The organism is Arthrobacter sp. cf158 (genome assembly GCF_900106835.1).
Classification (GTDB): domain Bacteria; phylum Actinomycetota; class Actinomycetes; order Actinomycetales; family Micrococcaceae; genus Arthrobacter.
The window spans coordinates 284,395-340,830 of the sequence record NZ_FNNR01000006.1 but is presented as its reverse complement, the minus strand read 5'-3'; the positions used below and the strand labels follow the sequence as shown (position 1 = coordinate 340,830).

The window sequence follows — 56,436 nt, the reverse complement described above, 5'->3', positions numbered from 1 at the left end:
GGTGAAGCGAGTCGTATTGGACGGCGTGACGTACCGGAGCGTTTGGCGCCCCGTAGCCGTCATAGTTGCCGCGGCGCTCCACCATTTCGAAGAACACACTGCCCACAGTGGCTGTGTAGAAGTGGAGGAATTCGCCGTTGGCGTCCCGGTCATACAGGAGGTTGAGCTCCTTGAGGGTGGCCAGGAAGCCGGGTTCGAGATCGAACCGGGCATCCAGGTCCTCGTAATAATTGGCCGGAATCTGCAGGAACTCGAGGCCGCGATCGCGGGCGGACCGGGCCGTGGCCACGAGGTCGTCCACGGCGAACGCGATGTGTTCCTGGTACGTTTTGCGTGCTGTTTCCTGGGCTTGCTGGGCGGGCGCCAGGTTCAGGACCAGCCTGACCGCGCCAGTGCTGGTTTCCATAACCTGCGAGCGCACCAAGCCGCTGGGGCTCGGGACTTCCGCAAATGGCTGCGGTTCCAGGGCCAGGGCACTGGTGTAGAAGAGGACGGCTTCATCGAAGTGCTGCCACGGCTGGGCCAGGTTCACGTGGTCAATCACAGCGTTCTGCGCACTGGACGCGTGGTCCAGGCCCTCGCCGAACTCGTGTGTCCACGCGGCGGTGCCGTCCGGGCTTCCCTGGCACAGGAAGATCTCCGTGGAGTCCGGGGCGGAGATGCCTTGGAAGACTTCCTCGTCGGCCTGGACCTTGCGGGCAACCACGGGCGCCTTGAGTTGCTGGGCACGAGCGGAGGCAATCACTGGAGAATCGACGTCGAACCCCAAAGCGGCGATAGCCGGTTCCGAGTGCGAGGCCGCCTGTTCGTTGATGATGACGCGCGCCTGGCCCATGGTCCAGAGCTGGACGTCCTTGGTGCGGTGGCGGCCTTCGAACTCGAAGCCGAGCTGGCCCAGGAGCTTCTCAAGCTGCGCGGTGTCGTCGGCCTTGACCTCGGCGAAGTTGAAACCAGCGGGCTCGTTCACCTTGGGCAGCGTGGCAAGTTCCATGGGATAACGACGGCGGGACGCACCGCGATTGCCGGCCGCGGTCCCAGTTCCGGTTTCCGCAGCGCTGCTGGCGAGCCACTTGGCGCTCTGCTCCTCCAGCCAAATGAGCGACCGCATGGCGTCCACGGCGGTGCGCTCGGTGTCCGACTGACGGAAGACGTCGTTGAAAACCTCAAGCGATACCGGACCCGTGTACCCGGCGCGGACAACGTGTCCCATGAACTTGGCGAGTTCGAACTGTCCCTCACCCGGGAAAACCCGGTAGTGGCGGCTCCAGGACAGCACGTCCATGGAGAGTTTGGGGGCGTCGGCAACCTGGACGAAGAAGATTTTCTCCGCGTTGATCTGCTCGATCGGCGCGGTGTCCCAGTCGCGGGACAGGATGTGGAAGGAGTCCAGGCAAGTTCCGAGGTTGGGGTGGTCCACCATCTCAACCAAGCGGTAGGCGTGCTCGTAGTCGTTGACGTATTTGCCCCACGCCAGGGCTTCGTAGGCAACCTTGACGCCGTGCGCCCCGGCCAACTCTGCCAATTCTGCGAGCTGCTCGGCCCTGAGATCGTCGTCGTCGATGGTGGCTGTCGCCACGTTGGAGCAGACCAGGATGGTGTCCATGCCCAGGCGTGACATGAGCTTGAACTTGGCCTCGGCCCGCTTGAGGTTGGCCTTGAGCAGCTCCGGGGTAACGCCGTCGAAATCCCGGAAAGGCTGGTAGAGGTCCAGGCCCAGACCGAGGTCGGCGGCCATTTTCCGGACTTCTTCCGGGCTGTGCGGGGACGTGACGAGGTCCTGCTCAAAGATCTCGATGCCATCGAAGCCCGCAATGGCGCAGGCCTGCATCTTTTCCTTCAGCGTGCCGGACAGGCAGACAGTGGCGATACCGGTGCGCATCAGTGGCCTGCCTTCGTCAGCTCGGGGGCCGCCGCCGCGTCTTCCACTGCGATGAGTTCCAGGAAGTGTGCCCGCATCCGCTCCCGGTCGGCTTGACGTCCTGTAATGAGCTGGAAAGCGTCGGCTGCCTGACCCACCGCCATCCTGCCGCCGTCGAGGACGTCGCAGCCCTTGGCACGCGCTTCGCGGACCAGTTGCGTTTCGATGGGGCGGTAGACGATGTCAGCCACCCAGTGGCGTGGCTCCAGGAGTTCGATGTCCAGGGGCAGTCCCGGGTGGGCGGCCATGCCGATCGGGGTGCAGTGCACCAGGCCGTCGGCAAGCGGCATGATCTGCCCGAGTTCGTCAGTGCTGCGCGGCGTGACCGTGGCTTCGGGGAAGAGTGCGCCCAACTCGGAAGCGCGTTCCGCAGCGCGGGCAGGGTCCATGTCCACCAGGTCCAGCGTGCTGACGCCGGCGGTGAGGAGCGCGTAAGCAACGGCCGAGCCGGCACCGCCCGCGCCGAGCTGGACCACACGGTTCAGCTTGGCGTTCGGGAGTCCGTCGGCGAGCGCCGAACCGAAGCCCGAGAAGTCTGTGTTGTGGCCGATAAACCGACCATCCCGAATCAGGACCGTATTCACGGCACCCAGGCGCGCAGCGTCGTCGGAAATTTCATCAAGGTGCTCAAGCACCAACTGCTTGCAGGGGTGCGTGATGTTCAGGCCATTGAAGCCCATGCGGTGGGCTGCGGTGAGGAGATCCCCGACGGCGGCGGCCGGCAGTGCCAGTTCCAGCAGGTCAATGGGGCGGTACAGCAAGCGAAGGCCCTGCACATCGGCTTCGCGTTCGTGCATGGGCGGCGTGAGCGAGGGCATGACGCCTTCACCTATGAGGCCCACCAGAACGGATTCGGCTCGGTTGCTCATCCTAAAGCTCCTTTGACTTCAGCACCGCGGGCTTTTTGGCGCTTTCCGGGGCGCCGCTTGCCGGGGTGTTATTTAGATTACTACAAGTGTTCATATTCCGCACGCTTGTTCTTATCGCGAACATTTACTGAGCGCCGAAGTTTTTGTGAGGTCGCGTTGCGGGGCCTGCTCTGCGCGGCATTCCGGGAATCCGGAGCGCAAAGCGAGCCTCACAACGAGGACCCTCGCGTTGCGGGGCCTGCTCTGCGCGGTATTCCGGGAATCCGGGGCGCAAAGCGGGCCTCACAACGAGCGGGCGTGCATCGCGGGACTCAGCGCTGGGGCAGCCTGGCCGCGAGTTCAGCCGCGGCCTCCTGCAGCGTGGGGACGTGCGCAATGAGTTCCTCCATGGTGAGGCGGAACACCGGCACGGCCGTGGCCAGGGACGCAAAAGCATGACCCTGCGAGTTGAGGACCGGCACAGCGACGGCCCGCATGCCCACCTCATTCTCTTCATCCATGACGGCATATCCCTGCCGGCGCACCTGCTCGATTTCTTCGCGGAACTTGTCGCGATCGGTAATGGAGTGCTGGGTCAATGGATCCAGGGGCAGCTCCTCCAGGAGGCGCTTCCGCTCGATCTCTTCCTCAAACGCCACGATCGCCTTGCCAACCGAGGTGGTGTGCAGCGCGCCCAGATGCCCGGGGTCGCTGGTGACACGGAAGGTCTTGGGTCCATCCACCTTGTTGACCGTGAGGTGATGATTGCCATCACGGACGGACAGGATGGTTGCCTCATGGGTTCGCTCCGTGACGCGCTGGAGGACAGGCAGGGCCGTCGCGGCGAAGCCGTGGTGATTGGAGACCCGCTGGCCGAGCTGGAACACGCGCAAGCCCAGGTGGTAGCGGCGCCCATCAGGCTCATAGTCCACGAATCCGTCACGCGTCAGGGAGCCCAGCAGGCGATAGGTGGTGCTGAACGGCAGGCTGGCACTCCGGGCCAGATCAGCCGCACTTGCACCGCGCGGTTCATTGCCCAGAAGTACCAGCAGGCTTAGGGCTTTGCCGACCATGTCGGTCTTTGTGTCCTCTTTCACACTCATAACTCGATGCTCTCACATGGTGAGAGCTATTTCTAGATGGTGGTGACATCTCTTGACAAGTGACCCCACTCACAGCCAGTATTGCTGTATTGCACAAGTAGCTCTCACCATGTGGTTACTTTCGGGATGATCCGGCCGCACCTCGCTCTGGTCTTCCCTTTGAAGCTAGATCCGCGACATCGTCGTCACAGAAGGAACCCCCCATGAGCCAAACAATGCCGTCAGCGACGCCAGGCACTGAAACAACCACCGGAACTCCCAAGAAAGCAGCGCTTGCCAGCTTCCTTGGCAGCGCCGTGGAGTACTACGACTTCTTCATCTTCGGCTCGGCAGCGGCCCTGATTTTTCCGCATGTGTTCTTCCCGGACGCAGACGCCAACGCAGCCATCATGTCCTTCGCGACGTTCGGCTTCGCCTACGTCGCCCGCCCAGTGGGCGCCGTCATTCTGGGCCACTTCGGTGACCGGATCGGGCGGCAAAAGGTCCTCATGTTCACCCTGGTCCTGATGGGTGCCGCCACCTTCGTGATCGGCTGCCTCCCGGACTTCAAGACCATCGGCTGGTGGGCGCCCGTCCTGCTGGTCCTGGCCCGCCTGTGCCAGGGCCTCTCAGCCGCCGGCGAGCAGGCCGGCGCCTCCTCCATGACGTTGGAGCACGCCCCGGACAACCGCCGGTCCTTCTTCACCTCGTGGACCCTGACCGGTACCCAGGGTGGCCAGATTCTCGCAGCCCTCGTCTTCATTCCCGTGGTGGCACTGCCCGATGAGATTAAGTACGGCATCGGCTGGCGCATCCCGTTCTGGCTCAGCGCAGTGGTTGTCATGGTGGCCTACTTCATTCGCCGCACCCTGCACGAGCCGCCGGCATTCGCCGAGGCCAAGAAGAACAACCAGATCTCCAAGCTTCCCGTTGCCGACCTCCTGCGATTGCACTGGCGCGATGTTCTCCGCGTGGTCTGCTGCGCCTTCATTGCCGCAGTGAGCACCGTTTTTGGAACCCTGGCGATCAAGTACGCCCAGGACGTTGCCCACGTGAACAGCACCATCACACTGTGGCTGGTGGTCGCGGCCAACGTCGTGGCCCTCGGAACCCAGCCCTTGTTCGGCATGCTTGCGGACAAGATCGGCCGGAAGCCCGTCTTCATCTACGGAGCAATCGCCAGCGCCATCATGACACCGGTGTTCCTGCTGACGCTCGAGTCGGGCAATGTGCCGTTGATGTTCCTGGTTTCCATCGTGTTCTTCTCCTTCGGATACGCTGCCGCCAACGCCGTGTGGCCGTCCTTCTACGGTGAAATGTTCAGCACCAAGGTCCGCTTCTCCGGACTGGCCATCGGCACGCAGCTCGGCTTCCTCATGGCAGGCTTCGCCCCCGCAATCGTGACCGCACTGGGCGGCACCAAGCCGGGCGGATGGGTCCAGATTTCCATCTTCACCGCCGTGATCTGCGTGATCGCAGCTGTCTCAGCCATTACCGCCCGCGAATCCGCCAAGGTTCCCACCGCGGAGCTCGGCCTCCACAAGCACGCGCAGCACGCCTAAGTCCTGCACGCTCCTTCCCGGTTAGTCGGGGTCCGGAGCGGCGAAAGCCCGGAATGCCACCTGACATTCCGGGCTTTTCGCTGTGCCGGACACACCCCGGGCCGAGGCAACCGGGAGGGAACGCGTAGCGCGCTACCCCGTGGAGCTACCGCGGGTTCAGCATCACCGGCTTGAACTTGCCGGCACCCGTTCCGGAGTACATGAGCAGGGTCCCATCACCGGCCACCCCGACGACGGACGGGTCGCCAGTGCCCGTGAAGCCGTCCCCCAAGGCTGCAACGCTGGAGAACATGTTCCACCCGGAACCCAGGTAGGAACGGGCCAGGAACCCGCCGTTGCCGTTGCCCGGGTAGAGCCACAGCCCACCGTCGGAGCCTCGGCCCAGGAGGTCTTCCTTGCCGTCGCCAGTGAAATCGCCGGCCTGCAGGACCAGGTTGAACATGTCCCACCCTGTGCCGATCTGCTTGCGTGCCAGGAAACCGCCGGCCCCGTTTCCGGGATACAGCCACAACACGCCATCGGCAGACTGGGCCACGATGTCAGCCTTGCCGTCGCCGTTGAAATCACCCGGAGCAAGCAGTTGGGTGAAGCCCTGCCAACCCGTGCCAATCTGCTTGCGGGCCAGGAATTGGGCCTTCCCGTCGCTCGGATACAGCCACAGTGAACCGTCCGAAGCCCGGGCAACAAGATCGGGGTGACCATCGCCGTCGAAATCGCCGGCACTGACCACGGCAGTAAAGACGTTCCAGCCCGTTCCCACCTGGACCCGGGGCAGGAAGCCGCCCGAACCGTTGCCGGGGTAGAGCCACAGCACACCATTGGTGCCGCGCGCCAGGATGTCAGCCACGGCATCGCCGTCGAAATCTCCTGCTTCCCACACCTGGCTGAACTGGTTCCACCCGGTTCCGATCGCCAGGCGGTCCGCGAAGCCGGAACCGTCACCCGGGTACAGGCTCATGCCGGAACCGTTGACAGTCAGGACATCTGCGTTTCTGTCGCCGGTAAAGTCCTGCCCGCCAATGATGCTGCCCGCCAGGTTCCAACCGCTTCCGACGGCGGCACGCGGCAGGAAGCCGCCCTTGCCATCTCCTGGGTAGGCAAAAAGCGTTCCGTCGGCGGAGCGGGCCAGGAGCCCTGCCGAACCGCCACCAAAGGAGCCGGCCGGGGCGAGGCTTGTGAACACGTCCCAGCCCTGGCCCAGCTGCGTGCGGGCAAGGAAACCGCCCGAACCGTTGCCGGGGTAGAGCCACAGGACGCCGTCGGGGTCGGCCGCGATCACGTCGTTGCGGCCGTCACCGTTGAAGTCGCCGGGCGTCACCAACTGGGTGAAGCCCTGCCAGCCAACGCCAACCTGGGTCCTGGAGTGGAAACCACCCTTGCCGTTGCCCGGGTAGAGCCACAGGGCGCCGTCGCTGCTGCGCGCCAGGATGTCCGCAAAGCCGTCGCCGTTGACATCGGAAGTCCCCAACACCGCGTTGAAAATGTCCCAGCCTGAGCCGATGCGCACCGGATCCTCCAGGCGGTTGCCGGGTAGACCCGCGAACAGCAGCAGCGATCCGTCCGTTTCCCGGGAAATGACGTCGGGCAGCTTGTCACCGTCAAAATCTCCAGCGGAGAAGCTCATTCGCGCCTTGAGCTTGGGATCGGCATTGATGGTCACAGTGGCCGACGTGGCACTGACAGAATTGATGGTCACCATGGTGCCCGTGTACGTGGTGAAGGTGCTGCCGGCCTGCCATGCATGGTTGGGGCTGTACCAACCGCTGAATGGCCTGGTATCCGGCATGAGGATGAGCGACGAGGCAATCGTGGCGCCACCGCGCTGGACGATCTTGACGCCCTTGTTGCCCCCCGAAAGGTAGCTGTCGTACCCAACAGGCTGCCGAAGTTCCAGATAGTAGACTTCCCGGCTGACGGGATCAGTGAACTTGATGGCCCTCTGGGCCTCGGTGCCACCCCACGGCTTGAGCGTGTAACTCTTGACGCCGGCGGCAACACCAATATCGCGGATCTCGTCGCCGCGGCCCAGCCCACCGTAGTCCCAGAAGGTGGAGCTGATCACGGGCGAGTTCCATTGGGCTGCACCCATGATGTCCGTGGTGTCGCCATATTCGCGGATATAGCAGGACGAATCCGTGAACTGGCCATTGCTGTTGACCCCGACGTCGGACGCGCCGCTGCCGCACTGCAACGCGTCGGCATGCATCATGCCAATCACGTGCCCGAACTCATGGCTCATCACATTGTTGGAGAAGTTGCTGATCTGCGGCAGAAGGACCCTGCCGCTGTAACTGCCACTGCTGTATCCGGCGCCCAGCGCGTTTCCGGACAACGTGGCAGTCGGGATGAAAATGACCAGCGCCGTGTAAGGGCTCGCAGACCATTTCAGCTCGCTGGTGATCGTGGAAATGATGGTGCTGTAACTGTCAGTGGACTTCGCCTTGGACGGGTGCCCGGCAACCTTGCTGGCAACGGACATGGACAGCTTGTTGGCCGTCATCGCCTGCCAATATTTACTGGTTGCCGCCACAGCCTTCTCGGCCTCGGCCATGGAGACCGGGTTGGTGTTGTCCGCCAGCGTGGCGGTCACCAGCCGGACGCGGATGTCCCCGCCGGGCCCTGCTGCCGCGGCGCCGTCACGGAGGAGGGAATCGACGTCGGCCTGTCCCTTTGGCGCGTTGCCGGCGGGCGGCGTGTCGAACAAATGCTCCGAGTGCGGCGTGCCCTCCACGAACTGGACGTTCGGATTATCAGGACCAGGCAGGGGAACGGCCGTTGCCGGGGCCTGTACGAAAAACAGGCCGGTGGCAAACACCACCAAGCCTGTGGACAGCGCGATTGATCGCCGCAAAACACCCATTGAATCTCCCGGGGATGGAGCCTGCGGTGCCTGTGAGTCTCAGGAACCAAGGTCAGGGTACAGCCGGGGCCGCACTGTGCCCGGAAGGCAGGGCGGGGTCACAGGAAACGCAACCATCCCGGAATGCTAACCGGACCCTAACCGCCCCGAAATACCGTGGCAACATTGCCGCGCCACACTGGAATAGCCGGCAAGTGCAGGCACAAGCTCCAGCCCAGGAGGCCACCATGTTGAAGGAAGTCACAACACACACAACACGTATACGCGCGATCAGCCAACTCCACCGCGGAGACGAGATCGAAGCCCGCCTGTCCGTGGGTCCCGCCTACGATGACGTGGTCATTCGGCGCGGACGGGTTCAGGAAACGGCACCGGGAATCGGCGTCGTCTGGATCATGGATCACGTCTCCGGCATGAGGAAAGCCATCAATACCGACGAATGCAGTGTTTGGCGCGTCGCCTGAACCGGCTTGACCCCAAACCCCCTCAGCCACCGGCCACGGACTGGACAATCAGGACCTCCTGGCCAGCGGCAACCTCCGTCTCAAGACCCTTCAGACGCCGGACCTCATCACCGTTCACGTAAATATTCACGAAACGGCGGAGTGCCCCGGTTTCATCACGCAATCGCCTGGCCAGCACCGGATAATCTCCGGTCACCGAATCCAGCAACTGTCCAACGGTCACAGCCCCGTCGGCGGACGCAGTCAGATAGGACTGTCCGCCGACGAGTGGCTGCAGGACGCCAGGCAACAAGACCGTAAAGTCAGCCACAACGGACCTAACCAGGTACCGGGGCGCTGGCCTTTTGTTCCAGCTCGACGGCGGTGTTGTTGCCAACCACGACGGCGGCACGCACGCACAGCACGTCCGGCAAGTGCGAGGCCACTTCAGTAAAGGTCTCGCCCTCGTCGGCGCTGGCGTACACGTCACCCCCGCGGGTTCCGAAGTACACGCCCACGGGCTCTGCCGAATCCACCGAGGCAGCATCACGGAGCACCGCGTTGTATTCGTGGTCCGGGAGGCCCGTGTGGAGTTCCTTCCATGAATTGCCGGCATCGCCGGTGCGATGCACACTGAGCTTGCTGTCCGGCGGGATGCGTTCACCGTCCGCCTTCAACGGAATCACCCAGGCCGTTCCCTCGCGCCGGGGGTGCGTGAGCATCACGAAGCCGAAGTCGGCGGGCAGCCCCTCCGCGATGGAGCCCCAGTTCTCGCCGTCATCGTCCGTGCGGTACACGCCGTGGTGGTTCTGCGCGTACAAACGGCCCCCGACGGCGGCATCCGCTGCGATCTTGTGGACGCACTGGCCGAACTCGGGGTTGGGGTCGGGCATGAAGTAGGCAGAGATCCCTTTGTTGCGGGGTTCCCAGGAGGTGCCGCCGTCGAGCGATCTGTAAACGCCGCCCGTACTCATGGCGACGTGGACTTTCTCACCGGACGGGTCCACCACAATCGAGTGTGCCGCCGCGCCGCCGTAGCCAGCACCCCACTCGCTGCGGTGCGGGTGGTCCCAGAGCCCGCGGTTCAGCTCGAAGTGCTCGCCGCCGTCGGTCGATTTCCACACAGAGATCGGTTCACAACCTGCCCAGACGACGCCAGGGCGGGAATCGGCGTCGGGGTAGATCTGCCAGATACGTTCCAGGGCGGCGTCGGTGCCGTCCGGGAATTTGATGGCACCCTGCTCGGGTTCTGTCCACGAGGCGCCAAGGTCGTCTGAATGGGCCACGGTGGGGCCCCAGTGCTCGGACCGTACGCCCACCAAGATCCGGGTTTTGCCGTCCCGCGTGTCTATCCCGATGCTTGGAATCTCGCTCATCAGGAAGTGCGGGCCGGAGAGGGACCATTCTTTTCGGTCTGTGCTGGTTGCCAGCCACAGGCCTTTCTTGGTCCCGATCGCTAAGACATAACTCTCTGCGGTAGCCATGCTGTCCATGCAACCACCGGGGTGGATGGGTGGCAAGGCCCATTTTGCACCGCCAACACGCCTCAAACCGAAAATGCCGGATCCTGGAATTCATGAGTGAACTGCCTGCGAATTCCCGAGTATGGTGACTTGATGCCCCGTTCAAACAAGCTCACCGAAAATCAGGCATTGGCTCTCACGTGGCGACTGAATTGGGTATTCGCCATATCTGTTGCCGGTTTGGCAATCTCTCTGCTCCTTGCGTGGAGCTATCCGGGGCCGTTCCTTGGCCCCATCCTGGTCCTCATATTCTTCTTGGCAGTGGCGTCCAGCGCCGCCGCGCTGGCCGTGGTCCGCATAAAGCTCACGTCGATGCGTGGTTCCAACGAAATTGGAAATTGAGAGACTCCTACCTATTCACTAAAGTCACAAAACATGCTTGACTGTTGGCTTTGCGGCCGAATACGGTTCGCGACAACAGATCCGGGGGATGAGATGAATTACGGGGATGACAGGCATTGAAAACAGTGAGTGAAAGTTCCGCGGACTCCGGCCAGTAGCGGGACTGCGCCGTGGTTACAGCCGCATTGCAAGAGGGAACAATTGTCCTGGACCCATTTTCCGTAAGGATGGTCCTCGGGCTGGTTACCCTGACCCTGATCGTCATCTCCTACCTCTCATCCCAACGCAAACGCTCGCCCTACGCCGGTTGGTGGCGGGCAGCCCTTTGCCTCTTCTTCGTGGGCAATGCCGCCTTTCTGTTGAACGGCACCAGCCTCCAAATCTGGGCGAATCCCGTCGGCAAAGCACTGGTTGTGGCCGGCGCCTTCTGTGTCTGGGCAGGCGCACGAACACTGCGGGACCGGCGGGCCAGCCCCTGGCTGCTGCTGCCGGGATCGTTGCTCAGTGCCCTGGCCGCGGTGCTGGACGGGCCGGATTCGAATGTATGGTCAGGCGGATTGGTTTACCTGGCCCTCACCACACTGGCCATCACTCTGGCCGCAACAGAACTCTGGTTTGCCCGGCCCGCCCGCTCGAGGATCACCAAGTTCTTGTCCGTTACCGCGGCAGTCACCGCGGTCTACTACTTGTTCCGGACGGCTACCTACGCCATCGAGGGGCCGGACGGAGAAGTCTTCCGCACCTTCTTTGGTTACGCACCGGCAGCCCTGATGCACTTGATGCTCCTGGTTTCCGTGTCCTCCACCATGAACACGCTCAGCAACAAACAGCTGATCAGGCGGCTCAAGGAGCGTGCCGAGCGCGACCACCTGACCGGGCTGCTGAACAGGGGAGCTTTCCTGGACCTTGCCGCACGGCACCTTGTTCGGCCAGCATCGGATCGAGGTGCGGCCCTGATCCTGGCTGATTTGGACAATTTCAAGGCCGTCAATGACGAGCATGGGCATTCCGCCGGTGACGCCGCCCTCCGGGCTTTCGCAGTTGCCTGCACTTCCTCGGTCCGGACAACGGACCTTGTGGGCAGGTATGGCGGCGAAGAGTTCATCCTCTTCCTGCCGGGAGCCACCCAGCAACGGGCAGAAGCCATCGCTTCTGAAATCAGTAGCCGTCTCTCTGCCATGGAGGCTCCGGATGGCCAACCATTCCCGACCGTGAGCTACGGTGTCACCTCCACCGGCGTGGAAGCTCCGGACCTGGCCTTCATGATCAACGTGGCGGACGCTGCTCTGTACAGCGCCAAGGCCCAAGGCAGGAACAGGGTGGTGGGTGCTGACCCTGTGCAGGCGGAATCCGATGTGGACAAAATAACCCCCTAGCCCGCTGGAACGCTAGGCGGCGCTGGTCCCCCTGACAGAGTGAACCGTGGAAGTCTTCGGGTAGTGCTGAGGGTCCCGGTCTTCAGATGCGGGGAACTCAAAGAGATCGATCATGAGCTGTTGTTCGTAGACGAGCCGCTGTGGGCTGGCCATGATGACCCGCCCGTCCACCATGAACTCAACACCTGCTTCAGACCAGCGGACACCGTAGCTGTGTGGTTCAGTGGCGTCCATGGGCAAGTGGATATCCCTGACGTCTGTGGTCAGCCGTGGATCATGGTGTGCTTTGATGCCGACGCGAACTGTGGAACCGCCCGGACCAATCTTGTCCCCAAAAAGCTCTGCCACGCAGAGTTCACCGGAATCATCGGGGCCCGACTCTTCAAAGCCCACCAACCAGATGGCCAGCATGCAGCTAGGATCCGCGGTTGCACTGGCGTTGACATGGACCTCTCCGGCAACCGGTGTCCACAGCCGCCGGGTTGGCTGCGGCGTCACCACCAGCAGGTCATCCACGCGGTGGCGGTGCGTTCCGCGTGTGGAGCCTGCCGGTCCGGAGAAGGTCCCCGTTTGCAGGTTGCTGACCCGAAAGGACCCGTCGGCGTCACGCCAGGCAGGCTGGTCCGCATCAATGCGCAACCGCAATCCAGCACTGGAAAAGTCATAGCGGGCCTGGGACCTGGCGGGCACAGTCCACTGGGGCAGGTAGTGGTCCACCCAGAGATCCTGGTTGAGGGCCGGTCCGGCAAAGCGCTCGTCAAAAGTGGGCACCAGCAAAGCCTAAACGAGCCTCCGCCGCGGAGAAGCCACAAACCAGACGTCAGTCCACAAACTCAGACTGCGTCTCGATGAAGTCCCAATCGGCCAAGGTCAGCACGCCACTGACCTTGTCCGGATGCGGGCCACCGGCCTCGGCAATATGCTGCAGCACCTGCAACGGAAGCTCCTCGGCGCGCAGGTTTTCACGCAACCACTCTTTGCTGTCCAAGTGCAGATCCAGCCACCACATGAAGATTTCCATCGCGGACCGCCTTCCCTCGGATTAACCGTAGGCCGGGGCGGAGGCGTCTACAAGGGCCGGCATCCACAGACCCTTGTAAGCAGGGATACGAAGGGCCAATCTATTCGTAAGGGCACTCAGGCGTGCTGTTCGCAAGCCGGAATGACCCTAAGCACAAGGGATCCGCGATGGACTGTGACATCGAGCTGGAAATCGACACCGGCTCTGCACGCGGTGAATACACGGTGCACGTGGTCCGTGCACCGGCGGGAGGTCACGCTTCGGGGGCGTTCACCTTGGACGTGGATGGCATCCTGGACCGGCTCCCCCAGCTGGAAGCCACCGTACTGGCTTCCGCCGTCGCGGCCCGGCGGACCATGCCTGTGGCAGAAATGGTTGTCCGTGAGGTTGGGCAGGAATTGTTCCAGGCTTTGTTCACCCGTGAGGTCTACGGAACGTACCGGGCCAGCCTGGGCGCCGCCCAACATGCCGGCCAGCAACTCAGGGTGGTCCTGAGATTGGCCGCCCCGGAGTTGGCCACCATGCCGTGGGAAACCCTGTTCGACCCCGAAACAGAAACCTATCTCTGCCAAACCGAACCCCTGCTGAGGCACGTCCCGGCCCCGGATTACAACCAGAATCCTTTGGATGTGGCTCCCCCGCTGCGCATCCTTGGCATCGTCGCTTCGCCGCGCGACCTCCCCGCCCTGGACGTTCAGGCGGAAAAAGAGCACCTGAGCCGGGCTTTGGCCGGTCCTGTGTCCGAAGGGCGGGTGGAGTTGGTCTGGGCGAAGAGTGGAACCTGGGACGACGTGCAGTCCATGCTGCTGGCCGGTCCGTGGCATGTGGTGCATTTTGTGGGTCACGGCGACTACGACTCGCGGACCGACGAAGGCAGAATCGCGCTGGTGGGGCCGGATGGCCGGGCCGCCATGGTCCGCGCTGTGCGCCTGATGGCCCTCCTCAGCGTCGCCGCGCCCCGCCCGCGGTTGGTGGTGCTGAACTCGTGCTCCTCCGGTGAAATGGGGCAGTCTGACCTTTTCTCCGGGACCGCATCAGCTCTGGTGCGGAGCGGAATCGGGGCTGTGGCCGCGATGCAGTTCGCCATCAGCGACTACGCTGCCATCGCTTTCGCTCACGGTTTCTACGCCGCGATCGCCAACGGCCGCACAGTGGATGAGGCCGCCCGCGTGGGCCGAATCTCCGTGATGGCCAGCCCCGACGGCACACTCGAGTGGGTGACCCCCGCCTTGTACGTCCGCGGCGGTTCCACCCAACTGTTCACGCTGAAAGGCATGCCGCGGGCCTCAACTGCCGGTGAGGGTGCGACGCCGGCCGGAGCCTCGGGCGCGCAGGCGGCGGTACCAGCCACGCCGGGTCAACCGGCAGCCCCGGTGGGTGCAGCAAGCCCCGCCCAGGCAGGCACCGCCCAAGCCGGCGCCGAATTAACCAGTGCTACCCGGGCCAGCGCCGAACAAGCCATGAAACGCGCCCAGCTGCGTGCCCTCTACGTTCAGGCATCAGCGGAGCTGCGGGCCCACCGCTTGGAGCAAGCCACAGAGCTACTGGACGATCTTCTGACCTTGGAGCCCGGATACCGGGATGCGGCAGCGTTGCGGGACTCTGCCCGGAACCGGCTGCACCTGGCCCGGGCGTACCGCGAAGCACTCGAAGCAGAAGAAGCCGGTGACTGGCTCGCCGCTGCCGACGGGTTCGCGGCAGTTCAGGACGATCCCGGATTCCCCGAGGCAGCCACACGAAAACAGGACTGCGAGCGCCGCCAAAGAGTCTCCGATTTGCAGGGCGAACTGCGCTACCACTCGTCGCTGGGGTCCTGGGAAGCAGTGCTGGACGTCTCCGCGGAGTTGGCATCAGTGGACCCGGACGCAGCAGACCCGGACGGACTCACCACCGCAGCGCTGGCGGAAATCGAGAAGGCCACACCTAAAGAATTGCCCAAGCCTGAAGAAGCACCTGAACCAGAGCCTGCACCGAGGGGGTTCTATACGTCTGTGTCCCCGCCACCAGCCCCAGCTCCGGCCCCGCCACAAAGGTTGCCAGAGACTGCTGGGCCGCCGCAGAAAGACACCACGCCAAAAACCCAAACTCCGGCACCTGCCCGGGTTCCGGCGTCGGGCCCTGATATTTCCGTACCGCGCACAGGCCGCAGCCAGGAACCCCTGAATTGGACACCGCTGGCCTGGGGCGGTGCCGCGCTGGCCGTGGCCGGCGGACTGGGCACCTGCTTCGCGATCTACTTCCTCTGGTTCGATGAGAACTATTGGTATGAGAGCGGCGGCGATGGCTCCCTGCGAGTGGTCTACGGCTTGGTGGCGCCGCTGGGGTATCTGTTGCTGGCGGTGGCCGGCCTTCCGGACCGGACCGTCATGGGGCGGTTGGTGATGGCGGGAGTGGTGGTGTCCGGGGCCGTTTTTGGGCTCTCCGGACTGAATTACACCGTGGAATTGACCGCGGTGGTGGCCAGTTTTGTCCACGCTGCGCTGGGTTTATGGGCTGGGGTCCTGGCTTTGCGTGCGCAATCCGTGAGGGCTGACGGATGGCTGCTGCTCTGGCCTACCGTGACTGTGCCGTTGGTGTGGATCCAGGACAAGGGCACGTTCCTTGAATCCTGGTACCGGACCCACGCCTACTTTGCCTTGGTGCAACTTGTGATTGTGTGCGCAGCGGGTGTCGGTTTCCTGGTGGCGGGCCGCCGCCTGCGTGCGTCGTCGGAGAAGGGACAGGAACATGAGCCGGCTGGTTGAGTTCACCACGGACGACGGCGGCACAGTGGTTGTGGAGGTCGCCAGCGCGGCGGGGAGCCTGGTGACCAGGGGTGGCGATCACGCAGGCGATCATTCCGGCGTGTTCGCAAGGGCCCAACAGACCTTTGAGCGGGCGCTGGCGCATGTCCGTCCCGCTGTTCAGGGAGTGATCGATGAACTGTTGAGCTTGGAAAACCGGCCCGATGAGGTGAGCGTGGAGTTCGGCATTGACCTGCACGCGGAGGCGGGCGCCTTCATTGCATCAGCGAGCACTGCGTCAAATTTCAAGGTGCGGCTCACCTGGAACAAGCCTTCTGAAAGCTAACCCGTGGTGGCCCCCAAACAGCCTGTTCAATGGCACTCCGCGGCGCAACAATAAGGGTATGGCTGCGGAGAGTTTCAGCGGAAGGATCCCCATGGTGGTCGGCGTCCTGCCGGATCAGCATGTGGAGGTCCTTCAGACCGCCCGGACCTTGGCCGAGCAGCTGGGCGTGCCGCTGGTGTGTGCTTACGTGGACGAGGCCAGCTATTTGGTGGAGTGGGACCCCTCGCGTGAGACACACCGGATGTCGCTGCACCCGGATAAGGACGACGAGGAGGTCGCAGCCGTCCGCGACGATCTTGGCAAGGTGATCGGCGAAGCAATGGATGGCGGCACGGCCGATTGGACGTTGCGGCTCCTGGCCGGCGATCCCGCCCGGGCCTTGGGCCGTTTGGCGTCGGACATCAACGCTTCCATGATCATTGTGGGTACGCCCGAGCCCGGTTTGGGGCATCGGATTTCGGAGGCGTTGAACGGTTCGGTGGCAGCGTGGCTCAGCCATCACCAGCGCCGGCCGGTGTTGATTGTGCCGCAGAAAAAGAAGCCTGGCACTGCTCATAAAAACTAAAGCGAAAGTACTTATTCGAGGTGGTGGCAATGGGCCCCGGGGCAACGTAGAGTAATTACTGCAGGTCAGCGAAAGCCCCTGCTCAAAGGCCGCTCCGGAGTGCGTATCCCCCAATAACGCACTCCGGAGCTCTTTGTTTTAAGCGGCCGTTCAGGCGTGTACCGTCCCCACCCTCTTTGGCGCGAAAATGGCCCCGACGCGCCTTGAGCAAGGCGTGTCGGGGCCGTTTCGATTTCATAGTAGGTGGTGGCGGTACAGGGTCACCACGGGTAACTCACGACGCCGGCACCCGGCCTGGGTGCCACAGGCTCATCTGACGAAGGTGTACAGCAGGGCCGCCATTCCGAAGCCCACAACGGAGAGCACCGTTTCCAGCACGGTCCAGGTTTTCAGGGTGTCCTTGACGGACATGTTGAAGTACTTGGAGATGATCCAGAATCCGCCATCGTTCACGTGGCTGGCAATGATGGAGCCCGAGGAAATGGCCACCACGATCAACGCGAGCTGCGGCTGGGTGTAGCCGGTTGCCAGGCTGGGAGCCAGGATGCCGCCGGTGGTCACGATTGCCACGGTGGCCGAGCCCTGCGCAATGCGCATGCCGGCACTGATCACGAAAGCCGAGAGGATGATCGGCAGGCCGGCTTGGGACAGGGAGTCCGCCACAGCCTTGCCAACACCGGTGGCGGAAAGGACAGCGCCAAAGAACGCACCGGCACCAACAACCAGCAGGATCATGCCTACGGGACGCAACGAGGAGCCCGTGATTTCGCTGAGCTCAGCGGAGGTCATGCCGCGGCGGATGCCCAGTAACCACATGGCCAGGAGCACGGCAACGGTCAATGCGATGGCCGGGTTGCCGAAGAACTGGAGCACGTCCCGGAACGGGCCGGCCGGTGCGAAGATGTTGCCGAAGGTACCGCCCAGGATGAGGATCATGGGCAGGCCGATAGCCAGCAGTACCAGTCCGATGGAAGGCTCATTGCCCTTGGCAGTGTCCGCTTCGGGAACAATCCGGTCCTCGGGCACGGAGACCATGACGCGCTTGCCGATCCAGGTGCCCCACAAAATACCGGAAGCGAACCAGGCCGGGATACCGCAGATGAGGCCCATGAGGATGATCCAGCCCAGGTCCACGTGGAACAGCCCGGCTGCAGCAACGGGGCCGGGGTGCGGCGGAAGGAAGGCGTGCGTCACGGAGAGACCAGCCAGCAGCGGCAGCGCGTACAGGGCCAACGACTTGCCGCCACGGATCGCGGCAACATAGACCAACGGCGCCAGGACGAAGATGCCGATGTCGAAGAACACCGGGATACCCAGCACGAAGCCGGTGATACCCATGGCCAAGGGGGTGCCCTTTTCCCCGAAGATCTTCACAAGCCTTCCCAGCAGCACTTCCGCGCCGCCGGATCGCTCAAGGATGGCGCCGAGGACAGTACCGAGGCCGATGATCACCGTGATGTGGCCGAGGATGCCGGCAAAACCCTTCTCAATGAGGGCGTCGCTGCTCTTGGTGGCTGAGCCCACCAAGGCCTCCACGGAGATCCCACCCACCAGGGCCACGATCACACCGGTTCCCACCAGGGCGATGAACGGTTCGAGCTTGACCTTGATGATCAGGAACAGCAGAAGGGCAATGCCTGCGCCTGCCAGGAGGAGCAGGCCGGCGGTATCGTGCCGCAGCCATTCGAGAAATTCATTCATGGGCGTTTCTTTCTGGGTGAGTCCTACTTGAGGGTGCCGGTGAAGGCGGCGGCACGTGCCGCGATGTCTGCCCAGTCGCCTGCAGCAACTGCTGGGGGCGGGACCACGCTGGTGCCGCAGCAGACTGCGGCAGCACCGGCGTCGAGGTAGCTCTTGGCGTTGGAGGCGTCGATGCCTCCCGAAGGCAGCAAGCGGATGCCCGGGTACGGGCCCTGCAAGTCCTTCAGGTACGCCGGGCCGAGCTGCCGGGCGGGGAAAATCTTGACGGCGGCGGACCCCAGGTCCAGGGCTTGCGCCACCTCGGTGGGGGTCATGGCTCCGAGGCTGAACGGGATCCCCGCAGCCACGGCCACGGCGGCAACTTCCGGACGGAGGCCCGGCGTCACCAGGAACTGCGCACCGGCGTCGATCGCTGCGCGGGCTTGGTCGGCGGTCATCACTGTGCCGATTCCGACGGCGGCACCGTGATCCGCTGCCGTCTCCGCCGCACGCTGTACATGCTTGAGCACATCCGGGGTGGTGAAGGTGAGCTCGACGCTGCGGATGCCGCCGTCGGCCAAGGCCCGGCAAAGATCCGCGGCGTCGGTGATGGACGGGGCGCGGACCACGGCCAGGGTGCGGTCGGCTTCGAGCTGCTGGAGGAACTGTTCAGGGGTCATTGTTGTCCTTCTCGGGTAAGGCCGTCACTGTGTCGGCGCAAGGCACGGCCGGCGCGCGCACCGGTGGGGTTGCCGCCGTCGATCGCTGCGGTGCCGTTGACGAAGACGTACTGGATGCCGCTGGCGGCTTGGCGGGGGTTCTCAAAAGTGGCTTCGTCGCGAATGGTTTCGGGATCAAAGAGCACGACGTCGGCCGCGTAGCCTTCGCGGACCAGCCCCCTCTTGTGGAGCTTGAGTCGCGCGGCGGGACGGCCGCTGAGGTGATGGACCGTTTCCTCAAGGCTGAGCAGCCCGAGGTCGCGGGAGTAGTGGCCGAGGTAGCGCGGGAACGTGCCCCAAGCACGGGGGTGCGGCTTGGCGCCAACCAGGAGTCCGTCGCTGCCGCCGGTGTGGGTGCGGTGCTTCATGATGGCCTGCACGTTTTCCTCGTGGCCCACGTGCTGGAGGATGCCCGTCCCGAGGCGATCCTCCGTGAGGATGTGCGCGAAGACATCGAAGGGTTCTTGCCTGGTTTCGGCCGAAATGTCCTTGATGCTCTTGCCCACGTAGCCTGCGAGCGCAGGGTTCTGCACTCCGCTGATTTCCAGGGTGTCCCACTCCGCAACCACGCCGTGGCAGCCGTCTGAGCCGTAGATCTCCACGGCTTCCCGGATGCGTGCCCTGGTTTCCGGGTCTGCCAGCCGGGCCAACGTGGCCTCGGTTCCGCCGGAGGAGGCCCAGCTCGGGAGAATGGCGCTGAGGGTGGTGGCCCCCGGGAGATACGGGTACGTGTCCAGGGTGATGTCCACGCCCTGCTCCAAGGCGTGGTCGATCAGGTCCAGTAGTTCACCGGCGCGGCCCTTGTTCTCCGCGAAGTTCATGGTGGCGTGGGAGAGATGCAGGGCACAGCCGGTCTGGCGGCTCAGCCCGATCATCTCAGCGTAAGCATCGAGCGCTCCTTTGCCGTAGGAGCGGTGGTGCGGCGCATAAAAGCCGCCCATTTCCCCGACGGTGCTGCAGAGCCCGGCGAGTTCCTCGGTCTGCGCGTACATTCCCGGCGTGTAGGTCAGGCCCGAGGACATACCCACAGCACCTTCCTCCATCGCCGTGCGGATGACGTCCTGCATCTGCTGCTGTTGCTCCGGCGTGGGGTCACCTTCGGCGAAGCCCATCACCATGGCCCGGACGGTTCCTTGGGGAACGAGGTAGGCGGCGTTGGTGGCGATGCGGCCGCCGTCTTCCTCAGCGTCCAGGCGGTCGAAGTATTCCCCCACCGTCCGCCAGTTCCAGTCGAAATCGGCCGGATTGTCGTTCCAGCCGGCGATCTTCTCCCGGACACCGGCCAAGGTGGCGTCATCCACCGGGGCGTAGGACAATCCGTCCTGGCCCAGCAATTCCGTGGTGACTCCCTGGCTGAGCTTGGCGTAGTGCTCCCTGTTGACCAGCAGTTGCAGGTCCGAGTGTGCGTGCATGTCGATAAACCCTGGGCTCAGGACGAGTCCCGTGGCATCGATGATGCGGTCCGCTCCGGTTTCCTCTGCGGTGAGGGAACCAGCGGTGAGGGAACCAGCGGCGAGGGAACCAGCCTCGACGACGGCGGCAATCACCGGGCCGTCCAGCAGGACGTCCGCGCTGCGGCGGTCCGCTCCGGTTCCATCCACCAGGGTGGCGTTGCTGATGAGAATCTTCATGGCAGGGGTCCTAGAAGAAAGTATGGATAAGGTCGACGACGGTCTGGTCGCCGTTGGTGTCCGCGAGGACCGGAATGACGGTCCATTTGTCGAACGCGGTGCACGGGTGGGACAAGCCCAGCCTCACGACATCGCCGGGGCTCACCGTAGTGGTGTCGGCGTCGAAGGTCATGAAGCTGTGCTGGTCATTGACCGAGGTGATGCAAGCGCCAACCAAAGGCTGCATGGCGCCGCCCAGCTCCGGGCCGATGAACTGCGGTTCGGGCAGCCCTTCGTCGAAGGGGAGGTCGCGCTTGCCGGCGTCCAGGATGGCCAGGCCGGGTTCGGTCTGCGAAACGACGCGCGCCCAGCCGTACATTCCGGCCGTGAAAGGCTGGTCTCCTTCACGGGAGAACGGCGAGATTCCACGGTAGAAGCCGTCGTCGTGGATGATGTAGGCGCCGCTGCGGATCATGAGGTCCACGGTGGGGCCACCCTCCGAATCTGCGCTGATGTAGGGCGACAGAACCGATACGACGTCATCAAAGTAGGCGCTTCCCCCGGCCGTGAGGATCACGGAATCCGTGCCGTACAGGCCTTCGGTGAGAAGCCTCTGGTGCAGCAGTCCCATCTGGGCGAGGTAGCCACGGACGGCGGCCAGTCCGGCGTCGTCCGCTGTGTGTGCGAGTGAGCCTTCATAGCCACTGACGCCTGCCAGCCGCAGGTTCGGCGAGGCCGAAATGGCATGTGCCACCTCCATGGCAGCGTCCACGCCACGGGCGCCGGTCCGTCCGCCATGGGCTCCGAGTTCCACCAGGACATCCAGTACGGCGTCGCTGCCGTCAAGTGTCCGGTTGATGACATCCACGGTTCCCAGGGAGTCGATCCAGGACAGGGTGGTGGTGTCCGCGGGCTGGCCTGCCACCCACTGGATTGCGTGTGGGTCCGTGAGGCTGTTGGCGAGCTGCAGGTTCCGTACACCGAACTCGCGGGCCACGCGCAGCTGCGCGAAGTTGGCCAGTGTGATGCCCCAGGCGCCACGGGTGAGCTGCTCGGCCCAGAGCTGCGGGGCCATGGTGGTCTTGCCGTGCGGGGCAAGCAGGACACCGTGTTCCGCGCACCACTCGGCCAAGCGATCGGCGTTGGATGCGAGCGCGTTGGCGTCGAGTGTCAGCAGCGGGGTCTGGAGGTCGGCCAGCGTGTGCCTGGCGGCAAGGAAGTCCGCGTGGGTGGTCCCGTTCTCGGTGGCCGGCACGGCCTTGTGCCGCCAGTCGAGCCGGCGATCGGCAAGGTCCGCCACGGCGGATGCCGAGATGGCTTCGGAAGTATTCACGCGTTGGTTCCCTTCGCGGTGCTGCGTTGTTGAAGCTGCGTTGTGGGGGCTTATGGGGACTTTTGGCTGCGTTGCGTATTTTGCAACGCTGGTTGCAAACCTGCTGGTGATATGTCTAACATGGTGGCGGATTGAGAGTCAAGGCCGCTGCGAAGCGCATGAACTAGTGGGAGAACGATGCTTTCAGCTGTATGCGTGGGCGAAACGATGGCCATGCTTACCCCTGTCCACGCCGTTCCGCTGCACCTGGCCACCGAGCTTCACTTCGGGATCGGCGGCGCGGAGTCGAACGTCGCCATGGGCCTGGCCGCCATGGGTTTGGACACACACTGGGTCAGCCGGGTAGGCAACGACGGCTTCGGCACACGGATCCTTTCTGACCTTCGCGATCACGGCGTAGGGGTTTCCGGCGTCGAGGTTGACCATTCCCTTCCCACAGGCCTCTACGTGAAGGTTCCCGCCCAGGGTTCAGACCCCGACGGCGGCAGTTCGGTTTTGTACTACCGGCAAGGATCTGCGGCCTCCGCCATGGGACGGGCCACGCTCGCCAATCCGGCCGTATCTTCTCTGCTGGAAAACGCTGCCCTGATCCACCTGAGTGGGATCACCGCAGCGTTGTCCCCCGAGTGCCTGTCATTGCTGGAAGCCATCCTGACTGAGCCAAGAAACGGCCGGACCATCAGCTTTGACGTCAACTGGCGCGAAGCCCTCTGGGCAGGGCAGGATCGTTCCGTCCTGCAGCGCCTGGCGAACCTGGCCGACGTCGTGCTTGTAGGAAAGGACGAAGCCGAGCACGCGTTCGGCACCACCGACGAGGCAGAGCTCCGCCGCATGATGCCGGACCCCGAGGTGCTGGTCATCAAGAACGAGGCCATCAGCGCCATTGCGCTGACGCGCGGCACGGCTGACTCAAGCGGCACCCGGGAAGAGGTATCCGCACTGTCCGTTGCCGTCGTCGAGCCCGTTGGCGCTGGCGACTCGTTCGCCGCCGGGTACCTCAGCGGCATGCTGTTCGGGCTCGGCCAAAAGGAGAGCCTGCGCCGGGGCCACGTCGCTGCTGCGTGCACGCTCACCGTTCACGGTGACCGCGGCCCCTTGCCCGACGCCGCCGAGCTCGCAGCCATCCTCGATTCTTCGGATGACGCCTGGGCTGCTATTCATGTTGAAGACGGACAATTCAACACCAGAACCGGAGCGTGACACCGTGAGCCAGAGCCTCATGCGGGCCATCGACCTACTCGGCGAACTTGCCGCCAAACCCGCAACCCTGGACGAACTCGCGTCCAAGGCCGCGGTGCACAAGACCACCGTGATGCGGCTCCTGCACGCCATGGAGGAGAAGCGCTTTGTGGTGCGCGACGAGGACCAGCGGTTCATGCTGGGCTCAAAGCTCTTCGAACTGTCCTCGCTGGCACTGGAACAGCGGGACATCCGCAAGGTGGCCCACCCGCATCTTGCCGAGCTCAACGGCCTCACCGGGCATACGGTTCATTTGGCCGCGTTCGAAGGAAGCGAGGTGGTGTACATCGACAAGTTCGAGTCCCACCACCCGGTCCGTATGTACTCGCGCATCGGCCTCACTGCATCGCTGCACTCGGCCGCCGTGTCCAAAGTCCTCCTCGCCGACATGCCGCGCAGCCGGCAGGAAAAGATTGCGGCGGGGCTGGACTACATCAAAGTTACCGAGAACACCCTGACCTCACCGGAGGCCCTCCTGGCCGAGCTGGAACAGGTCAGGATCCAGGGCTGGGCCCACGACAATGCCGAGCACGAAGCGTTTGTGCACTGCATCGCGGCCCCCATCCGCGACGCCAGCGGCGCCGTTGTAGCCGCAGCCTCTTGTTCGGTACCGGTAGTGATGCTCAGCTATGAAGGCTTGCTTGAGCTGCTGCCCGACCTCAAAGCCAGCACCGAGGCCATCTCCAACGACCTCGGCTGGATCAGCCACGAAAGGAACTCAGCATGAGTGAAAAGACCGTAGTACTGACCGAAAACGCCCCCGCCCCGGCGCACGTATTCTCCCAGGGCATCAAGAAGGGTGGCATGTTCCAGGTTTCCGGCCAGGGCCCCATGGACCCCGCCACCAACCAGTACATCGGCGAGGGCGACGTCAAAGTCCAGACCCGCCGCACGCTGGAAAACGTGAAGGCCATCCTGGAAGCCGGCGGATCCTCCGTTGAGGACGTCCTCATGTTCCGCGTCTACCTCACCACCCGCGACGATTTCGCCGCCATGAACGAGGTCTACGGTGAGTTCATCCGCGAGAACGTCCCCAGCGGTCTGCTCCCGAGCCGCACCACCGTGTTCGTTGACCTGCCGCACGAGGTCATGCTGGTGGAGATCGACGCCCTGGCCGTGACTGCGTAACCCTCTCTCACCTAACGCCGTTTCCCGGAGAACCCTCTCTCACCTAACGCCGTTTCCCGGAGAACCCTCTCTCACCTAACGCCGTTTCCCGGAGAACCCTCTCTCACCTCTGGTCTGAAGGCTCGACGGCGGCACTCACGCGAGTGCCGCCGTCGAGCCTTAAGTGGTGGCTGGGACGCGTACCGTCACCACCCACTTTGAAGCTGCAACCACCCCAACACGCCGCGAAGGCCGGCGCGCCTCGTCTTCCAGGGCTCAGAGTGGGTGGTGGCGGCACGCGCCTACCTTTGGAAGCGGAGCTTCCACGGAGTAAGCGCAGACTCCAGCTGTTCGCGGAGATTCATCTTGGATGCGCCCTCCACTCTTTCTTCGAAGTGGATGGGCACCTCGGCGATTTTCAGTCCTTGCCGGGCTGCCCGGTAATTCATCTCTACCTGGAATGAGTAGCCATCACTGCGAACGGTTGCGACATCAATCCGCACCAGGGCATCAGCCCTCCACGCTTTGAATCCCGCTGTTGCGTCCTTGACCTTTAGATTGAGAACTGCGCCCACATAAAAGTTGGCCCAGGCAGAGAGTGCCTTGCGATGCCACGGCCAATCCGAAGCCGTAGACCCGCCAGCGACATATCGTGAGCCGATGACCAACGCGGCGCCTGAGGTGCGAATCAGGTCAAGCATCGTCGGGATGGCCGACACGGGATGGGAGAGATCTGCGTCCATTTGGATGACGATGTCCGAGTTCTCAGCCAGGGCCCTGGCCATTCCAGCCACATAAGCCCTTCCCAGCCCATCTTTTTCTTTCCGGTGCAGCACAGACACCGCTCCCATGGATTCCGCTGCCAACTGGTCAGCTACCGCCCCGGTTCCATCGGGGGAATTGTCATCCACCACGAGCACACTGAGATTCTGGATACCCAGCGCGTGGATCCGGGCAACAAGAACCGGCAAGTTCTCCCGTTCATTGTAGGTAGGCACCACAACGGTGATTTTCGGATTATCAATAGTCAAAAGTGGGTCCCCAATTCGATTTCGGATCTATCCCGAGCACGGCGTCGTTCTGCACATGTCGGGCCCCGCCAGTCTATTGACCAGATCTCGTGGCCCGAATCGGCCCGCACAAAATGGCGTCAGCCGAACAGCCAAGCCGCCCCCAGCAGCAGGGGCACCGCCAAGATGCTGGTGAACACCGCCGTTGACTGGGCGATTCCTTGGCCCACCCCGTAACGGACCGCGTAGAGGACCACGTTCTGACCGGTCGGGAGGATCGCGCATGCGGTGACCACAAAGGTGCTGAAGGGGTCCAGGTGGAAGACGAAGGCGGCCAGAACCCACGCGAGCGCGGGTTGGACTGCCGACTTAAGGATGACCGCGATGGTGGTTGGAACGCGGTCATCAATGCCAGGGCGGACCGACAATCCATGCAATGACATGCCGAAGATGATCAGCATCAGCGGAACAGCCAACTGTGCAACCAGCGCCAACGGATCCAGTACCAGGCTGGGCAGTTCGATTCCCAGGGCACTGACCAGCACCCCGAGAATTGCCGCCACAGTGACGGGATTACGGAACGGGATGGAGAGGGTGCGCCACACCGACACTTGTTTGCCTGCAGGGTCGGTGAGATCCAGGATTGTCAGGGCAATGGGCGTCACGATGGCCAACTGGAACAGCATGATGGGCGTGACGTAGGTGGCACTTCCAAGAATGTAGAGAGACAACGGAACACCAAGGTTGGTGGAGTTCACGATTCCCACGGAGAGTGCGCCGATGGTGGTCCGCCGGACACCCCAGCGAGCAATCGTGCCAGCCACCGTAAACACGAGCATGACGGCCACGGCGGTCACCACGGAGATCAGGCCTGTGGCACTCAGGACGTCGTTGATATGCCTGGAGGCAATGGCTGAGAACATCAAGCAAGGCAAGCCCACCATGAAGGTCAACGTGGAGAGGACTTTGCTGCCCTCTGGACCCAATGCCTTGGTTCTGCCGAGGATGTAGCCGATGAGCAGCACCACGCTGACAACGAAGAAACCCTTGAGGACTCCGTCCAAACCGTTTTCCTCAATCCGCTTTTCGGGATGCCCACGGAGGACACAGGCTCTCTGGAAACAGATTTCAGACTATCCGGCAGGTGGGCTTTCTCCCGCTCTGGTTACGCCAAGCCTGGTCAGGAAGCAACGCGCCTGTTGAGAACAGACGGTGGGACGGCAGGAACGCGCTGCCGTTTGGCGTAAACCCTGGCCCGTTGGCTGGAAAGAGCCAACAACACGAGGATGTCCGAGGCGAGACCGGCGAGACCCGCCTCAAGGGTGAGATTCGCAGTTCCGGTGGAGTAGTCAATGGCCTGCACCAGGATGGAGAAGGAACTCAGGGCCATCGCAATCACCCGGGCACCGTTGCTGCCCAGGAAAATCCGCCAGGCGAGGAAGACCTCACCCAGCCCGAAGACCAAGACGACGCCAGCCACCAGGGCGATGGCCGCCGTCGTGGTTTGTGGGTCTCCTGAACCGTCATCGAAAGTGACGCCGTCAATGACCCCGCCCGATGTCATCAGCGTGATCGCCAAGACCAACGCCGCGATTGCCCTGGCCACTACCAGTGCAGCGCCCATCATGGTGGGGGCGGGCCGCCTGTCGCGGCTATCGGTCCGCCGAGCCGGTTGGGTGGCAGGGACCGGGACACTGCGTGCATCCACGATCGGGAGGTCGCCATCAGTGGAAATCGAATCCCCGCCGCCGTTACGTGTGTGATATCCGGTGGAAAAGTCCTCGATGACCTGGACGGAGACGGCCGGCTCTGCGGCCGAAACTGTGGAAACGATGTGGTCCCGTTCCACATCGGTGTTCTGCTCGATCTTGTGCGTGATCTGGAGTGTGAAGAGCGAGAAACCAACGCTGCGGTCATAGGTACCGGCGGCCAGCCAATCCACTTTGTGGCCGCCCGGCAGGAGCCACCCCTCCGGGCAACGCCAGAAGCGCACGTGGTGGCGTTTGCCGGGCGTGTTGTCCACTTCCTGTTGGTAGGCGAAGTCCTGTTGCCGGTCGAAGAGGTACAGAGGGCTGACCGGCGCCTCGGAGTAACTCCTCCGGAAAATGGTGGAGCTGACGATTCGGCGGCTGCTGGCGAACGTAACATCGTCGGCCATGGTCCAGCCAGCGGACTGCATGATCGCGTGGATCTGGGGTTCGGCGCCCAGCAGCGCCACGTTTACGGGATCCCCGAGGAGGCCATCGCTGGTCCGCGCGCGGCCAATGAAGTATCCGGGAACGTAGATGGTGGTCAGGATCCGGTGCAGCCGCGGGAGGAGCAAGTAGGCAAGGAACGCCCAGAACACCACGGAGAACCAGATTTGTCCCCATCCCAAATGGAAGCTCTCCCCTACCAGGAGGAAGGCCAGCCACACGGCAGCGGCCCCACCAAGGATGAAGAATCCGTGGTCCAGCCGGCTATCTGTCACGTCCCTAGTCAACGCTTTGTACATCCGAGCCCCCTGTTTTGCACGTCACGCACCTTAAGCTTCGTCTTAAGACGCATGATCTGTACACAATCTCCGGATATTGGCTTGGGGTCGACAAACGTTCGGGTACCCCGACTAGCATGAATAGTCCCGGGAAGCCGGGGTACGTGACCTCTTGAACACCACCTCGTAAGGTCGGCGCCAAGTGCGGCGGCCACCAAAGGAGAAGCCTGTGCGGGAGCCGATTGTGAACGAAACCGTGTCCGACGCCAACCAGAACACCGAAGAGCCCGGGACGGATGAGTCTCCAACGGAGGGCGCAGGAAGCGAACCGGCGGAGATCACGTTTGACGAGCAGTTTTATCCGGCACGCCCCAAGGCCCTGCGGCCCATTGCGCGGAGGCGTCAGTTCTTCGCCGCACGCCCTTCCCTGGAATTCGATGGGCTGAATACAACGTACGTGGACTGGTTGCGGAACCAATCCATGCTCGGCGACGCCAACACCATGGCACGGCAGCTTTCCGGCCAAGCGAGCATGTGGCAGAACTCCTATGCCAGGCCCAACCCCAGGGCGGCAGTGGAGAGAGCGCCCGTCTGGTTCACCGCCTATCCCCTGTCCTTCATTACCAAGGACGGCCAGTCATTCCTGTCCGCACTGGGTGATCCCGAACTCTGGGACGCGTTCAGCAGGATTGGCATCCGGGGGCTGCACACCGGGCCGGTCAAACTGGCCGGCGGCATCCGCGGATGGTCCCAGACACCCAGCGTCGACGGTCACTTTGACCGCATCAGCATGGCGATCGATCCGGCGTTCGGCACCGAGGAAGAGTTCCGCCAGATGTGCGAGGTGGCCAACGAGCACGGCGGCACTGTCATTGACGACATCGTCCCCGGGCACACCGGCAAGGGCGCTGACTTCCGCCTCGCCGAAATGAACTTCCGGGACTACCCCGGCATTTATCACATGGTGGACATCCCGGAGGAAGACTGGCACCTGCTGCCGGACGTTCCCGAGGGCGAAGACTCCGTGAACATCAGCCCCGATGCCGAACAAGCCCTGCAAAAAGCCGGCTACATCATCGGCCGGCTTCAGCGGGTGATCTTCTACGAGCCCGGGGTCAAGGAGACCAACTGGAGCGCCACCAAGCCGATCATCGACACCACCGGCAAGACCCGCCGCTGGGTCTACCTCCACTACTTCAAGTCCGGCCAACCATCCATCAACTGGCTGGATCCAACGTTTGCCGGGATGCGACTCGTGGTGGGTGACGCGCTGCATTCCCTGCTGGACCTTGGCACGGGTGCCTTGCGGCTGGATGCCAACGGGTTCCTGGGCGTGGAAAAGAGCGCGGAGGAGGAGCCGGGCTGGTCCGAGGGCCACCCGTTGTCCGAGGCAGCGAACCAGTTGATTGGCTCCATGATCCGCAAAGTGGGTGGGTTCTCCTTCCAGGAACTGAACCTCACCATCGACGACATCAAGGCGCAGTCCGAATCCGGCCCTGACCTCTCCTACGACTTCATCACCCGCCCCGCCTACCACTACGCCTTCGTCACTGGCGACACCGAGTTCCTGCGCCTGACCCTGCGGCTTTCCATGGAGATCGGCGTGGATCAGGCATCCTTGGTGCACGCCCTCCAGAATCACGACGAACTGACTTACGAGTTGCTTCACTTTGCCGCGGGCCACCGTGACGACATCTTCGAACTTGGCGGGGAGGAACTGACCGGAGCCGAAGTTGCCGAGAAGGTCCAGGACACCTTGCGGGAACGCCTGACGGGTGAAAACGGACCGTACAACGCGCTCTTCACCACCAATGGCATCGCTTGTACCACGGTCAGCTTCATCATGGCGACCCTGGGCATCAGGGACCCGGATGCCATTACCAAGGAAGAGGAGGCCCGGGTTTTGGATGCCCACGTACTCCTTTCCATGTACAACGCCCTGCAGCCGGGAGTCTTCGCGCTTTCCGGCTGGGATCTTACCGGCATCACTGCCCTGGACCGCGAGACCGTCAAGGAGCTCACCTCCCAGGGCGACACCCGCTGGATCAACCGTGGCGCGCACGACCTCATGGGCACCAGCCCGGATGCGAAGACCTCACTGGCCGGCATGGCCAGGGCCCGCAGCCTCTACGGTCCCCTGCCCGAACAGCTCAAGGACCCAGAGTCTTACGCGCGCCGGCTCCAGCGGATCCTCACAGTGCGGGAAGAGTCGGGGATCGCCACCAGCACCCTCCTGGATGTGCCGGACGTCTCGAACCGCGGCCTGCTGGTCCTGGTCAACCAACTCGCGGACGGAGCACTTCAGGTCACCGTCCTGAACTTCTCCGACCAGGACATCGCGGGCAGCATCCAGTCTCCCCACCTGCCGCCAGGAGCCAGCGTGCACGACCTCTTCAGCCGCGAGAACGTTGGCCAGGTGGACGATCTCCACAGCTTCTTCCTCGAACTCCCTGCCTTCCAGGGCACGGCACTTCTCCTCAAGGATCCGGTAGTGGAGGACGAGGCCACCGAATAGAAAGCACGACGTCGGCACCCAGCTGAGTGCCGACGTCGGGCCCTGTTTGGTGCTCGCTTGAAGCGTTAGTCGCCTACAGCGTCGCGGCCACGGCGCAGGATCAGGGGATCGGCTTCGTAGACCACCGAGGTGTCCTTGTTGTCGTAATCGAACTGGTTGAGGAAGTACCGCATGGCATTGATGCGGGCGCGTTTTTTGTCGTTGGACTTGACGGTGATCCACGGCGAGTGGTCAGAGTCCGTGTGCAGGAACGTTTGTTCCTTTGCGTCGGTGTATTCGTCCCAGCGGTCCAGTGATGCGAGGTCCATGGGAGAGAGCTTCCAACGGCGCACGGGGTCGATCTGGCGGATCGCGAAACGCGTGCGTTGCTCTTGTCGGGTCACGGAGAACCAGAACTTGGTGACGTGGATGCCGGAGTCCACCAGCATCTTTTCGAAGACGGGTGCTTGGCCCATGAAGGTGTCGTATTCCTGGTCAGTGCAAAAGCCCATCACGCGCTCCACGTTGGCCCGGTTGTACCAGGACCTGTCGAACATGACGATCTCACCGGCCGTGGGCAGGTGCTGGATGTATCGCTGGAAATACCATTGGCCCTGCTCGCGGTCGGAGGGCTTGCTGAGGGCCACCGTCCTGGCGTGGCGAGGGTCCAGGTGCTCGTTGAAGCGTTTGATGGTGCCGCCCTTGCCCGCAGCATCCCGGCCCTCGAACACGATCACGTGCTTGAGCCCCAGGTCTTGGCCCCAGTACTGGAATTTCAACAGCTCAATCTGGAGCCGGTACTTTTCGATCTCGTACTCGTCGCGGGTCATCCGCTCCTTGTACGGATAGTCTTCGTGCCACGTTTCCACCGCCGAGCCACCGGGATCGATGAGATCCGGGTCCTCGCCCTGGCCTCCACTGATGGTGTAACCCAGCTCCACCAAGTGGTCGATGGTCTCGCGCAGATTGTCCCTGACCCACCAGTTGTCCAGGGATGTGGATAGTGAATGTGCCTCCGTCATGCGGTCCTCCTGGTCAGCCGGGTAGTGCGCGGCAGCCTAACAAGGGTTGGTGACGGGAACGTGAACAGGTTTGCGGTTAGCCGTGGTTGCGGCGGGACTCCCACGTGGTGAAAAGTAACCACGCCAGCCAGACGCCCAGTAGGGTGGCGGCGGCATAGGATTCAGGGTTGTCACCCCAGGGTTGACTGACCATGCACCTTAAGGTGGCAGCACGTGGACGCGAGTCACAACCTTAGGGTGACACTTCTACTGGTTTGCTAAAGCAGCCAGGTCGATCCAGTAGCGGCGAAAGGGGCGCCCATCGGCGCCAGTCCGCACATCCTCCAAGGTCCCACCCACGCGTTCAATGGTCTTGGCGGAAGCGGCATTCGAGTCATCGCAGGTCAGGAGAACGCGGTCCGGCTCTCCCTGGGCAGCCAGGCGGGAACACAACTCCCCCAGAGCCCAGGACGCCGCCCCCCGGCCGCGATCCGACGGCCGAACACCATATCCAATGTGCCCGCCGGAGTTCAGGAGTGCCGGTGTGAGGTAGTGCCGGAACGCAATGGCACCCATGTACCGCAAGCCTTCCGCAATCCAGAGGTAGGTGCAGGGAACTATGCCGTCCTTCTCCGCCGCTTGCCCCGCGTCTTCCAGTTGCCGAACCCATGCCGCGAACCCCTCGGGGGTGATGACGTCGCCCGCCATGAATACCCCGGCACCGTCCTGATGGGCGCCGTCCCACTCACGGTGGGACTCAAGGAAGGACTGGTGAAAAGAGACATCCGGAGCGACGAGCTTAAACATGAAGACGACCCTATACCTCGCCGTAGCAGTGGCGGTGACACGGACGCGACACGCGCATGGATAATCGACAAACTTGTCATATGCGTGACACATGTCATAGATTCATCTCGTCAAACAAGTTTATAAAACAAAGGAGTGAATCACATGCTTAAGCTGAAGCGACTGGCAAAGCGCCGTTCCAAGCTGAACTTCGTGTTCAACTGAACAAAGCAGAAATAGTGGGGACCACGCATTGCGTGGTCCCCACTCATCATTGGAGGCAAGAATTGACAGCCACTACCTACTCGCTCAAACAGTCCCTCCCGGTTGTGACAACAGAGACAGCCGTACAAATCGGACTGGCACCGCCCAACGCAATCGAAATTGAGGACGCCCCGCCTGGGCTCGCCGAATTGCTCGGCTTTGCATCGCACCCACGAACGCTGGAGGACTTGGGCACCAAGGCGCAAGATCTGCTTGGCGGGGACTCCGGGCAGATCGTTGAGGAGCTCATCGAGGCTGACATTCTCGTCCCGTACAGGTTCGACCTCACCGGCCGGCACAGCCGCCACGATCTCTACTTCGAACTTGCCCACGGCACAGGACCGGGCGCCAGCGATCTACTGCTCAGCCGGAAAGTCGCGCTCATCGGCGTGGGCGGAATCGGCACCAATGTGGCCATGCAACTCGCAACAGCGGGGGTGGGGGTAATCATGCTGGTCGACGGCGACACAGTGGAAGAAAGCAACCTCACCCGGCAATACCTCTTTACGGCACAAGACGTTGGCGCTTCGAAGATCGAAGCCGCCGCACGAAACCTTCAGCTTCGGGCTCCGGCCACCAACACGGTTGAAGTCGCGGCCATGATCTCCAGCGTTGAAGATCTTCTGCCGATCTTTCAGGACTCAGACTTCGTTGTGGTATCCGCAGACACGCCCCAGGAAGTGCTTGAGTGGTCCAACGAAGCCTCCATCGCCACCGGCACACCCTTCACCTGCGCCGGCTACCAGGACACGCGCGGCGTGGTGGGACCAGTTGTCAGGCCCGGCACGACGCCTTGCCTGCAATGCGCAGCAACTGACAACGACGGTCGCACCAACTCCACGGCGTCGCTCACCACAACAAACCTCAACAGTGCATACCAGGCCCCCAGCTTTGGTCCCCTGAACGCCATTGTGGCCTCCATTGCCGCTATGGAGGTGTTCCGTTACCTGCTGACTGGATCCACCAACCTGGACGGTAGAAGACTGGTGTTTGACTCCCTGGAGTTGTCGTCTGAGTTCGAAGATTTCGCCAGGAACACCCGCTGTGCTGCGTGTTCCTGACTGCGATGTGGGCAAGCTGTTGGTGACTCTCACTGGCGCTTACGTGGTTGCATCCCTCGGTGCCACCATCGCCAACAAGAACTTCTGGCCAATCGCATCCAACAACATGTTCAACGCAAAGTTCGGGGACCGGGTGTCACGATTCGCGATCGAATTCCATCTGTCGGACGGAACCGTGGTCACCTGCGGACCCGCCAACTGCCTGCCAACCCAGTTCTTCCGGGCCGGGGCAGTGTTCGCCAACATTTTTATGGCCAGTGAAGAGCAACCCAAGCACGTTCTTTGCCAGCGAATCGAAAACCGGCTTCGCCGAAACAAGTGGAAACCTTTCGATGAGGTCCGACCCCCCGCCCATCTGCCCAACATTCCACTGAGCAGAATGGAAATTCTTGTGGAGACCACCGTTCGGGGAATGCCTGAGGAAAAGGAAGTTGTGTACACCTATGTTCCGTCGATTCCGCGTTAGTTCAGTCACGTCCCGGCAGGTTCGTGCTGCTGGCGTGTGGATCGTCGCCGCCTTGGCAGTAACACTTCGCCCAGGTGCGGCGGCAGCGCAGGACTACAGGGCCGCAGTTGCTTCGACTGAGTTGGATGCGGATCCAACTTCTGATGCTGGGAAGAGCCGGGTTGCCCGACGCACGGCAACTGCCCTCCTGTTGGCGGCTGCGGGAGCAAGCGAGGTGTACAGCGGGCCCGGTGCAAGGCACGCGCCTTGGCTTCGGCGAGCGGCACTCGGAGTGTTCCTGGAGACCCGTGCTGCGGATGCCCGGTCACTTCCAGGACGATGGCCTTACGACACGTTTATCGAGGCCGTACTTCTCACAACCCAGCTGTCCGGGCTGCCGAACAGGCAGCCGGCCAGCCTGCCGCTCTCCATCTCGCGCGTGGCTCTGTACTTGCCCTACACCCAGGCGGGCCTGTCCAAGATCATCCACGGTTTCGACGCCTGGGTCCGTCGTGGCGACGCCAACCACATTTACCACCTGCATTTGAAGGCATCGGGCAGCCACCCATTTGCGCAGGATCGATTTGCCCAGCCTGTTCGGGCAATGACCCGCCTCATTCCATTTCTTGAATTTCTCGCACTCCCACTGGCACTGGTCCTCCCCGGCAAGTTCCGGATCGTGCTCCCATGTTGCAGCACTATATTCCACATTGTTATTGCCCGCACCTGGAATATTAGCTTTTGGCAGGCCCCCCTCATGCAATGGCTGATGTTGTCGTTGGAAAAGCAGCCCGATCTTGCCATCATTCTCCGCGCATCCCGAGGTAATTAAATTGTCGCTTGCAAAGACATGGCAGAGACGTCTCCACCTGACAGGAATGTGGGTGAATTCGCTGGGTGGTGGCGCGTACAACATCGCGCTCCCCCTCATAGTCCTCCAAACGAGCGGCAGCCTCGCCCAAATGTCCATCGTGGCCGTGGCATCACAGCTGCCCAAGGCCTTCCCTGGAGTACTCATTGGCGGACTCGCTGACCGCATGTCGCCCCGTTCCATGACCCACATTGGCTATTGGGGCCAGGCACTGGTTGTTGCCGCAATGGCGCTGCTTATCGGCCCGTGGCACACACCCTTCTGGGTTCTGGTACTCGGCGCGTTCCTGCGTGGCAGCCTCGACATGTTCGCCAGAACGGCCACGTTCGTGGCCATCCCGAAAATGTATGGCGAAGGCACTGCCAAGTTCAACGCATCAGTGTCCACTGCGTGGACCTCCGCTTCCATTGTGGGACCGGCCATCGGCGGCGCACTGAGTGCCGTTTGGGGCCCATGGTGGTTGCTGGCCGTAGACGCGGTGTCCTTCACCGTCATCGCAATGATCATGAATTTTCTGCCGTGGCCGGACCACCCAACCAAACAGCCTGGCCGTCCAGGATTCTTCAAGGATCTTTCAGCCGGGTACCGAAGGCTCTCCCAAGTCAATGGTTGGTGGCGCTTTGCCGGAACCGTCGTCCTCATTGGCTTCTTGTCTGCCCCGCTGTCCACGCTCGCGATCTTCCAGACGTCAGTTGGCCTCGGAGGCTCTACTACGGAAGTGGGAATCGTCGGTGCGGCTGCGGCTGCGGGACTGTTCTGCGGGTCATTATTGTCCGGCTTGGTCTCCACTTGGCAACCAAACCTGTTAATGCAGCGTTCCTCGTGGCTTATGGCAGGAGGAGCTTTGCTCTTTTTCATCCCATCCTGGATTGCCGTCGCGAGTGCTCTGTTCGTTGTCTGCACCGGAGGCATTGCGTGGACGATTGGACGTACCTCCCTCATACACCAACAGATCCCCTCGTCCGATCTTGGCAAGACCATGACCGCCGTCCAGTTCTTGGAAACAGTTTCAAGCCCCCTCAGTCTTGCCGTCGCCACCTTCCTCATGGGGGTGTCCTCATTCATGGCCTTTGCCTCGATACTTCTGGCAGCACTTCTTTCAGGGGTGCTTGCCATCAATTCCGGATCGATGCTGAAGCCGGGTGAGCGGCAGGCAGAGGACAAGCAAAGCGAGCCCGTCCACTAGCAGCCCGCGGCGTCGGGACTTAGTCGGGCGAACTGGCTCGGGGCAGTTTCCGGCCCTGGACAGCGGCGTGGGTCTTGCGCAATGCCGCGATGGAGGCCTCGTAGGAATGCTGGGCAACCCCCACAAAGAGGCAGTCCACCACCATCATCTGGGCTATCCGGCTACCCATCGCGCCCGGCCGGAAGGGTGTCTCGCGGGCGGCAGTACTGAGCACAATGTGGGCAGTACGGCCCAGCGGCGAATCAGCATGATTGGTGATGGCGATGGTGGTGGCCCCGGTGTCCTTGGCCGCCTTGAGGAAATCGACCGTATCCACGGTGGCGCCCGAGTGCGAGATGGCGACAGCAACGCCGTCGTCGTCCAAGAGCGCTGCCGAAGTCAGCGCGACATGCACCTCGGGCCAGGTGAACGAGGTGAGGCCTATGCGATGCAGTTTCTGCTGCAGGTCCTGGCCAACCAGCCCGCCCGCGCCCACTCCGAAGATGTCGATTTTCCGCGAGCGCGAGATCGCTTCAACAGCCTCGGCGAGTTGGTCAACGTCGAGCACTTGAGCGGTGTCAGCGATGGACATCGTCTCGTTGTAGGCGATCTTGGAAACGATGTCCCGCAGCGAGTCGGAGGTATTGATGTCCTCGTAGACCCCCGTAGGTGCGTTGTTGGCCAAACTCTCCCGGGCCGTTTCCCTCGCAAGGTCGAGTCGAAGATCGGAGTAGCCGCGGTAGCCCACCTTCTTGTAGAAGCGGACCACCGACGTAGTGGACGTTCCACCATGCTCGGCAAGGTCACCGATGGACATCATCGCCGCGCGGGAAGGATCCGCCAAGACCATCTCAGCGACAGCCCGCTCGGAGGGGCGCAAAGCCGGCAGGAGGGAGCGGATCCGAACCAGGACTGTTCGTGACGATTGCACATTTCCAGCCGCTTCCATGGCGGACTCCTTCCAACAGGCTCGCCCGGCCCAGGTACGCGACAGACGTTTGTAAATAACTTACCTAAACGCAAACGCGAAGGTAAGTCATTGACGCAACCTCGACGGGCGAATACGGTCGATGTAATCCAAGTCACAAAAGTTGTCATGCACTTCTGCTCATCAGGAAAGGCTCCCCATGACACTCAACCGTCGAAGACTCATCCACGCCTCGGGGCTGGCCGCCGCTGCCGCCGTCGTATCACCCTTCGCATCAAGCGCCACCGCCTCCTCTCAGGCCAACCGCCCGGGGAAACCCGGAACCACCGTCAACGGGGCGGACACCGCCGCCGCCAGTAACTGGAGCATTTTCGCCGGGCGCAAAGTAGGTGTCATCACCAACCCCACCGGAGTCCTGGCGAACTTCCGCTCCATCGTGGATGACATGGCGGGCAAAGGTGTGGACGTCGCAGCGGTCTTCGGCCCGGAGCACGGATTCCGCGGCACAGCCCAGGACGGCGCGAGCGAAGGAACGTCCGTGGACCCGCGGACCGGCATCACCGTCTACGACTCCTACGGAGCCGAGGTTGATGACTACGTGGGCTTCTTTGAAGCGTCCGGCGTGGACACCATCTGTTTCGACATCCAGGACGTCGGGGCACGTTTCTACACCTACATCTGGACCATGTGGGGCGCCATGCAGGCCGCGTCCCGGACCGGTACCAGGTTCGTGGTCCTGGATCGTCCCAACCCGATTGGCGGCCAGGCGCGCGGACCGGTCCTCCAACCAGGTTTCGAATCCGGAGTCGGACGGCTGGGCATCGCGCTCCAGCATGGCATGACGGTGGGCGAGCTGGCCAAGTACTTCAACGCCGTCCACCTGCCGGCCGCTGGACTCAAGCCCCTCCAGGACCTTCACGTAGTCCAGGTCCAAGGATGGCGGCGTGAAATGACCGGACCGGACAACCGGGCATCATGGATCCTCCCGAGCCCCAATATGCCAACTCCGGAAACGTCCCTCCTGTATCCCGGAACGGCGTTGTTCGAGGCCACCAATATGTCCGAAGGCCGCGGCACAACCCGGCCGTTCGAACTGATCGGCGCCCCCTACGTGGACTACCGCTGGGCCGAGGCACTCAACAGCAAGGGCCTCAGCGGCGTGACGTTCCGCGAAGCCTATTTCCAGCCCACCCTCTCCAAAAACCAGGGCCTCGTCTGCGGTGGCGTGCATGTCCACATCACCGACGCCTCCCGCGTTGAAGCCCTTGAAGTGGGCACCCACATGCTGGTCGAAGCCAAGCGGCTGTACCCGGGGTTCGCCTGGCGCGGCGACGCAGGGCGGTGGATGGGGCTGCTGAGCGGTTCGGCCCGCTTTGCAGAACAGCTCGACGCCGGTGCTGACGCCAGGACCATCACCGACAGTTGGCGGTCCGAACTTGGTCAATTCGTCCGCGATACACGCCAATACCTCCTCTACAACGGTCAGCGCTAGCCAAGGCAAACACTCAGACGATTGGGATGCACATGCACAGAAAAGGAACCACCCTCATGACTGCCGCAGCCACGGCCCTCCTCATGACCGGGGCGGGAACAGCAGTGGCCGCTGGCCCCAGCACCACGGTCATCACGACGCCGGCCGCTGCTTCCCCGGATATCGACGCAATGATTGCGGGCATGTCACTGGACGAAAAGATCGGCCAGATGACGTGGACCCATGTCTACGGCTCGTCCGCGAATGACACGTCCATGGCGGCGAGCAACCAGGAACGTTACGGCGTCAATACGCCCGCCGAAGTGGTGGAAAAGTACAACCTGGGCGGCGTCCTCTACTTCGCATGGTCCGGGAACACGAACAATCCCCAGCAAGTTGCAGGCCTCTCCAACGGCCTGCAACAAACTGCTGTGGGAGCCGACGGTAAAGGCATCCCGTTGGCAGTCACCATCGACCAGGAAGGCGGGCTGGTTGCCCGCATAGGATCACCGGCCACGGTCCTCCCGGGCAACATGGCCCTGGGGGCCACGGCGAACCAGGATCTGGCCCGCGCGCAGGGCGAAATCCTGGGTTCCGAGATGCGGGCCATGGGTATCAACGTGGACTTCGCCCCGGTACTGGACCTCAACTCCAACCCGGACAACCCGGTCATCGGAATCCGGTCCATGGGTGAGGACCCTGCGCTGGTCAGTGAACTCGGCGCTGCGCAGATCAACGGCATTCAGGCCCGCAGCGTGGGAGCAGCAGCAAAGCATTTCCCCGGCCATGGCGACACGTCCGTTGACTCCCACTACGGCCTGCCGACTGTCACCTACGACCGCGCCACCCTGAACAAGCACCTGGAACCATTCAAGGCAGCGATCGATGCCGGCGTGGACATGGTCATGACGGCACACATCATTGTTGAGGCCATCGATCCCGAAATGCCGGGCACCCTGTCCCACAAGGTACTCACCGGCTTGCTCCGCGATGAGCTGGGATTTAAGGGACTGGTTACCACCGACGCCTTGGATATGGCCGCCATGGCAGCCGAATGGCCGCAGGAAGAAATCGCAGTCAAGGCCATCCAGGCCGGTTCGGACATCCTCCTCAACTCCCCCGACGTGGATGCCTCGTTTGCCGGGGTGCGTGCCGCCGTCGGGTCCGGTGAGATCACCGAAGCCCGAATCGACGAGTCCGTTCGGCGGATCCTGGAGTGGAAGGTCAAGCGCGGAGTATTTGAGCAGCCCATGGCTGACCCCGCAAATGTGGACAAGCTGGTGGGCACCGCAGGAAACCTCGCCACAGCCAATCTGATCTCCGACCATGCCGCTACCCTGCTGCGCAACCACGAGCGGGTGTTGCCGCTGGCTCCCGGCAGTTCCGTACTCATGGTGGGGGCCGGTTCGGGACGCCCGGAAACTGCGGGACCAATGCTCAAGGAACAAGGTTTCGCGGTCACTGAAGACTACGAGAATGGCGCGTCGCCCTCCTCCGCCTACCGGGCGCGGGCGGTTGCCGCCGCCAGCAAGGTGGACGCAGTAGTCTTCGCCTCCTACAACGCCACCAGCAACGCCGCCCAGCAACAAATGGTGGCTGAGCTGGCGGCTACTGGAACCCCCGTGATCGTCATAGCCACACGCAATCCCTACGACGTCAGCGTCTTCCCCGGGGCCGCCGCCGTACTCAACAGCTATGGCATCAACAGGGTCAACTTCCACGGTGTTGTGCGTGCCATCTCCGGCGCGGTCAACCCCGGCGGCAAACTGCCGGTCAATATCCCTGAAGCCGATGGCGACGGCGTCCTCCTCCCTTTGGGCTTCGGCCTCCACTACGACACGTCGACGCCGGAGGCAGTCACCTTTACGGACCGGCCGGGCAAGGGGCAGGACGCGTACACCATCCCCGCTGTCGCAGGCGTGGTTTACCTGATGGAGGGCAAGGAGGCGGCAGCCGGGACGTACCGGAAGCCAGCCGGCACAGTGACCGTCACCGCGGTTCCTGCCAAGGGATACGTCTTCACGGACAGCGCCGTCACGCAATGGAGCCACACGTTCACCACGGGACTCCCCAAGCCGTAGTAAGAGCTAAACCACGGGCGAGTTCATCAATGCGACCGTGATGATGAGGGCAATCCCGAACATCGGCAGGCAAAGAACGATGTTGGTCCGGCGGTTGTCCCTCATCACGGCCACGAACTCCCGCAGGAACGCGCTGGGCACGAAATACCTGGCCGTCGGGGCACCTACCACCTCCGCGTTGATCTTCTGCCGACGGGACAGAAGCGCAGCGCGGAGCACGTGGTAGTTGTTGGTGCACACCAGCAACGGGCCTTGGATGCCTTTCTCAGCCAGCAGGGCTACAGAGTATGCCAGGTTCTCGCGGGTGGTGGTGGCTTTGTTCTCCTCCACCACATCGCCGGATGCCGCACCGTTGGCCACCAGATACTCCTTCATTGCCGTGGACTCAGGCCGTGGTTCGTCCGCGCCTTGGCCTCCGGAAGGCACCAAGACCGGCTTGACCGGTGCGCCGCCGTCGTAAATCTCCAACGCCTTGTTGAGGCGTGCTGCGAGCAGCGGCGGAACGTTGCCGTCGATCAAACCCGAGCCAAGGACGATCACAGCGGCCGGATTCGGGCTGAACCGCATTCTGGAATACACCAAGGCGTATCCCAGAAACACCACGAACGCGCAGCCCAGGTAGGCGCACAGGAAGAACGCCAGGGCGGCCAGGCCAGCCAGCACCGGCTGCCCACTCAGCACAAACAGGAACGCGATCACCGGTGCGAGGAACACGGCCAATCCCACCGCTATCGGCAGGAAACTGCTGATGCCGGGGCCCTCCTTGCGGACCATCGTGGCGCCGTTCGCGATCAGGAAGCCCGCGAACACGAAGATACTGACCACGGGCACTACCAAAACCACCAGGTTCAGCCATTCGAACCACGGATTCAGGTCGATCAGGAAGTCCAGGAGGGCCTGCAGCAGGAACCACGCCGCTACCAGCAGGAGCACGCCATTGCGGAGCCGTCGCCGGTCCGACTGGTACGAGGCAAGGAAGATGCCCGCGAAGAGAAGTCCAAGGACCAGGGTCAGCATGGTCCAAGCCTATGCGGTGCCGCTCCGGCCCGCGGGCGCCTCGTACGATTCGGGCTTGAGTCCTTGGTCGGTGGCCACGTGGGTCTGCATCCCCGGGATGATGTCCGTATTTTGTGCGCTGACGGCCAGCCACCGCCCGTCACCCTGGCGCACAACCGTGAAACTGATAACGCCCCGCCGGGGTCCGGATCGTTCTCCGGTGGGCGTGATCTGGCCGGTCATGGACCATCTCCCATGAACAACGGCAACACCGCCCGGAAGCTCCCGGACCTTGACCTTTTCCAGCACCATCTCCGTGTCCGGAAACATGTGCCGGAAGCCGTAGTCGTGGTTGAACTGGATCTGCCGGCGGTTGTTCCACCACATGCCCACCACGTTGACGAAGTCCGCATCCTCCACGAAGAGCTCCGCCAACGCCACCGGATCAGCCGCGTTCCACGCGCTGGCGAAACCATCAGCTACGTCGCGGGGGCTCGGTGTCATGGAGGCGGTCCTTCCAAGGTGGCGAGATGGGAGTCAAAGACGTACGACGTCGGCACTCAGGTGAGCGTCGCCGTCGAGCCTTAAGTTGAAGGCAGCTGCTGCAGCCGCCACGCGATGATATCGCTGATGAGCTCGGTGGGGAGTGGGGATTTATGGGGCAGTTTGATGGCGTGCTCGGTGGTCCCGAAATCTGCCAGCTCCGCGGAGAAATGCGTGATCGCATCGGGGGTCGGATAGAACCCGACGTGGTGCTTTGTTCCAGTGAAGAAGAACAGCGGCTCGGTGCCGAGCTTGAAGGTGGGCATGCGCCAGCTGATCGATTCTTCCGCTTCATCAGGCACGGCCGAGCGGATCAGTTGGTACACGATCAGCAGTCGTTGCCGAACATCGCCGTCGTACTGGTCGATGTACTCGCTGATGGTACCCGGTGTCATGATGGCCTCCCTGTGAGCGATGGTGCACACCCGATCCTATTCCCGCCTAGGGTGTTGAGCATGCGAAGAATTCCAGAGACCTTCGACCAAGCAGACGGTGAGCAATCGACGCCAGAGTTGATTCTGTTGAACGGTCCACCGGGCATCGGAAAGTCGACCCTGGCCAGGCTCTTCTCCGACCGGCATCCAGGAACTTTGAACTTGGATGTCGATCAAGTCCGTTGCCTCATTGGTGGCTGGCAGGAGTATTTTCAGGCAGCGGGGAATCTGGTCCGCCCCATCGCGCTCACCATGGCTGCCACGCATCTGGCCGCGGGGCACCGCGTGATCATGCCGCAATTTCTCGACTCCGACCAGGAAATCGCATTGTTCCGCAACGTTGCCCGGAAATCCGGCGCGGGCTTTCGAGAGGTCGTTCTCATGGACACTCAAGAGTCCTCGATCGAGCGGTTCTACGCTCGCGGAGACAAGCACGATCCCTGGCACGCCCGGGTCACGGCGATTGTGGAGCAGAACGGCGGGCCCCAACTGCTGAAGTCAATGTATATCGGCCTGACCAACGGCCTTCACAACCGAGGCTCCGCATCAGTCATCAGCAGCCGCAGAGGAGCGATTGAGGAAACGTACGCGCGTCTCGTGGAAGCTTTGAGTGTTGAGCCGATTCACCACTAGAGCTATTCCGCATGCCTTGGTAGCTTCGAACCCATGGCCATCAAGCTTGAGAACGTCGGTATTGCTGTGCGGGACATCGAAGAAACCATCGCGTTCTTCACCGATCTGGGTCTGACAGTGCTGGGCCGCGACACCGTCAGCGGCGAGTGGGCGGATACCGCCGTCGGGCTTGATGGCAACCACGCGAAGATCGCGGTGCTCCAAACCCCGGATGGCCAGGGACAGCTGGAACTGTTCGAGTACATCCACCCGGATGCGATCGAGACGCAGCCCACCCTTCCAAACGAAATCGGAATGCACCGGGTGGCCTTCTCCGTTGACAACATCGACGAAGCCCTTGAGATAGCCGCGAAGCACGGTTGCACTCCCCTTCGCGGCGTAGCTACTTACGGTGACGTCTACAAGCTCACTTATCTTCGCGGGCCCAGCGGAATCCTGGTGATGCTTGCCCAGGATCTAACGAAAGCCTGACCCCAGGGTTATCCGCTTCCGGAAATCTGCCGGGCGAAGTCATTGAGAGCGGTGGCCACGGCGTCCGGATTGCTCAACGTGGCGTAGTGACCACCAGGGATTTCCACGGGTTCTGTTCCCAGCCTGTCGCGAACCTGGCGCCTCATAAACCTCGGAGGGAAGAACAGATCGTCGCGGCATAGAATCCCCAGGGTTGGCACGTCCGGGTGTTTGCCGGGCCAGGGCCCTGACATCCAGGCCCCCTGCTGATCGCGCTCCCGTTCGGTGGCCTCCTGTGCCAAATCGTCAGGGACGAGATTGAAATATGGCTCATCGGGAATGGTCTCGCGGTCATGGCCGGTGTTGGTCCACCAGGCACCAAAGGTCTCGCCGGGCATCGGAATCATCGCCGAGAGGTACACCAGGCCATCGGAATGGAGCTCCTCGCAGACCAAGGGGGCCGTGAAGCCACCCAACGAATGCCCCACCACGATGGTGTGCTGAGCATCGCCAACCGCTTCCGTCACTGCGCGGGTGTAGTCCTCAAGTCCGGCAGCGGCATCTTCAATGGGCAAGTCGACAACCACCACTTCATGCCCCGATGCTTCCAGCAGCGGGCCCACCAGATGCCAATCCCATGCCGTGGAACCACCACCGTGAATCAGTACGAAAACTGCCATCATGCCCCCGATTGACCTCAGGCCGGATGTGCTGTCACCAGCGCATCCGGCTCAGTTTGAACAACTCCCGCGGGTGTTTCCACAGGGAGTCCGTTACGGATCCAGTACTCGATGCCTCCGATCATTTCCCTGACGGAGTACCCCAGTTCCGCGAAGGCAAGCGCCGCTAACGTGCTGCCATTGCACCCTGGACCCCAGGAGTAGACCACTACTTGCGAACCAGCCGGAATGACGTCGGCGGCCAACGCCGGAATCTGCGCCGTCGGGATATGTACGGCACCCGGAATATGTCCGTGGTCCCACGAGGATTGCCTGCGGGTGTCCACCACAACCAATGAGCCTGGCGTGGCGTCAGCAACGTCCATGACGTCAATCTCGCACTCAAGCTTCGCCCGGAAATATTCAGCTGCACTCATACTCATGCGAGATTCGCCAGCTTCGCGGACGCCCGGCGGGAACCAAGCTTGGCGGATATCCGGAGGCTTGTCTCCGCAGCCATGGGCCCCACCTCACGGACACGTTTGGCGGTCATCCGCGACGACAACGAGGACACAGACAGGGCCGCCACTACGTGATCGTCATGACCAAAGATCGGTGCGGCCACGCACCGCACTTCCGGCTCGTTCTCACGGTCATCAATGGAGTAGCCCCGCCGCCGGATGGCTTCAAAATCAGCCCGGAGCAGCGAGGGATCCGTGATGGTCTTGTCCGTGAGCGGCTCCAGGTTTCCGGCCAGGATAGGCCCCACTACTTCCTCCGGACTGAACGCGAGCATGGCCTTGCCAACGGCGGTGCAGTAGGCAGGCATAGTGGCGCCCACGCGCGAAGCCATCCGCACTGTGGCCTCGTCCTCCACCTTGTCCAGGTACACAACGTCGTGCCCGGAAAGCACCACCAAGTGGCAGGTGCTTTCCGTGGCACGCATGAGGCTCCGGAGCTCACCATTGGCGACGCTGCGCAGATCCACCCGGTCAAGATAGGACTGGCCCAGGCGCAGACAGCCGTGACCCAGGCGGAACTTCCCGGTCTCGTGGTCTCGCTCCAGCAGGTTCTCCTCGAGGAGCGGCGCGGCTAGGCGCAACAACGTGCTCTTGTTCAGGCCAGAGAGCCGGGCCAGCTCCACCAGGGCAAGCCCATCACCGTTGCCGGGCTCCTCAGCCACAACAGTGAGCAGCGCCAGCGCTTTGCGGAGTGATGCCGAGGAATTCCGGGCATCCTTGCCTTCAATAGTCACTCAGTTCCTTACAAGCTGCTCGGCGTCGTAATCGCGCTTCCAACCCTCAACACCCGGGCGTTGCTGCCACGGCGCAGGACCGGACAATGGCCGGTATTCCACACCCATGGCCTCGAGCCGTGCCAGATGCGCATCCGTGAGTCGCGTCAGGAACTCATCGTAGTCCCGGCCCTCCGGCCTGGACCAGAACACCTCGGCGATCGCACTCAGGCGGGGGAACGCTGCGAACTGCACGCGCCGGGGCGAATCCAGGTGTTCGCTCCAGATGTTGGCTTGGGCCCCCAGCAGACGGCCCGGGAAGTCAGTGCCTTCCAGGCCTGGCAGTGGCTCAAACTCGTAGACGTCCTGCAGCGTGGTCACGAAACCAACCGGCACCGGCTCCTCATCACCGTCGGCTTGGCGGTGGTCGAGGTAAAGCTTGTGCTCGGGGCACATCACCACGTCATAGCCGTTGCGCAGGGCGTCGATACCGCCTTCGTATCCGCGCCAGGACGCCACAAGAGCCCCGTCCGGAAGGCCGCCGTCGCCGATTTCGTCCCATACGGACGTGGCGCGGCCGTGGCCCTTCAAATGCAGAGCAAGCTGCCCGACGAACCAACTGTGAAGGCCCGAAACATCGTCCAAGCCCAGCTCTGCAGCCTTTGCCTGCGCTTGCGGGCTGGCTTGCCATTGTGTCAGTGGCACCTCGTCCCCGCCGAGGCTGATCCACGGGGAGGGGAAGATCTCCACCACTTCATCCAGGACGTTCCGGTAGAAATCCAGAGAGGTTTCGGACACTTCCAAAACGGTCTCATTGATGCCCCAGCGCGTCCACACCTCCACAGGCGCTGTACCCTCCGCTGGGCCTGCACCCAGCTCCGGGTACGCCGCGATGGCCGCCTGGCTGTGGCCCGGAACGTCAACCTCCGGGATGACGGTGATGTGCCGATCGGCGGCGAATGCCACGATCTCGCGAAGATCGTCCTGCGTGTAGAAGCCACCGTGCGGTCGGCCATCGAAAACACCTGCACGCCAGGAACCAAGCGACGATTCACGGCGCCACGCACCGGTTTCGGTCAGTTTGGGATAGCGGTTGATCTGGATCCGCCAGCCCTGATCGTCCGTCAAATGGAGGTGAAGGACGTTGAGTTTGTGCATGGCCATCACGTCGATGAACCGGAGCACGTTGTCCTTTGGCATGAAGTGCCGCGCGACGTCCAACATGGTGCCGCGGTAGCCGAATCGCGGCTTGTCTTCCACTGAAACGCGCGGAACAGACCATCCATCAACAGCCCCAACCGGCGCCTGCCGCAGCGCGGCCGGGCCCATCAACTGCAACAGCGTCTGTGCACCATAGAACGCACCGGCGGCATCACCCGCAGAGATAACGACGCCGTCACTCACTTCCAGTCGATAAGCCTCGGCGTCGAGTGTGGGGTCAAGCAGGATTCGGATATCTCCCTCGCCGGCCGGAGCGGGAGCCAGGTCCCAACCGGTGGCTGCGCCCAAAGCCCGGGCGAGCCAGCGGCGAGGACCGCGGAGTTCAGGATCGGCACCCAGAGTTGTGCCGGCGTCGAGCTCCAACTCGCCAGTCCCCGCTGAAAAGGTCCACGGCGCTGGGACCAACTGGTGGAGCCCGCTCATCCCTTCACCGCCCCGGCCAGTCCGGACACCAGCTTGCGCTGGACTGACACGAAGAAGATCAGCACAGGAATGGTCATAATGACCGAACCGGCCATGATGGCTCCCCAATCGTTTTGGTCGGGCTTGAAGAACGTCAGCAAGGCAATGGGCAGCGTCTGGCTCTCCTGGGCGGAAATGATGAAGGTCTTGGCAAACAGGAAGTCGTTCCACGTGGAAATGAACGAGAACACCGAACATGCCACCACACCCGGCGCCACCAAAGGGAACAGGATGGAACGAACAAACCGGAAGCTGCTGGCGCCGTCCAAACGGGCGGCCTCCTCAACTTCCAGCGGGACGGCGGCCACGAAGCCGCGAAGCATCCAGATGGCGAACGGAATGCTGAAACCAACGTGCACCAGAACCAGCGAACCCAGCTGGTTCAGGCCCACCAACGGGATGGCTTCGCCGGCGTTGCGCAGCAGGAAGAACAGCGGAATGGTGAGTGCTTCCACAGGCACCATCTGCGAGACCAGGATGATGATCAGCAGTTTGGTGCGCATCTTGAAGTTGTAGCGCGTCAACGCCACAGCTGCGAGGAACGCCAGGACGGTGGACAGCACCACAACTACCAGCGCCACGATCACGCTGTTCAGGAAATACTGGCCAAAATTGTTCACACCAAGGACGCGCCCGAACGAGTCCAGCGACGGCTCCAGGGTGTACGGCGCTGCATCACCGGCGTCGAGCGCTGTTTTGGGCTTGAGTGCTGACAGCACCATCCAGAACAGCGGGAAGGCAACGATCAAGGCGATGACAATCGCCGCGGCATCGGCGCCGAAGCGGCGCTTGCCCTGCTTCCGCAGCTTCTGCGGGGCGTCAGCCTTGGTGGTTCGGCGCGGGACTGATGAAACGTCGACGGCGGTCATAGGGCTTCGCCTGTTCTCTTGAGGATCCGGAGGTAGACCAAGGTGATGACCATGAGCAGTGCGGTCATGATCACGCCCAGTGCAGAACCCAGGCCATAAAGGCTGGCGGCGAAGGCCTGCTGGTATCCATAGACGTTCAGCACCAGGTTCTGGCCGGCTATGCCACCGCCGTTGGTCATGATGTAGATCTGCGAGAAGATCTTGAAGTTCCAAATGATGGATTGGATGGTCACCACGATCACGATTGGCCGGAGCATGGGGAGCATGATGCTGCGGGCAATGCGGGGCATGGACGCGCCGTCAATCCTGGCGGCTTCAATGACTTCGGTGGGGATCGCCTGGATGCCTGCGTAAACCGTGACCAGCACGAACGGGAACGAGCACCACACCACTTCGCTGGCGACTAGCCCGAAGGCCGACCATTTGTCGTAGGTCCAGGAGTACCCCTCGAACTGAGTCAGGCCGATGGCCACCAGCGTCTTGTTGACCAAACCCAGGGTGGGCTCGAACAGAAACAACCACACGGCGCTGCCCGTGACTGCCGGAGTGGCCCATGCGCCGAGCGACACCACGAACAGCAGCGAGCGGACCCACGGGCGAAGCCGTGTTGCCAGCACCGCCAAGGAGCTGCCCACCAGCAAGGTGAAGACCACGCAGGCGGTGGCGAAGACCACCGTGTTGCCCAGGACGGTCCAGAACTGCGGGTCCGCGAAGAGCTTCTGGTAGTTCTCCAGGCCCACGAAGTTCAGGGGCGCCTTGCCGCTGACCTGGGCCTGGCGGTAGTCGTACAGCGAGACGTTGATCAGCTGGAAGATCGGGTAGCCGAGCAGTGCGATCAGGACGATGAAGGCCGGCGCAAGGTAGAGCCAGGGCTCCAGTCCGCGCTTTCCGTTGGAGAAACGCCGGGACGTGCGTCCCGCCGTCGTCGAGCCTTTGCCCGGGGTACCGCCTTGCGGCGCTTCGGGCAGAACCGGAGTGAGCGCTGTCATGATGCGCCTTTGGTTGTTGGACTTTGTTGTGGGGCGTAGCGCATTACTTGGACCCGAATGCCGTGTTCATGGCGGCAGCGGCCTCCGTGGTAGCGGCGTTCACGTCAGCCTTGCCCGTGACAACCTTCTGGTACATACCGGTGAAGACACCCTGGGCGTCGATGGTGGACCAGTTTTCCGTCACCGGGACAAATTTGGTACCGGCACCCAAGGTGTTGATGAACGGTTCAACCTGCTTGTTGGTCTCCGCCACAGACTTCTGGACGTCGCTGAACGTGGGGAGGTTGCCCATGGAGTCAAACATCTTCTGCTGGTACTTTTTGCTGGCCAACAACTTCACGAAGTCTGCTGCCAAGGTGCGGCGTTCACTGCTGTTGAAGACACCCAGGTTGTTGCCGCCGGCAAAAGCCGGAGCAATGGAACCGGCAGTCTTGCCGGGAACCGGAACCACCGCGAACTTGTCCTTGATGGCGCTGGCAGCAACTGCCTTGTAGTTGAAGTCGCCGCCAATGGTCATGGCCGACTTGCCGGCGATGAATTGCTGGACGCTGGCATTGCCGCCGAACTCAGCGCAGGTCTGGGCAGGGCAGATGTCGTCCTTGAGGAGGCGGGTGTAAGCCGCAACGCCTTCGCGTGACTCTGTGGAGTCCAGGCCGGAAACGAACTTCTCGCCTTCCTTCGTGGCGATCTCGCCGCCGTTGGCCCACAAGTACGGCATGGCGGAGAACTGCGCAGCGCCGCCAACGGAGATGCCCAGCAGCTCAGGGTTTGCAGCGCGGACAGCGCGGGCCACGGTTTCTACCTCATCCAGGGTCTTGGGAACCTCAAGGCCGAGCTGCTGGAGGAGGTCCGTGCGGTAGTAGAGGGCACGAACACCCACGAACCACGGGACACCGTAGTTCTTGCCGTCGATTTCGGTGGTGTCCAGGATCTTCTGGTCCAGGTCCTTGGCTTCATCCCAGGACTTGATGTCCCCGGTGACGTCGGCCAGGCCACCGGACGCCACATAGCTGGCGAGGTCCGTGTTGCCGAATTCGGCCACATCCGGGGCGCTGGAAGGATCGTTGAACGCTGCCTTGAACCGCTCGGCGCGGCTGTCAACGGGAATGTACTGGACATCGATCCTGGCACCACTGTGTGCCGCTTCGAATTCAGCAACGGCTTCCTTGACCACCGCGGACTTGGGGTCCTGGTTGACCTCGGAGAAGAGCCAGACACGGACGGTGCCCGTCTGCTCGTCCGAGCTGGAGGCTGCGTTGTTGGAGGTGGGTGGAGCGCAGGCAGTCAATGCGAGCGCTGCGATGGCAATGGCCGCGGCGGAGCGTGCGAGTTTCAAGTGTCCTCCATGGAGAAAAGGTGGATACCGCGGGATTTCCCCCTCCGCGGCTATGAGACCAAACACTATGAACGCGCGGGTGTGGGCGGAAGCACATTCGTCAAAAGGTTTGCATTGCAAAACAAGAATCCAGTTTTTAAGCATTTTGGTCTATACCAAGAGACGTTTTGAGGGACATCGACTTTAGGTTCCACATGAAGTGAAGATACCCCCTGGGGGTACTTGACGCATACCCCCTCCGGGTATATATTGAAAACATGAGCACTGCAGATCTGAGCATGAGCCACCCGGACGCGCCCATCATCGAGGTGGACCTGGAGCACGCCGCGCCGCATGGCTACACCAGCAACAAGGACGCCTACCTCAAGCGGCTGAAACGCATTGAGGGCCAGGTCCGCGGAATCGCGCGCATGGTGGAGGATGACAAATACTGCATCGACATCCTCACGCAGGTTGCGGCCGCCACCAAGGCCCTCCACGCAGTCAGTCTCGGGCTTGTTGAGGAGCACATCGGCCACTGCGTCGTGGGAGCAGCCTCCGAGCCTGATCCCGATGCCCGCGCCGAGCAGATCGACGCCAAAGTCAAGGAGGCCACCGATGCCATCGGGCGCCTGCTGCGGTAATGCCGCCACCAACCACCACACCATTCAACTCACCTCCAAGGAGCACGCCATGAGCCAAACCATCCGAACCAACGTGAACGTTTCCGGCATGACATGCGGCCACTGTGTCTCCAGCGTGAGCGAAGAACTCGAAGCCCTCAGCGGCGTTGAGGACGTCGCCGTAGACCTCAACCCGGGCGGCCTGTCCACCGTGACCATCACCTCAACCAGCGAGCTCTCACCGTCGGAAATTGGCGAGGCCGTGGCAGAAGCCGGCTACCTGGTGGTAGCCAACGACGCGTAGGAGTCCTCTTGAGTAGCCAGGACACTTTCAACAAGCCCGCACACCGGGTCATCGAACTCGACATCGAGGGCATGACCTGCGCCTCTTGCGTCAATCGAGTGGAACGTAAACTGGGCAAGCTCGACGGCGTAGAGGCCAGCGTCAATCTGCCCCTCGAATCAGCCCACGTGACCGTCCCGGCCACCGTGACTGACCAGCAAATCGTGGACACGGTCAACGCGACGGGCTACAAAGCCACTGTCCGCCAAGCCCCGGCGCCACACACCCGCGAACACAGTGAACACCAGCACCACGGCAACCAGACTCCGGATGCAGAACACGCCGCCCATGAAAATCACATGGATCACGGCCCCTCTGCGTCAACGCTCCGGCCGCGGCTCATAGCGGCGGCGCTGCTGACTGTCCCGGTGTTCGCCATTTCGATGATTCCCGCCCTCCAGTTTGCCAACTGGGGCTGGGTCGTCGGAGTCCTTGCCCTGCCCGTGGTGAGTTGGGCGGCCTGGCCGTTCCACAGGGCCGCGGCCATCAATGCACGGCACTTCGCATCCACCATGGATACGCTCGTTTCCATCGGCGTCATCGCCGCTTACCTGTATTCTGCCTGGCAGTTGTTCGCAGATCCCCGGATGACAGAACACCCCGGCATGGAAAGCATGTCAGGCGGCGGTTTGTACTTCGAGGTCGCCGCAGTGGTCACCACGTTCCTGCTTCTGGGCCGGTATCTGGAGGCCAACGCGAAAGCCAAGGCCGGTAATGCGCTGAAAGCCCTGCTGAACCTGGGCGCCAAGGATGCCACGATTTTGGTGGAGGGTGCTGAGCAGAAGATTCCCGCTGATCAGCTCCTGGTGGACGACGTCATCGTGGTTCGCCCCGGAGAGAAGATCGCTACTGATGGCGTGGTCACGGACGGAGAATCCGCCGTCGACGCTTCACTGGTAACGGGCGAGTCTGTGCCGGTGGAAGTTGGCCCGGGCAGCCTGGTGACAGGCGCAACCATCAACACCTCCGGCCGGCTGCTGGTTCGCGCCACGCGGGTTGGCTCGGACACAACACTCGCGCAGATGGGTCGCTTGGTCAGCCAGGCACAAACCGGCAAGGCTCCCATCGCCAGGCTTGCAGACCGGATCAGCTCTGTCTTTGTACCGATCGTGCTGGTCATCGCACTGGCGACGTTCCTCCTATGGCTGTTCTTCTCAGGCGATCTCAATGCGGCCTTCACCGCCGCTGTTGCTGTTTTGGTGATCGCATGCCCCTGCGCTTTGGGCTTGGCGACTCCCGTGGGGCTGCTGACCGGAACGGGTCGTGGCGCGCAGCTGGGGATCCTGATCAAGGGCCCTCAAGTTCTGGAAGACACCCGGCACGTGGACACCATCCTGCTGGACAAGACGGGCACCGTGACCAGCGGAAAGCTCGCCGTGGACCACACCGTCGCTCTGAACGGTCATACCCCCGCCACCGTTCTGACGCTTGCCGGCGCCGTGGAGTCAGCGTCCGAGCACCCTATCGCCCACGCGATTGCGGCCGCCGCGAAGGACGCAATCCCCCACGCCGGGGCGTTCCCTGCCGTTGAAGGATTCAGTTCCGCTCCCGGCGGCGGAGTGCGCGGAACTGTTGTGCTGGACGGCAGCGCATACGCGGTTGTGGTCGGGCGCTCTGGCTGGCTCGAGGGAAACGGCATCACCCTCGACCCCGGCCAACGGGAAACCTTGGCTGCTGAAGAAAACGGTGGCGCCACGGCCATTTGGGTTGCCGTCGACGGCCAACCCGCAGGAATTGTGAGCCTCAGCGACACCATCAAGCCCGGATCGGCCGCGGCGATCAAAAAGTTGAAGGGCATGGGCATCCGCCCCATCCTGTTGACCGGCGACAATGCCGCTGTGGCCGCCCAAGTGGCTGCCGCCGTCGGAATTTCACCGGACGACGTCTTCGCCGGAGTTTTGCCGGAGGGCAAGGTGGCGGCGGTTCGAAAGCTGCAGGAGTCCGGCGCAACGGTTGCCATGGCTGGCGACGGCGTGAATGACGCCGCAGCCTTGGCTCAGTCGGACCTGGGCATCGCGATGGGCTCGGGCACCGATGTGGCGATTGAAGCCTCAGACCTCACAGTGATGGGTAGCGATCTCGGTCAGCTGGTACAGGCCATTGAGCTCTCCCGAAAGACACTATCCACCATCAAGACCAATCTGTTCTGGGCGTTCTTCTACAACGCGATCGGCATTCCGGTAGCGGCCCTTGGCTTCCTAAATCCGATGATTGCCGGCGCTGCCATGGCGGCGAGCTCGGTCCTGGTGGTCGCGAACTCCCTACGGCTCCGCTCGTTTGGGAAGTAGAGCACCTGAGGGCGATGGGGTCTGGGCTAAGCCGTCCCGAACCGGACGGCGGCCCGGGCCTTCGCTTTGGCAGCTTCTTCGTCACGGTTCTTGGCCGGGCCATGGCTCACCAATGAGTCCAGGAGATGCTGCGTAATATGCGCGATCTCATGAACAGCCTCAGCGAAGGCTTCCTCGTTGGCTTTGGACGGCTTGGTGGATCCGCTGATTTTGCGTACGTATTGCAGGGCAGCGGCCTCCACTTCGGCGTTCGTGGCGTGCGGTTCGAAGTTATGAAGAGTCCTGATATTGCGGCACATAATCCCATGCTAACTATGGGCAGTGCTGCATGGGGAGGGGTGCCCATCGACGGGTTTGCGAATCCCGGGATAGGTTTTAGCTATTGGATCTTCCGGATGAGCCGGAGGCCGCTGGGGATGCCGAAGAGCTCGGGTCCGAACAAATGAAGGAGAATCTCATGGCTATTTGGGGTGCAGATGTTGATCAGCTTCGTCAGCTCGGTAACAAGCTGAAGGCCGGCGCCGAGAACATCGAGCAGCAGCGTTCACAGCTGAAGGGTGCTCTCGACGGTACCGACTGGAAGGGCCCGGACGCTGACAAGTTCCGCGGCGAGTGGGACAGCCAGCACGCTTCCAACCTGAAGAAGGTTGCCGACGCACTTCGCGAAGCCGGCGATCGCGCTCAGAAGAACGCTGAGCAGCAGCAGCAGGCTTCCAACTAAGACAGTTGGGAAGGGCCCCGGACGCACCAGCGTCCGGGGCCCTTCGCTTTTAAGTTTCGCCTAGCTCCGTGAAGCCTTGGTGACGGGCCCGGACGGGACTGGTTCGACGTCGTTGACGTGATCCAAAGCCGGGGCGGCACGGCGGTCTCCGCGCAATTCATCGATGCGTACCAGCACCACGCCGCCAACAATCAGAGCACCACCCAGCAGTTGGATCGGGCCGGGCAACTCACCCAGCAGCAACCAAGCCCACACCACGGCAAAAAGCACTTCAGTCAGGGAGACGAAGGACGCCACCTTGGAACCCAGACTGCGGGCCGCCATGATTCCGGAGACATATGCCAGGACAGTGGCCAGGACGATCAGTCCCACAGCGGATACCCACCAAGGCGTAGTCCAGGGACCAAGTGTGGTGTCAGCGTTGCTGAACGTCATGGGGAGCAGACCCAGCAAGCCAACCAGCCACATCACCAGCGCACCCACAAGGAGACCACCAGATGCGAGGACCAGCGGCGGAAGAGTCTCATTCTCCTTTGCCGTTATGAAGAAGTAGATCACCAGGCACACGGCAGCCGCCATGCCCCAGAGGACGCCAACAAAGTCGACCTTCACTGCGCCGGTCAGGTCCAGCACCAGAACCAGGCCACCCAAGGACAGCAATGCCCCCGCCGCGGTGAGCGCGCGGGGCCGCCGCCGGCTTGCGATCCACAGCCACAGCACGATCATCACCGGCGCCAAATACTCAAGGAGCAGGGCAACTCCCACCGACAGCCGGGCCACAGCGTTGAAGTAGAACAGTTGGCAGCCCGCCACACCGATGAGCCCGAACAACAGGATGGTGAGCCAGTTGTCCTTGAGCTGGTGCCAGCGTCCGCGAAGCACCACGACGGCGGGAATCACCAGAATCAGCGCGGCGCCTGTGAGGCGCACGGCAACTGCGGCACCGGGTGACCACCCGGTTTCCAGCATCGACTTGGCAAACGATCCGGACGTGCCAAACACAGCGGAAGAAAAGAGCGCGATGCCGAGTCCCGATGCCAGGAAACCTTTTGCATCAGCCTTCGTCGTTGGAGCTGACACAGCAGCCTCCTGTCAGGAGTAAAGTGGGCTTATGGTCATGACAGTACTCCCGAAACATGTAAGGAGTCAAAGTGCTTTTTGCGCCTGACACCGAGGTAGCCCTTCGCAGCGTCGTCAATCTGATCAACACCGCGGCCAATGGTGAAGAATCACTCACCACCCCGGCCGACCTCAATGCCTTCCTCGACGCCGAAGAGTTCACCGGCTCAAGGTCCGGGAGCGCGGCAGAGCTACGCAGCATCAAGCGGCTTCGCATCGAACTTGCAGCACTCTGGAGCTCTGACGAAGACACGGCAGCCAAGTCCGTCAACAAGCTGCTCACCGATGCCAAGGCCCTGCCCCAACTGGTCAAACACGACCATTGGGACTGGCATCTCCACGCCACCACCCCCGAGGCGCCCCTGGCGGATCGAATGGGAACCGAAGCGGCGATGGCCATCATTGACGTAATCCGCAGCAAGGAAATGGACCGGATGCGCGTATGCGCGGCGGATGACTGCGACGCCGTCGTGCTGGACCTCAGCCGAAACCGCTCCAAGCTCTACTGCGACACCGGCAACTGCGCCAACCGCGCCCACGTTGCCGCATACCGGGCAAGGAAAGCGGCGGAGGCTGACTAGAACAACACCGGGACAATGCGGCGGCACGCCTTGTGGCGAGGCCAAGCCAATCCCGCCACCCTGGCACACCCTGATTTGCATGTGATGTAGATCACGCAGAATCTGGCGTCACGAAATTCAATGTAGTTTCACCTATCCCCCAGTACTAAGCAGCGGCGGACTCACGGCGCGAGCTGCGCGACCACGCGCGTCAAGGGAAAAGGGAATCCACATGCAGAAGCAACTCGAGCATTTCCATGCTCACGCCAAGGCGAGACATGGCGCCAGGCCTGCCCTTGGCCTGATGATGTGCGCGCTCCTGGCTCTGGTCAGCATCTCTGCGTACGGCGTGGCCAGTTGGCCTGCTCCCGCGGCCGCCGCGCCCGGCACCCCTGGCGTCACCCAACCGGGGACCCTGGTCTACAGCGAAGACTTCTCCAACCAAAACGCGGCAACTGCCCCGATCCCGCTCGGGACGTACGTTGGCGGGACGGCGGCCCAAAACGAGCAGTACACGGCAGATGCGGCCTGGCTGCCGGGCGCGCAGGCCTGCAACGGCTGGATTCTGCGGCAAGGCACCCCCTTGCCTGCCAACGGCGGCGCCATCATCAACAACGATCAGTGCGGGCG

General features: G+C 62.6%; 55 protein-coding genes (2 of these 55 cut by a window edge). 25 read left to right on the top strand and 30 right to left on the bottom strand.

Going from position 1 to position 56,436, the window contains the following annotated elements; all coding sequences use genetic code 11:
• The 3 genes from BLW08_RS14495 to BLW08_RS14485 form a co-directional block, all read right to left on the bottom strand.
• Window positions 1-1,879, bottom strand: partial view of a bifunctional sugar phosphate isomerase/epimerase/4-hydroxyphenylpyruvate dioxygenase family protein gene (locus BLW08_RS14495; protein WP_091325924.1) — the 5' portion only. The gene continues 8 nt to the left of window position 1, outside the view; 1,879 of the gene's 1,887 nt are visible here — the first part of the coding sequence; it begins with the start codon at window positions 1,877-1,879; its stop codon lies off the left edge, out of view.
• Window positions 1,879-2,787 carry a shikimate dehydrogenase gene (locus BLW08_RS14490; protein WP_091325922.1) on the bottom strand — a complete coding sequence of 303 codons (909 nt, stop codon included), beginning with the start codon at window positions 2,785-2,787 and terminating at the stop codon, window positions 1,879-1,881. Before BLW08_RS14490 ends, BLW08_RS14495 begins: the two co-directional genes overlap by 1 nt.
• Before the next feature lie 311 nt (window positions 2,788-3,098).
• The gene (locus BLW08_RS14485; RefSeq protein WP_090821881.1) at window positions 3,099-3,869 is read right to left on the bottom strand and encodes an IclR family transcriptional regulator; all 771 of its coding nucleotides are present in this window, start codon (window positions 3,867-3,869) and stop codon (window positions 3,099-3,101) included.
• A 203-nt stretch (window positions 3,870-4,072) separates the two neighbouring features.
• Between BLW08_RS14485 and BLW08_RS14480 the strand changes: the two genes are divergently transcribed.
• Window positions 4,073-5,410, top strand: coding sequence for an MFS transporter (locus BLW08_RS14480; RefSeq protein ID WP_091325920.1), 1,338 nt, complete (start codon window positions 4,073-4,075; stop codon window positions 5,408-5,410).
• Between the two features lie 145 nt (window positions 5,411-5,555).
• Here BLW08_RS14480 and BLW08_RS14475 read toward each other — a convergent pair whose 3' ends face one another.
• A complete protein-coding gene (locus BLW08_RS14475) occupies window positions 5,556-8,270 on the bottom strand; it encodes an FG-GAP repeat domain-containing protein (protein ID WP_091325919.1) in 2,715 nt (904 codons plus the stop codon).
• A gap of 227 nt (window positions 8,271-8,497) precedes the next feature.
• Here BLW08_RS14475 and BLW08_RS14470 point away from each other — a divergent pair, with 227 nt between their 5' ends.
• On the top strand, window positions 8,498-8,734 hold the full coding sequence (locus tag BLW08_RS14470) for a hypothetical protein (protein ID WP_090822585.1): 237 nt from the start codon (window positions 8,498-8,500) through the stop codon (window positions 8,732-8,734).
• Between the two features lie 22 nt (window positions 8,735-8,756).
• Here BLW08_RS14470 and BLW08_RS14465 read toward each other — a convergent pair whose 3' ends face one another.
• Window positions 8,757-9,044: a MoaD/ThiS family protein gene (locus BLW08_RS14465; RefSeq protein WP_091325917.1), complete on the bottom strand. Its 288-nt coding sequence runs from the start codon at window positions 9,042-9,044 to the stop codon at window positions 8,757-8,759.
• Window positions 9,045-9,051: 7 nt separating this feature from the next.
• On the bottom strand, window positions 9,052-10,206 hold the full coding sequence (locus tag BLW08_RS14460; protein WP_091325916.1) for a WD40/YVTN/BNR-like repeat-containing protein: 1,155 nt from the start codon (window positions 10,204-10,206) through the stop codon (window positions 9,052-9,054).
• A 123-nt stretch (window positions 10,207-10,329) separates the two neighbouring features.
• Here BLW08_RS14460 and BLW08_RS14455 point away from each other — a divergent pair, with 123 nt between their 5' ends.
• Together BLW08_RS14455 and BLW08_RS14450 are read left to right on the top strand one after the other, a co-directional pair.
• Window positions 10,330-10,578, top strand: a complete 249-nt coding sequence (locus BLW08_RS14455) for a hypothetical protein (RefSeq protein WP_139244906.1) — start codon at window positions 10,330-10,332, stop codon at window positions 10,576-10,578.
• 170 nt (window positions 10,579-10,748) lie between these two features.
• Complete coding sequence (locus tag BLW08_RS14450; protein ID WP_091325913.1) at window positions 10,749-11,954, top strand: GGDEF domain-containing protein; 1,206 nt, start codon at window positions 10,749-10,751, stop codon at window positions 11,952-11,954.
• Window positions 11,955-11,966: 12 nt separating this feature from the next.
• Here the strand turns inward: BLW08_RS14450 and BLW08_RS14445 are convergent, their stop codons facing one another.
• Together BLW08_RS14445 and BLW08_RS14440 are read right to left on the bottom strand one after the other, a co-directional pair.
• Window positions 11,967-12,725 (bottom strand): LamG domain-containing protein, encoded by a 759-nt coding sequence (locus BLW08_RS14445; protein WP_217639247.1) that lies wholly within the window; start codon window positions 12,723-12,725, stop codon window positions 11,967-11,969.
• A 49-nt stretch (window positions 12,726-12,774) separates the two neighbouring features.
• The gene (locus tag BLW08_RS14440) at window positions 12,775-12,975 is read right to left on the bottom strand and encodes a hypothetical protein (RefSeq protein ID WP_091325910.1); all 201 of its coding nucleotides are present in this window, start codon (window positions 12,973-12,975) and stop codon (window positions 12,775-12,777) included.
• Window positions 12,976-13,142: 167 nt separating this feature from the next.
• On the opposite strand from BLW08_RS14440, the gene BLW08_RS14435 reads away from it, so the two are divergent.
• The 3 genes from BLW08_RS14435 to BLW08_RS14425 are packed head-to-tail and all read left to right on the top strand — an operon-like array spanning window position 13,143 to window position 16,609.
• Window positions 13,143-15,719 (top strand): CHAT domain-containing protein, encoded by a 2,577-nt coding sequence (locus BLW08_RS14435; protein ID WP_091325908.1) that lies wholly within the window; start codon window positions 13,143-13,145, stop codon window positions 15,717-15,719.
• Window positions 15,703-16,044, top strand: coding sequence for a CU044_2847 family protein (locus tag BLW08_RS14430; RefSeq protein WP_090821900.1), 342 nt, complete (start codon window positions 15,703-15,705; stop codon window positions 16,042-16,044). Before BLW08_RS14435 ends, BLW08_RS14430 begins: the two co-directional genes overlap by 17 nt.
• Before the next feature lie 58 nt (window positions 16,045-16,102).
• Complete coding sequence (locus BLW08_RS14425; protein WP_091325906.1) at window positions 16,103-16,609, top strand: universal stress protein; 507 nt, start codon at window positions 16,103-16,105, stop codon at window positions 16,607-16,609.
• Window positions 16,610-16,918: 309 nt separating this feature from the next.
• On the opposite strand, the gene BLW08_RS14420 is transcribed toward BLW08_RS14425, so the two are convergent.
• Genes BLW08_RS14420 through BLW08_RS14405 form a run of 4 tightly spaced genes read right to left on the bottom strand, consistent with a single transcriptional unit; the run spans window position 16,919 to window position 21,951 of the window.
• Window positions 16,919-18,310 carry a GntP family permease gene (locus BLW08_RS14420; protein ID WP_090821904.1) on the bottom strand — a complete coding sequence of 464 codons (1,392 nt, stop codon included), beginning with the start codon at window positions 18,308-18,310 and terminating at the stop codon, window positions 16,919-16,921.
• A gap of 23 nt (window positions 18,311-18,333) precedes the next feature.
• On the bottom strand, window positions 18,334-18,969 hold the full coding sequence (locus BLW08_RS14415; RefSeq protein ID WP_091325905.1) for a bifunctional 4-hydroxy-2-oxoglutarate aldolase/2-dehydro-3-deoxy-phosphogluconate aldolase: 636 nt from the start codon (window positions 18,967-18,969) through the stop codon (window positions 18,334-18,336).
• Window positions 18,966-20,639 carry an N-acyl-D-amino-acid deacylase family protein gene (locus tag BLW08_RS14410; protein ID WP_091325903.1) on the bottom strand — a complete coding sequence of 558 codons (1,674 nt, stop codon included), beginning with the start codon at window positions 20,637-20,639 and terminating at the stop codon, window positions 18,966-18,968. The genes BLW08_RS14415 and BLW08_RS14410 overlap by 4 nt, the downstream gene beginning before the upstream one ends.
• A gap of 10 nt (window positions 20,640-20,649) precedes the next feature.
• Entirely contained in the window at window positions 20,650-21,951 is a 1,302-nt protein-coding gene (locus BLW08_RS14405; protein WP_091325901.1) for a type III PLP-dependent enzyme domain-containing protein, read from the bottom strand.
• Between the two features lie 177 nt (window positions 21,952-22,128).
• Here BLW08_RS14405 and BLW08_RS14400 point away from each other — a divergent pair, with 177 nt between their 5' ends.
• The 3 genes from BLW08_RS14400 to BLW08_RS14390 are packed head-to-tail and all read left to right on the top strand — an operon-like array spanning window position 22,129 to window position 24,318.
• Window positions 22,129-23,151, top strand: a complete 1,023-nt coding sequence (locus BLW08_RS14400) for a sugar kinase (protein ID WP_091325898.1) — start codon at window positions 22,129-22,131, stop codon at window positions 23,149-23,151.
• Window positions 23,111-23,917: an IclR family transcriptional regulator gene (locus BLW08_RS14395; protein ID WP_091325896.1), complete on the top strand. Its 807-nt coding sequence runs from the start codon at window positions 23,111-23,113 to the stop codon at window positions 23,915-23,917. The genes BLW08_RS14400 and BLW08_RS14395 overlap by 41 nt, the downstream gene beginning before the upstream one ends.
• A complete protein-coding gene (locus BLW08_RS14390) occupies window positions 23,914-24,318 on the top strand; it encodes a RidA family protein (protein WP_090821916.1) in 405 nt (134 codons plus the stop codon). Before BLW08_RS14395 ends, BLW08_RS14390 begins: the two co-directional genes overlap by 4 nt.
• 281 nt (window positions 24,319-24,599) lie before the next feature.
• Here the strand turns inward: BLW08_RS14390 and BLW08_RS14385 are convergent, their stop codons facing one another.
• From BLW08_RS14385 to BLW08_RS14375, 3 genes are all read right to left on the bottom strand, one after another.
• Window positions 24,600-25,328, bottom strand: a complete 729-nt coding sequence (locus BLW08_RS14385) for a polyprenol monophosphomannose synthase (protein ID WP_091325894.1) — start codon at window positions 25,326-25,328, stop codon at window positions 24,600-24,602.
• 119 nt (window positions 25,329-25,447) lie between these two features.
• Window positions 25,448-26,371 carry an AEC family transporter gene (locus BLW08_RS14380; protein WP_090821920.1) on the bottom strand — a complete coding sequence of 308 codons (924 nt, stop codon included), beginning with the start codon at window positions 26,369-26,371 and terminating at the stop codon, window positions 25,448-25,450.
• Between the two features lie 116 nt (window positions 26,372-26,487).
• On the bottom strand, window positions 26,488-27,801 hold the full coding sequence (locus BLW08_RS14375) for an LssY C-terminal domain-containing protein (RefSeq protein ID WP_091325891.1): 1,314 nt from the start codon (window positions 27,799-27,801) through the stop codon (window positions 26,488-26,490).
• Window positions 27,802-28,009: 208 nt separating this feature from the next.
• Between BLW08_RS14375 and treS the strand changes: the two genes are divergently transcribed.
• Window positions 28,010-30,295, top strand: a complete 2,286-nt coding sequence (gene treS / locus BLW08_RS14370; protein ID WP_091325889.1) for a maltose alpha-D-glucosyltransferase — start codon at window positions 28,010-28,012, stop codon at window positions 30,293-30,295.
• 65 nt (window positions 30,296-30,360) lie between these two features.
• On the opposite strand, the gene ppk2 is transcribed toward treS, so the two are convergent.
• A complete protein-coding gene (gene ppk2, locus BLW08_RS14365; RefSeq protein WP_091325887.1) occupies window positions 30,361-31,296 on the bottom strand; it encodes a polyphosphate kinase 2 in 936 nt (311 codons plus the stop codon).
• A gap of 246 nt (window positions 31,297-31,542) precedes the next feature.
• Window positions 31,543-32,082, bottom strand: a complete 540-nt coding sequence (locus BLW08_RS14360; protein WP_091326019.1) for a GNAT family N-acetyltransferase — start codon at window positions 32,080-32,082, stop codon at window positions 31,543-31,545.
• Between the two features lie 266 nt (window positions 32,083-32,348).
• Between BLW08_RS14360 and BLW08_RS14355 the strand changes: the two genes are divergently transcribed.
• Genes BLW08_RS14355 through BLW08_RS14340 form a run of 4 tightly spaced genes read left to right on the top strand, consistent with a single transcriptional unit; the run spans window position 32,349 to window position 35,888 of the window.
• Entirely contained in the window at window positions 32,349-33,386 is a 1,038-nt protein-coding gene (locus BLW08_RS14355) for a TOMM precursor leader peptide-binding protein (protein WP_090821928.1), read from the top strand.
• Window positions 33,370-33,852, top strand: a complete 483-nt coding sequence (locus tag BLW08_RS14350) for a hypothetical protein (protein ID WP_090821930.1) — start codon at window positions 33,370-33,372, stop codon at window positions 33,850-33,852. Before BLW08_RS14355 ends, BLW08_RS14350 begins: the two co-directional genes overlap by 17 nt.
• Complete coding sequence (locus BLW08_RS14345; RefSeq protein WP_091325884.1) at window positions 33,830-34,663, top strand: hypothetical protein; 834 nt, start codon at window positions 33,830-33,832, stop codon at window positions 34,661-34,663. The genes BLW08_RS14350 and BLW08_RS14345 overlap by 23 nt, the downstream gene beginning before the upstream one ends.
• 46 nt (window positions 34,664-34,709) lie before the next feature.
• Window positions 34,710-35,888, top strand: a complete 1,179-nt coding sequence (locus BLW08_RS14340) for an MFS transporter (protein WP_254779885.1) — start codon at window positions 34,710-34,712, stop codon at window positions 35,886-35,888.
• A 19-nt stretch (window positions 35,889-35,907) separates the two neighbouring features.
• Here BLW08_RS14340 and BLW08_RS14335 read toward each other — a convergent pair whose 3' ends face one another.
• Entirely contained in the window at window positions 35,908-36,816 is a 909-nt protein-coding gene (locus BLW08_RS14335) for a MurR/RpiR family transcriptional regulator (RefSeq protein WP_091325881.1), read from the bottom strand.
• 178 nt (window positions 36,817-36,994) lie between these two features.
• Between BLW08_RS14335 and BLW08_RS14330 the strand changes: the two genes are divergently transcribed.
• A complete protein-coding gene (locus BLW08_RS14330; protein ID WP_091325879.1) occupies window positions 36,995-38,287 on the top strand; it encodes an exo-beta-N-acetylmuramidase NamZ family protein in 1,293 nt (430 codons plus the stop codon).
• Window positions 38,288-38,343: 56 nt separating this feature from the next.
• Window positions 38,344-40,347 (top strand): glycoside hydrolase family 3 protein, encoded by a 2,004-nt coding sequence (locus BLW08_RS14325; RefSeq protein ID WP_254779873.1) that lies wholly within the window; start codon window positions 38,344-38,346, stop codon window positions 40,345-40,347.
• A 6-nt stretch (window positions 40,348-40,353) separates the two neighbouring features.
• Here BLW08_RS14325 and BLW08_RS14320 read toward each other — a convergent pair whose 3' ends face one another.
• The 3 genes from BLW08_RS14320 to BLW08_RS14310 form a co-directional block, all read right to left on the bottom strand.
• Window positions 40,354-41,364 carry a YdcF family protein gene (locus tag BLW08_RS14320; protein WP_090821940.1) on the bottom strand — a complete coding sequence of 337 codons (1,011 nt, stop codon included), beginning with the start codon at window positions 41,362-41,364 and terminating at the stop codon, window positions 40,354-40,356.
• A 9-nt stretch (window positions 41,365-41,373) separates the two neighbouring features.
• Window positions 41,374-41,847 carry an SgcJ/EcaC family oxidoreductase gene (locus BLW08_RS14315; protein WP_090821942.1) on the bottom strand — a complete coding sequence of 158 codons (474 nt, stop codon included), beginning with the start codon at window positions 41,845-41,847 and terminating at the stop codon, window positions 41,374-41,376.
• Between the two features lie 80 nt (window positions 41,848-41,927).
• Window positions 41,928-42,281, bottom strand: coding sequence for an iron chaperone (locus BLW08_RS14310; protein ID WP_091326016.1), 354 nt, complete (start codon window positions 42,279-42,281; stop codon window positions 41,928-41,930).
• Window positions 42,282-42,341: 60 nt separating this feature from the next.
• Between BLW08_RS14310 and BLW08_RS14305 the strand changes: the two genes are divergently transcribed.
• Both BLW08_RS14305 and BLW08_RS14300 read left to right on the top strand, forming a co-directional pair.
• Window positions 42,342-42,953 carry an AAA family ATPase gene (locus BLW08_RS14305; RefSeq protein ID WP_091325876.1) on the top strand — a complete coding sequence of 204 codons (612 nt, stop codon included), beginning with the start codon at window positions 42,342-42,344 and terminating at the stop codon, window positions 42,951-42,953.
• Between the two features lie 33 nt (window positions 42,954-42,986).
• Window positions 42,987-43,424 (top strand): VOC family protein, encoded by a 438-nt coding sequence (locus BLW08_RS14300; RefSeq protein ID WP_091325875.1) that lies wholly within the window; start codon window positions 42,987-42,989, stop codon window positions 43,422-43,424.
• 8 nt (window positions 43,425-43,432) lie between these two features.
• Here BLW08_RS14300 and BLW08_RS14295 read toward each other — a convergent pair whose 3' ends face one another.
• From BLW08_RS14295 to BLW08_RS14265, 7 genes are read right to left on the bottom strand one after another with little or no spacing between them, the layout of a single operon-like run.
• The gene (locus tag BLW08_RS14295) at window positions 43,433-44,086 is read right to left on the bottom strand and encodes an alpha/beta fold hydrolase (protein WP_254779872.1); all 654 of its coding nucleotides are present in this window, start codon (window positions 44,084-44,086) and stop codon (window positions 43,433-43,435) included.
• Window positions 44,087-44,100: 14 nt separating this feature from the next.
• On the bottom strand, window positions 44,101-44,505 hold the full coding sequence (locus BLW08_RS14290) for a rhodanese-like domain-containing protein (RefSeq protein WP_090821946.1): 405 nt from the start codon (window positions 44,503-44,505) through the stop codon (window positions 44,101-44,103).
• Window positions 44,502-45,317, bottom strand: coding sequence for an IclR family transcriptional regulator (locus tag BLW08_RS14285; protein ID WP_090821948.1), 816 nt, complete (start codon window positions 45,315-45,317; stop codon window positions 44,502-44,504). The genes BLW08_RS14290 and BLW08_RS14285 overlap by 4 nt, the downstream gene beginning before the upstream one ends.
• Window positions 45,318-46,940 (bottom strand): beta-N-acetylhexosaminidase, encoded by a 1,623-nt coding sequence (locus BLW08_RS14280; protein ID WP_091325871.1) that lies wholly within the window; start codon window positions 46,938-46,940, stop codon window positions 45,318-45,320.
• Window positions 46,937-47,848: a carbohydrate ABC transporter permease gene (locus BLW08_RS14275; RefSeq protein WP_091325869.1), complete on the bottom strand. Its 912-nt coding sequence runs from the start codon at window positions 47,846-47,848 to the stop codon at window positions 46,937-46,939. The genes BLW08_RS14280 and BLW08_RS14275 overlap by 4 nt, the downstream gene beginning before the upstream one ends.
• On the bottom strand, window positions 47,845-48,837 hold the full coding sequence (locus BLW08_RS14270; RefSeq protein ID WP_090821953.1) for a carbohydrate ABC transporter permease: 993 nt from the start codon (window positions 48,835-48,837) through the stop codon (window positions 47,845-47,847). The genes BLW08_RS14275 and BLW08_RS14270 overlap by 4 nt, the downstream gene beginning before the upstream one ends.
• Before the next feature lie 43 nt (window positions 48,838-48,880).
• The gene (locus tag BLW08_RS14265) at window positions 48,881-50,173 is read right to left on the bottom strand and encodes an extracellular solute-binding protein (protein WP_090821955.1); all 1,293 of its coding nucleotides are present in this window, start codon (window positions 50,171-50,173) and stop codon (window positions 48,881-48,883) included.
• 257 nt (window positions 50,174-50,430) lie between these two features.
• Between BLW08_RS14265 and BLW08_RS14260 the strand changes: the two genes are divergently transcribed.
• The 3 genes from BLW08_RS14260 to BLW08_RS14250 are packed head-to-tail and all read left to right on the top strand — an operon-like array spanning window position 50,431 to window position 53,406.
• Window positions 50,431-50,796, top strand: a complete 366-nt coding sequence (locus BLW08_RS14260) for a metal-sensitive transcriptional regulator (protein ID WP_090821957.1) — start codon at window positions 50,431-50,433, stop codon at window positions 50,794-50,796.
• Window positions 50,797-50,845: 49 nt separating this feature from the next.
• Complete coding sequence (locus BLW08_RS14255) at window positions 50,846-51,079, top strand: heavy-metal-associated domain-containing protein (protein ID WP_254779871.1); 234 nt, start codon at window positions 50,846-50,848, stop codon at window positions 51,077-51,079.
• An 8-nt stretch (window positions 51,080-51,087) separates the two neighbouring features.
• Complete coding sequence (locus BLW08_RS14250; protein WP_091325864.1) at window positions 51,088-53,406, top strand: heavy metal translocating P-type ATPase; 2,319 nt, start codon at window positions 51,088-51,090, stop codon at window positions 53,404-53,406.
• A 26-nt stretch (window positions 53,407-53,432) separates the two neighbouring features.
• Here BLW08_RS14250 and BLW08_RS14245 read toward each other — a convergent pair whose 3' ends face one another.
• A complete protein-coding gene (locus tag BLW08_RS14245; protein WP_091325862.1) occupies window positions 53,433-53,705 on the bottom strand; it encodes a DUF2277 domain-containing protein in 273 nt (90 codons plus the stop codon).
• A gap of 158 nt (window positions 53,706-53,863) precedes the next feature.
• Here BLW08_RS14245 and BLW08_RS14240 point away from each other — a divergent pair, with 158 nt between their 5' ends.
• On the top strand, window positions 53,864-54,127 hold the full coding sequence (locus BLW08_RS14240; protein ID WP_011776688.1) for a WXG100 family type VII secretion target: 264 nt from the start codon (window positions 53,864-53,866) through the stop codon (window positions 54,125-54,127).
• Between the two features lie 60 nt (window positions 54,128-54,187).
• On the opposite strand, the gene BLW08_RS14235 is transcribed toward BLW08_RS14240, so the two are convergent.
• Window positions 54,188-55,207: an EamA family transporter gene (locus BLW08_RS14235; protein ID WP_090821962.1), complete on the bottom strand. Its 1,020-nt coding sequence runs from the start codon at window positions 55,205-55,207 to the stop codon at window positions 54,188-54,190.
• Between the two features lie 71 nt (window positions 55,208-55,278).
• Here BLW08_RS14235 and BLW08_RS14230 point away from each other — a divergent pair, with 71 nt between their 5' ends.
• Both BLW08_RS14230 and BLW08_RS14225 read left to right on the top strand, forming a co-directional pair.
• The gene (locus BLW08_RS14230; RefSeq protein ID WP_090821963.1) at window positions 55,279-55,827 is read left to right on the top strand and encodes a CGNR zinc finger domain-containing protein; all 549 of its coding nucleotides are present in this window, start codon (window positions 55,279-55,281) and stop codon (window positions 55,825-55,827) included.
• 211 nt (window positions 55,828-56,038) lie between these two features.
• Window positions 56,039-56,436: the 5' portion of a DUF7927 domain-containing protein gene (locus tag BLW08_RS14225; protein ID WP_091325860.1), read on the top strand. It continues 2,326 nt past the right edge of the window; only the first 398 of its 2,724 coding nucleotides appear in the window; the start codon lies at window positions 56,039-56,041; the stop codon falls past the right edge of the window.

Coding starts and splice junctions, on each gene's coding strand:
- BLW08_RS14490 (WP_091325922.1), bottom strand. CDS start 2,787: ATGAGCAACCGAGCCGAATCCGTTCTGGTGGGCCTCATAGGTGAAGGC.
- BLW08_RS14485 (WP_090821881.1), bottom strand. CDS start 3,869: ATGAGTGTGAAAGAGGACACAAAGACCGACATGGTCGGCAAAGCCCTA.
- BLW08_RS14480 (WP_091325920.1), top strand. CDS start 4,073: ATGAGCCAAACAATGCCGTCAGCGACGCCAGGCACTGAAACAACCACC.
- BLW08_RS14475 (WP_091325919.1), bottom strand. CDS start 8,270: ATGGGTGTTTTGCGGCGATCAATCGCGCTGTCCACAGGCTTGGTGGTG.
- BLW08_RS14470 (WP_090822585.1), top strand. CDS start 8,498: ATGTTGAAGGAAGTCACAACACACACAACACGTATACGCGCGATCAGC.
- BLW08_RS14460 (WP_091325916.1), bottom strand. CDS start 10,206: ATGGACAGCATGGCTACCGCAGAGAGTTATGTCTTAGCGATCGGGACC.
- BLW08_RS14455 (WP_139244906.1), top strand. CDS start 10,330: ATGCCCCGTTCAAACAAGCTCACCGAAAATCAGGCATTGGCTCTCACG.
- BLW08_RS14440 (WP_091325910.1), bottom strand. CDS start 12,975: ATGGAAATCTTCATGTGGTGGCTGGATCTGCACTTGGACAGCAAAGAG.
- BLW08_RS14435 (WP_091325908.1), top strand. CDS start 13,143: ATGGACTGTGACATCGAGCTGGAAATCGACACCGGCTCTGCACGCGGT.
- BLW08_RS14430 (WP_090821900.1), top strand. CDS start 15,703: ATGAGCCGGCTGGTTGAGTTCACCACGGACGACGGCGGCACAGTGGTT.
- BLW08_RS14425 (WP_091325906.1), top strand. CDS start 16,103: ATGGCTGCGGAGAGTTTCAGCGGAAGGATCCCCATGGTGGTCGGCGTC.
- BLW08_RS14420 (WP_090821904.1), bottom strand. CDS start 18,310: ATGAATGAATTTCTCGAATGGCTGCGGCACGATACCGCCGGCCTGCTC.
- BLW08_RS14415 (WP_091325905.1), bottom strand. CDS start 18,969: ATGACCCCTGAACAGTTCCTCCAGCAGCTCGAAGCCGACCGCACCCTG.
- BLW08_RS14410 (WP_091325903.1), bottom strand. CDS start 20,639: ATGAAGATTCTCATCAGCAACGCCACCCTGGTGGATGGAACCGGAGCG.
- BLW08_RS14400 (WP_091325898.1), top strand. CDS start 22,129: ATGCTTTCAGCTGTATGCGTGGGCGAAACGATGGCCATGCTTACCCCT.
- BLW08_RS14395 (WP_091325896.1), top strand. CDS start 23,111: ATGTTGAAGACGGACAATTCAACACCAGAACCGGAGCGTGACACCGTG.
- BLW08_RS14390 (WP_090821916.1), top strand. CDS start 23,914: ATGAGTGAAAAGACCGTAGTACTGACCGAAAACGCCCCCGCCCCGGCG.
- BLW08_RS14375 (WP_091325891.1), bottom strand. CDS start 27,801: ATGTACAAAGCGTTGACTAGGGACGTGACAGATAGCCGGCTGGACCAC.
- ppk2 (WP_091325887.1), bottom strand. CDS start 31,296: ATGACGGAGGCACATTCACTATCCACATCCCTGGACAACTGGTGGGTC.
- BLW08_RS14360 (WP_091326019.1), bottom strand. CDS start 32,082: ATGTTTAAGCTCGTCGCTCCGGATGTCTCTTTTCACCAGTCCTTCCTT.
- BLW08_RS14345 (WP_091325884.1), top strand. CDS start 33,830: ATGTTCCGTCGATTCCGCGTTAGTTCAGTCACGTCCCGGCAGGTTCGT.
- BLW08_RS14340 (WP_254779885.1), top strand. CDS start 34,710: ATGTGGGTGAATTCGCTGGGTGGTGGCGCGTACAACATCGCGCTCCCC.
- BLW08_RS14335 (WP_091325881.1), bottom strand. CDS start 36,816: ATGGAAGCGGCTGGAAATGTGCAATCGTCACGAACAGTCCTGGTTCGG.
- BLW08_RS14330 (WP_091325879.1), top strand. CDS start 36,995: ATGACACTCAACCGTCGAAGACTCATCCACGCCTCGGGGCTGGCCGCC.
- BLW08_RS14325 (WP_254779873.1), top strand. CDS start 38,344: ATGACTGCCGCAGCCACGGCCCTCCTCATGACCGGGGCGGGAACAGCA.
- BLW08_RS14320 (WP_090821940.1), bottom strand. CDS start 41,364: ATGCTGACCCTGGTCCTTGGACTTCTCTTCGCGGGCATCTTCCTTGCC.
- BLW08_RS14315 (WP_090821942.1), bottom strand. CDS start 41,847: ATGACACCGAGCCCCCGCGACGTAGCTGATGGTTTCGCCAGCGCGTGG.
- BLW08_RS14310 (WP_091326016.1), bottom strand. CDS start 42,281: ATGACACCGGGTACCATCAGCGAGTACATCGACCAGTACGACGGCGAT.
- BLW08_RS14305 (WP_091325876.1), top strand. CDS start 42,342: ATGCGAAGAATTCCAGAGACCTTCGACCAAGCAGACGGTGAGCAATCG.
- BLW08_RS14300 (WP_091325875.1), top strand. CDS start 42,987: ATGGCCATCAAGCTTGAGAACGTCGGTATTGCTGTGCGGGACATCGAA.
- BLW08_RS14295 (WP_254779872.1), bottom strand. CDS start 44,086: ATGATGGCAGTTTTCGTACTGATTCACGGTGGTGGTTCCACGGCATGG.
- BLW08_RS14290 (WP_090821946.1), bottom strand. CDS start 44,505: ATGAGTATGAGTGCAGCTGAATATTTCCGGGCGAAGCTTGAGTGCGAG.
- BLW08_RS14280 (WP_091325871.1), bottom strand. CDS start 46,940: ATGAGCGGGCTCCACCAGTTGGTCCCAGCGCCGTGGACCTTTTCAGCG.
- BLW08_RS14275 (WP_091325869.1), bottom strand. CDS start 47,848: ATGACCGCCGTCGACGTTTCATCAGTCCCGCGCCGAACCACCAAGGCT.
- BLW08_RS14270 (WP_090821953.1), bottom strand. CDS start 48,837: ATGACAGCGCTCACTCCGGTTCTGCCCGAAGCGCCGCAAGGCGGTACC.
- BLW08_RS14260 (WP_090821957.1), top strand. CDS start 50,431: ATGAGCACTGCAGATCTGAGCATGAGCCACCCGGACGCGCCCATCATC.
- BLW08_RS14255 (WP_254779871.1), top strand. CDS start 50,846: ATGAGCCAAACCATCCGAACCAACGTGAACGTTTCCGGCATGACATGC.
- BLW08_RS14245 (WP_091325862.1), bottom strand. CDS start 53,705: ATGTGCCGCAATATCAGGACTCTTCATAACTTCGAACCGCACGCCACG.
- BLW08_RS14240 (WP_011776688.1), top strand. CDS start 53,864: ATGGCTATTTGGGGTGCAGATGTTGATCAGCTTCGTCAGCTCGGTAAC.